Source organism: Neorhizobium galegae, from assembly GCF_021391675.1.
GTDB classification, from domain to species: Bacteria; Pseudomonadota; Alphaproteobacteria; order Rhizobiales; family Rhizobiaceae; genus Neorhizobium; species Neorhizobium galegae_B.
This window is the reverse complement of record NZ_CP090095.1, coordinates 2,984,154-3,038,874: the sequence shown is the minus strand read 5'-3', so window position 1 is coordinate 3,038,874 and position 54,721 is coordinate 2,984,154. Positions and strand designations below refer to the sequence as shown.

The following is a 54,721-nucleotide window of genomic DNA, read 5'->3' as shown; positions in this document are numbered from 1 at the left end:
GGATGCGGTGATGCGGATCGTGTGCTCGGTGCCTTCGGTGGAGACCAGCTCGACGCGGTTGCCGAACTGGTCGGCATAACCCGCCTCGATCTTGGCGCCATCGACGGTGATCGACCAGTTGATGACCTTCTGGCCGGGGCCGTCGGTCGGCGTCAGCCTGAGGCGCTGCAGCGAATAGGGCACCGGCTCGTCATAGAGATATTCGGTCGTATGGGCGATCTTGAGCCGCATGTGCGGTAAATCCTGTGCCTGTTGGGCCTATTGATAAAAGCGGTAGCCTTCGGAGATCTCGGCGCTGAGCTGGTTGTTGCGGCTGACAAAGTCCTCCAGGAATTCGTGCAGGCCGTGATCCATGATGTCGGAGATGGAGCCCCGCTTCAGCGTCGAGTGGATCGCTGCCGCTGTCTCGTGCGCCTTCACCTGCTCCCCATAGGTTTCCCCAAGATAGCCGAGATTGCTGACGATCTTCTCGTAACAATAGGCGAGCGAGCGCGGCATCTGGACTTTCAGGATCAGGAAGTCGGCGATGTTGGCGGATTGATATTCGCCGTCATAGACCCAGCCGTAGGAACGGTGGGCCGAGACCGAGCGCAGAATCGATTCCCATTGGTAGTTGTCGAGTTTCGATCCGACCTGGCTGATCGCCGGCAGAAGCACGTAATATTTCACGTCGAGAATGCGGCTGGTGTTGTCGGCGCGCTCGATGAAGGTGCCGATGCGCGAGAAGTTGTAGAGGTCGTTTCTCAGCATCGAGCCGTGGAAGGCGCCGCGGATCAGGCCGCAGCGGTGCTTGATGACGTCGATCAGTTCCGGCAGGTCGGTCTGCTTCACCTTGCGGGAAAGCCGGGCCTTCAGGTCGATCCAGCATTCGTTGGTCGCCTCCCAGGTTTCGCGGGTCAGCGCGGTGCGTACCATGCGGGCGTTGTTGCGCCCGAATTCGATGCAGGACATGACGCTCGACGGGTTCGACGTGTCGCGCAGCAGGTAGTCGATGGCGTCCGCCGCCGTCAGTTCGGCGTGCACTTCCGAATAGGCTTCGCGCACGCCGGCGCTTTCGAGCACGCCGTGCCAATCCTCGTCGGAGGAGCCGGCGCGGGTCAGCGATACGCGCAGGCCCGCGTCGACGAGGCGGGCGATATTCTCCGCCCGCTCGATGTAGCGGAACATCCAGTAGAGGCCGTTTGCAGTTCTTCCGAGCATGTATCTACGACCTCAATCTTCCAGTACCCAAGTGTCCTTGGTGCCGCCGCCCTGGCTGGAATTGACCACCAGCGAACCCTGTTTCAGGGCCACGCGGGTCAGGCCGCCGGGGATGATCTTCACCTTGTCGGAGACGAGCACATAGGGGCGCAGGTCGACGTGACGGGGGGCGATCCCCTTGTTGACGAAGATCGGCACGGTGGACAGCGCCAGTGTCGGCTGGGCGATGTAGTTGTCGGGCCTGGCCGCCAGCTTCTCGGCAAAGTCGGTGCGCTCCTTCTTGCTGGCCGTCGGGCCTACCAGCATGCCGTAGCCGCCCGAACCGTGCACTTCCTTGACGACCAGTTCCTCGATGTGCTCCAGCACGTATTTGAGGCTGTCGGGCTCGGAACAGCGCCAGGTCGGCACGTTTTCGAGCAGCGCCTTGCGGCCCGTATAGAACTCGACGATCTCGGGCATGTAGGAATAGATCGCCTTGTCGTCGCAGATGCCGGTGCCGGGTGCATTGGCGATGGTGATGTTGCCGGCCCGGTAGACGTCCATGATGCCTGGAATGCCGAGCGCCGAATCCGCGCGAAAGGTCATCGGATCGAGGAAGTCGTCGTCGACGCGGCGGTAGAGGACGTCGATCGCCTCGTACCCCCTTGTTGTGCGCATCTTGACGCGGCCGTCGATGACGCGCAGATCGCCGCCCTCGACGAGTTCGACGCCCATCTGGTCGGCGAGGAACGAGTGTTCGTAATAGGCCGAATTGAAGATGCCGGGCGTCAGCACCGCGACGCGTGGCCGGCCCTTGCAGCCGGGAGGGGCAAGCGAGGCGAGCGACTGGCGCAGCAGCCGCGGATAGTCCTCGACCCGCTGCACCTTGTTCAGCGTAAACAGTTCGGGGAACATCTGCATCATGGTTTCCCGGTTTTCCAGCATGTAGGAAACTCCGGACGGCGTGCGGGCATTGTCTTCCAGCACGTAGAACTGGTCCTCGCCGGTGCGCACGATGTCGGTACCGACGATATGGGTGTAGACGCCGCCCGGCGGCTTGAAGCCGATCATTTCGGGAAGGAAGGTGACGTTCCTCTCGATCAGCGCGCGGGGAATGCGGCCGGCCTTGATGATCTCCTGCTTGTGGTAGATGTCGTCGAGGAAGGCGTTGAGCGCCAGAACCCGCTGCTCGATGCCCTGCGCGAGCTTGCGCCATTCACGGGCGGAAATGATGCGGGGAATGATGTCGAAGGGGATGAGCTTTTCGGAACTGTCTGCGTGTCCATAGACCGCGAATGTGATGCCCGTCTTTCTGAATATGTTTTCCGCATCCTGGGTCTTGCGGATCAGGTGCGCAGCATCCTGACTGGCATACCATTCGTGGTAGGTCTTGTATGGCGGTCGCGGAAGGTTTTCCGCAGTCAACATTTCATCAAATGCCAAAGACGCATTCCCCTTTTTTTGGCCATAAGAGTACAACAGTGAAGGCAATGCAAGAACTGTGCGCAATTGGCGGAAAAGAATTCCGCGCGTCAAAAAAATACAGTTTCGACGCTCCCCCCACCAGTAAATGCGCTGATTCTGGCGCTCGGCAAGCTCCCTACTTTAGGAGGAGATGAATAAGTCTCCTGCCTTGAAAAACATCAGCTGCCCAAGTCCTGCTCAGGCAGTGGTCAAGCGCCGCTCATCGCAATCATCAGTTTTTCTGCTTTGACGATGAAACGGGGTGGGAATAAGCAGGCGGCTTCCATGAAAACGGCCGCTGCCGAAATCTCCGCCGGACATCCCCATCATGCTCGACCGCCTGGCTCCGGCCCTCTTCGTCCTCCTCTGGTCCACGGGCTGGATCGTCGCGAAATATGCGGCGGCGCACGCCGACCCCCTGACGTTCCTGGCCGGGCGGCACGCACTCGCCGCCGCGGCGTTTTTCGCGGTCTGCCTGATCACGCGGGCAAAATGGCCGAAGAGCCGGGCCCAGCTCGGCCATGCGATGTTCTCGGGTGTTTTCCTGCACGGGCTCTATCTCGCCGGCGTCTGGTATGCGATCGGGCAGGGCGTGCCGGCGGGGCTTTCCGGCATCATCGCCGGCCTGCAGCCGCTGCTGACCGCCATGGTCGCGCCGCTTTTCCTCGGAGAGCGCCTCAAGCCCTTGCAGAAGGTCGGCCTGGCGCTCGGTTTTGCCGGCATCCTGATCGCGATCTCGACGCAGCTTCTCGACCTTTTCGAGCGCGGGCTGGCCGGACTTGCGGTTCCCGTGCTGATCAACCTCGTCGCCATGACGTCGGTCACCTACGGCACGCTCTATCAGAAGCGGCACCTGCAGGAGGGCGACCTGTTCTCGATCGCCACGCTGCAATTCGTCGGCGCGCTGATCGTCACCATCCCGCTGGCGCTCAGCCTTGAAAACCTGCGCTTCGACTGGACGCATGAGGCGATCCTCGCCATGGCCTGGTCTGTCCTCGGCCTGTCCATGGGCGCCGTTGGCCTGCTGCTCTACCTCATCCGCCGCGGCCAGGTGTCCCGCGCCGCCTCGCTCATCTACCTGATGCCCCCGGTCGTGGCGATCGAGGCGGCGATCCTGTTCGGCGAGCCGCTGACCCTGCAGATGATCGTCGGCACGGTGATCGTGGTGGCGGGCGTCTACATGGTGAACCGAAAGGCCTGAAGGCGATGGCCAGGCGCGCGGCAACAGCGAAAGCTCTCCTGAGTGCCGCGAACGTCCGGCCCGCTCGCACGGCGATCGTCCCATGGTGACCGTCCGCAGAGCGACAACCGCCGCAACGACGATTTCCGCGGCCAGCGTCGCGCGAGGAAGCCCCGGGCTTCGAAGCCGACAACGATCTGGCGACCACGTCGGATTTCCGCCCTGCCCAGCGAAAGGCGGCCAACGGAGGCCACGGCCAGTGCGGCAAACGGCGAGAACCGCGGCCCGGTGAATTCGGCAACGACAACCGCACCGGCGGCTAGCAGTGCCGCAAGCGCTGTCCGGCGTAAGCAGGGCAAAGATCTGAATGTTGAAAGGGCGGCTCTGCGGGTCGCCCCTTTTCGTCTTTTGGCGATAGAAACCCGGCCGATCTGAAAAGTGAGGTCAGCGGCTCCCGCCGTTAACCTCTCCGCTGTCGTCCTCTCGCATGACAGGTCATGGCGCCTCTCCATGCCAGGATGCATGGATGAAAGCGCCAGGACCGGAGGAGATCATGGACATTTACAGTCTCGCCATCACACACATTCACACCCAGGCCCAACCGGTGCGGATGAGTGCCTGGGCCGAGGACCGCTACTACTCGGACCAGATGGCACTAACGCGCTTGAGCCTGGGGCTGCTTGGGTCGATCGCCATGACGGCCGGCATGTTCCTGATCCTTTGTACAACGCTGATCTGATGTGGTCTCATGCCACGAAATATCAGCCGTGTTATGCTGCGACCCGACGTCACCGGAGATCGTGGTATGGATGAAAGCGAGGCTGACAAGGCCGCGATACTTGTAGTGATCCGCAGCGAGACCGAGGCTTGGCTGCAGCGAGACTTCGAGGCATTGGCTAGCCACTGGCTGCAGTCGCCGCAGACCCGGCGGATGGAATACTTTGCTTCGCTGGGCATCCGGATCGACGAAGGCTGGGACGCTATTGCCGCACGACTTGAGACGATCATGGAGCGTTTCCCGGAGAAACACGCCGATTTCGAGCGCGTTCGGTGGGAGAAGGTTAACATCGTCATCGCAGGGAACATGGCCTGGGTCACCTACGACCAGATCGGGATTGATGCCGGCGACGATCTGAAACGCGAACTAAAAATCCTGCACAGGGTCGATGGTGGCTGGAAGATCGGCTGCATGGTGATGATGGAGAGCACCGTCGAACAGGCGAACTCCCCGTTGATCGAGGTCGATGCGGATAAGCGAATCCTGTGGACGAACCGGCTCGCGCAGGAGCGGATACGCGACCATCAGGGACTCGCCGTCGACGCCGGCCGCCTCCGCGCGCGGCGGCGCGAACACGATCCCGCACTTCGTGACGCCGTGCACCTGGCCTTCCGAGAACTGCAGGGCCAGACACGGCTAAGCCTATCGCCGAAGCAGGCCTGGGCGGTGGCACTTGGTGAAGACACAGCGGGGGTGCCGCTCTACTGTTGGGTTCGGCTCGAAGATGGCAAGACGCTGGTGTCGTTCGACGATGCGGAGACCGTCGCACGCCGGATCGATGGAGCGAAGGAGATTTATGGTCTGTCACCCGCACAGGTTAGGCTTGCCCGACTGATCGTTGATGGCCACGACCTCGCAGGTGCCGCCGAACTCCTGGCAGTTAGCATCAATACGCTACGCACTCAGCTGCAGCGGATTTTCGACAAGACCGGTGTGCGCAGCCAGGCTGCGTTGGTGCGCTCGCTGCTCAGCGTCGAGGCGCCCAACAAGTAACACCGGACCTTCCGGAATGGAGGACGACTTCTACTTTGAAGATCCTGACGGCGATCCCCGATTCTCTGGAGGATGAGGCAGGCTTCTGTCGGAGCAGACAGGCCCGTCCCAGGCTCTTACCGCTTCTGTTTTTCATTCGGTCAGGAAACGGGTGTCGATGCGGGTCGGGCAGCCTTAGACAGCGGATGTCACCAACAGGAGGTACATCATGCTAACCGACAAAGTTGCTATCGTTACCGGCGCATCGAGCGGCATCGGCCGGGCCGCCGCCCTTCTCTTCGCCCGGGAAGGGGCTGCCGTTGTTGCCAACGCGCGAGGCGAGGCGGAATTGCAAAAACTTGTTTCCGAGATCAAGGCGGCCGGCGGCCGTGCGGTTGCCGTGGCAGGCGATGTCGCGGACGAGGAGACCCACCGGGCATTGCTCGAAGCGGCGCTTGGCCGGTTCGGCGGTCTCGACATCGCCCTGAACAATGCCGGTACGGTCGGGCCCTACAAGCCGCTAGGCGAGGTGACGCGAGAGGAGTGGGAGCATACCATGACCATGAACCTCACGAGCGCCTTCCTCGGCGCCCGTTTGCAGATCCCGGCCATGCTCGAACGCGGCGGCGGATCGATCATCTTCACCTCCACATTCGTCGGCACCAGCGTCGGCATCCCCGGCATGGGCGCCTATGGCGCATCGAAGGCCGGGATCATGGGTCTGGTGAAAGGGATTACCGCCGACTATGGCGCGCGCGGCATACGCGCCAATGCGCTGTTGCCCGGCGGCACCGACACTCCCATGGCCGGCGACGCGGCACAAAAGGAATGGGCGGCGGGGCTGCATGCCCTCAAGCGCATCGCCCAGCCCGAGGAAATCGCCCGGGCCGCACTTTTCCTGGCGAGCCCGATGGCGAGCTTTGTGGCAGGGTCGGCGCTCTATGCGGACGGCGGAAACGCTGCGGTCAAATGACAAAAAAAGAGGCCGCGCGAGCGGCCTCTTTGCTTTGTTTCCCTATGCAGGGTTCCTTACGCCGGGCGGCGCGTGCGGCCCTGCTGGCCGGAACGGTTGTCGTTGCCGAACTTTACCGGGCCTCCGTTGCCGCCAGCGGCCGGCCGGGCGGCTTCGACGCGCGGGCCGCGGTTGTTGCGCTGGGCAGCGGGCTCATGGGCGCCGTGTGCGGCATGGGGGTTCTGAGCCCCATTGCCGCCCTTGCGGTGTTCCTTGCGGGGCTCGGTGCGTGCCGGGCGGCCTTCGCCGTTCTGGGAGCCGAACTGCTTCTTGGCCGGGCGGAAATCCGACGTGGTCGTCAGGTCGTTGTCGACTTCCGGGCGCGGAGCGTCCTCACCGCGGCGCTGGCCGCGGAAATCGTCGTTGCGACGGTTGTCGCGCTGCGGGCGGTCACCCTGGGGGCGAGCCGGACGCTGGGGACGGTCGCCACCCTCGGCACCTTCCGCTGCGAAGAACGGCTTGCGGGCCGGACGTTCGCGGCGCTCGGGACGGGCTTCGCCGTTGCCGCGTGCCTGGCCGTTGCCGCCACGGCCGCGATTGGCCGCGCCGCCACGGTTGTTGTTGCCGGCACCGCCGCGTGGCTGGCGGCCGCCTTCGGGGCGTTCGCCGGATGCGGTGGTGATCTCGATATTCATCAGGCGCTCGATGTCGCGCAGCAGACGCGCTTCGTCGGGAGCGCAGAAGGCGATCGCGATGCCGTCACGACCGGCACGTGCGGTACGGCCGATGCGGTGAACGTAAGCGTCTGGTACTTCCGGGAGATCGTAGTTGAAGACGTGGGTGACGCCCGGGATGTCGATGCCGCGGGCAGCAACGTCGGTGGCGACCAGAACGCGGATCTCGTTGTCACGGAAGGCCTTGAGGGCACGTTCGCGCTGGCCCTGGCTCTTGTTGCCGTGGATCGAGGCGACCTTGAAGCCGATATGCTCGAGATGCTTGGAGAGCTTTTCGGCGCCGTGCTTGGTGCGCAGGAAGACCATGGCGCGGCCGGTCGGATTTTCTTCGAGCGACTTCTTCAGAAGGTCCGTCTTGTCGTTCTTGCCGACCACGAAGTGGACGAACTGTTCGACCTTGTCGGCAGCCTTGCCCGGAGGCGTGACCGAGACCTGGACCGGATCCTTGAGGAAGTCGGAGGCAAGATCGGCGATCGCCTTCGGCATGGTGGCCGAGAAGAGCAGGGTCTGGCGCTTGTTCGGCACCATCTTGGAAATCTTGCGCAGATCGTGGATGAAGCCGAGATCGAGCATCTGGTCGGCTTCGTCGAGAACGAGGTAACGAACCGCGGTCAGGCCGATGGCACGGCGGGCGATCAGGTCGAGCAAGCGGCCCGGGGTGGCGACGAGAATGTCGGTGCCCTTTTCGAGCTGCAGCTGCTGCTTGTTGATCGAGGCGCCGCCGACGACGGCGTTGATCTTCATCGGCGTACCGCGCACGTAGCTCTTCAGGCTGGCGGCGATCTGGTTGACCAGTTCGCGGGTCGGAGCGAGGATGAGCGTACGGGTGGTGCGGTTGTCAGGACGCTTCGGGTCCTTGGCAAGCATTTCGATGATCGGCAGACCGAATGCGGCAGTCTTGCCGGTGCCGGTCTGGGCAAGGCCGACCATGTCGCGGCCTTCGAGAAGCTGGGGGATAGCCTGGGCCTGGATCGGGGTCGGCGTTTCGTAACCGAGCGCAAAAAGAGTGGCTACGGTCTGCTTGGACAGACCAAGCTCGTGGAAATTCGTCAAGTCGAATACCTTTTCGGGGCGCCAAAAGCGTATCGCCGGACTGGCACCATGCCGTCCGGTCTGCCTTTGGCGTCAAGAACCCCGCGTGAAGTGGGAACTTGCAAGTTGGAAATTGCTCTCCAGCGCTTAAACCCTCCGGGATCGAGGGCGATCTATCTGTGCGCCTTGTTCCTTCTTCGCGGTGTCTTTAATGACGCGGGGCCAACTCACGCGGCGGCCGGAAGGTGAAAGCTGAAGCGCATTTGGTGGTTTTCCGGGCAAAAGTCAAGCAGATGTTTCGCAATCGCGAAACGGAGCGGCTTCCCGGCTGCGGCCGCAACGGCACTCAGAATGTCTCCACCACAGCAGAAAGCCTGCCTCCGCCGGCGGCGGAAACAGGCCCTTCAGGATATGCGATCAGCCTTGCGGATCAGCGCGAGCAGACTTCGACGCGATAGGGTTCGCCATAGCGGTTGCGGCGCCATTCCAGTTCGCAGACCGGCGGATAGTCGCGGTAATAGGCTCGGCGGTAATAGACCGGGGGCGGGGGTGGGGGAGCATAGTCGTATTCCGGCTCCACATATTCCGGCTCGGCATAAGCCGGCCGCTGCGACCCGGCGACGATCGCGCCGCCGATGATGCCGCCGGCAAGGCCAGCAGCCACGCCCGGCCAGACATCGCGATGGTGGCGGTCGCGGGCTTCTGCCGCCGGAGCCGTCACCGTCAGGGCGCCCGCTACGGACAGTGCGACGAGGCCGAGTGATATCGTCTTCTTCAATGCCGACATGTTCTTTTCCTTTCCCTTTTTGTCCTCAAGGGGTGCAGAAATCGTGGCGGGCAAAGGCGGCGGATTGATGAAGACGACTTCCCGATAGTCTGAACGGACGTTCAGCTTGATGCCGCCTTCGGTTGATTTTCGTCAAGCCTGAGCAATCGCCAATGGGGATCAAGGCGAGATCATGGCAATAGTATGGAAAAGATTTGGCAGAGCAAATCCGGCTAAGCCTCCGATTTTCCTTCCGACCGCGCCGCGAAGCCTCCAGCCGAACCGCGGCGACCAATACCGGCACTCGACCTGAGGCTGTATTTTCAGCCGCATGCCGGAGCTTCTGATTGACAAATGCCAAAAACGATAAGTCGTACCGTTTCAACAACACGATATTAACACTCGCTATGGTGTTATCAGTCGATTGGGAGACAAACGAATCGAGCCGGATATCGGCCGGCACGAAGGAGCGGGGGAAGGTGGACACGGAAAGCGAACTCTTGAAAACGGCGTGCGAGCGGATCAACGATCTCGCCGAGCCCGCCTTCATCAAGGACAGCGCCCTCATCTACGTGGCGGTGAACGCCGCCTATGCACGCCTTTTCGGCATGCATCCGACCGACTTTGCCGGCAATACCAGCCGCGGCCTTGCAGGCGCGTCGGACGATGCCGACCGCAAGGAAAAGGAATGCCGGGCGATCGTATTCGGCACCGACGAGACGGCGCTCTGCTTCGACCGCTCGGGCGTCGTCCGCCATGAGATCCATATCGAGCGTTTCCTCACGGAAGACGACCACACCTATCTCTTCGGCACGTTTGCAGCGGTTCCGGGCATTGACGCCGTGTTCGAACCGAAGGTGGTTGCCCCGCTTGCCGGCGCAAAGCCCCTCGCGCCGTTCTCGCCGTTCAACAATGCGCTTCTCGACGATGCCCTCGACATGCTCGAAATGGGCATCGGCATCTACGACAAGCACAACGTTCTGCTCTACTGCAATTCCCAGCTCATCAACCATTTTGCGTCGATCTCGATCGATATCCAGCCGGGGATCACCCTCAAGGATATCCTCGGATTTGCCTATGATCGCCGCCAGCGCGTGTCGCCGGCGAGTTTCGGTCCCAATGTGCCGAGCAAGGACGCATGGATCGCCGAGCGGATGAAGCCGTTCGAGCTTGCCTATTCCGAGAGCATCGACCAGCTTTCCGACGGTCGCTGGCTGCGGAGCATCAACAAGCGCCTCGAAAACGGCCTGCTGATCGCCATCCGTCACGACGTGACCGATTTCAAGGAGCAGGAAATGCTCCTGCGCACCCATGTGTCGGAGACGGACCTGCTTCGCGCCGTGCTCGAAGACCTGCCGGTGCCCGTGTTCGTGCGCAATAGCGACCGCCGGCTCACCTATGCCAATGCCGCCTACGAGGCGATGCTCGGCAAGCCCAGGAGCCATTTTCTCGGCAAGACCGAAACGGAAATGTTCCCCGACGCGGCCGATCGTTTCCGTGTCGAGAACGACCGGGTGATGACAGGCGAGGACATCGAGAAGTCGGAGGACATCACCTTTCCCGACGGAACAGTCGTCCCGGTCATCACACATCTGCGCCGGGTGACCACCAATGACGGCGCGCACAACCTCGTCGGTTCGCGCATGGACGTGTCCCGCATCAAGGAGGCCCAGAACAAGGCTGAGAAGATGGGCAAGGATCTGCAGACGATCCTGCACACCATGCCTGTCGGCGTGGCGATCCTCGACGAGCAGTTCCTGTTCGAATACGCCAACCCGGCCTTCTATTCCTTCTGGGATGCCGGAGAGCAGTTCGATCTGCCCGGCCGTTCCTACCGGGACTTCCTGAAGGTCAATTTCGACCACGGCATCTATGCCGGCTCGACGTACAGCTTCGAGGAAATCTACCGGGAGCGCATCGCCGCATTGACCGATGGCCAGGAACGGCCGCCGATCGAGGTGAAAAGCCGCAACGGTCTGGTGATTGTCATCTCCGGCACCCAGCTTTCCGGCGGGAAGATCCTGCTGAGTTACATGGACATCACGGCCGTGCGCAAGCGCGAGCAGGAGATCCAGGAAGCCCGCGCCGCGCTTGAAACCCACGGCGCGCTGATGCGCGACGCGACGAGCGCCATGTCGCAAGGGCTGCTCATCCTGCATGACGGCGAGATCATCTTCTCAAACGATGCGCTGCCGGCCATGCTCGACATGCCGGCCGAGATGGTGGGCGCCGGAGGCCTGTGGCGCGATCTCTTCCGCTATTGCGTCGAGCGCGGCGATCTCGGCACGCCCCAGGAAGCGGCGGCGGCGCTCCAGGCCTGGGAAGACAATGTCGAGGCCGGCAAGCCCGTCTTTGCCGCGTTCCGCGTCGAGGGCCGCAAATGGATCCAGGTGGAGGCGAAGCTCACCGGCAGCGACCATTGGCTGGCGGTATTCACCGACGTTACGGAGATGAAGAGCCGCGAAGAGGAACTGACCCGCCTCCTGCAACGCGCCGAGGCCGCCGACCGGGCGAAGTCTGAATTCCTCGCCAATATGAGCCACGAGATTCGCACGCCGATGAACGGCGTGCTCGGCATGGCGGAACTACTGGCCAAATCCAATCTCGACACCCGCCAGAAGACCTTCATCGACATCATCGTCAAATCGGGCAATGCGCTCCTGACGATCATCAACGACATTCTCGACTTCTCCAAGATCGATGCCGGGCAGATGAAACTGCGCAAGGCGCCGTTCGACCCGGTCGAGGCGATCGAGGACGTGGCGACGCTTTTGTCTTCCTCGGCCGCCGAGAAGGATATCGAGCTCATCGTGCGCGGCGATGCCTCGATCCGCGAGACGGTGATGGGAGACGCGGGCCGTTTTCGCCAGATCATCACCAACCTGGTCGGCAATGCGGTGAAGTTCACCGAAAAGGGGCATGTCTTCATCGACCTGAGGTCGGAGGCAAAAGGCCCCGGCGAGATGATGCTGTCGATCCGCATCGAGGATACCGGGCTCGGCATTCCCGAAGAGAAACTGAAATCGGTCTTCGAGAAATTCTCGCAGGTCGATACGTCCTCGACGCGTCGCCACGAAGGCACCGGCCTGGGGCTTGCGATCACCGCCGGCCTCACCGAACTCTTCGGCGGCTATATCGACGTGACGAGCGAAGTCGGACGCGGCTCGGTCTTCACCGTGCACCTGCCGTTCCAGGTGGTCAGCGAACGCAATGTGCTCACCACCCTGCCGATCAACACGAGCGGCGCCCGCATCCTCGTCGTCGATGACAATGCCGTCAACCGCCGTATCCTCAACGAGCAGCTCACCATGTGGGGCTTCGACACGGTCGCAGCCGACAGCGGCGCCGAGGGTCTGGCGATCCTCAGCGAAGCCGCCCGCATCGGCGTCACCGTCGATGCGATCGTGCTCGACTACCACATGCCGGAGATGAACGGGCTCGATTTCGCAAAACACCTCAGGCGCGATGCGCGCTTCGACGGCACCGGCGTGGTTTTCCTGACCTCCATGGAAATGGCCGGCGACGACAGCATGTTTGCCGCCCTCAACATCCAGGCGCATCTGATGAAGCCGGCGCGTGCCAACCTTTTGCGCAGCACGATCATCGACGTCGTCCGCTCGATCCGCACCAAGCGCCGCGCGGTCGAAGCGGAGCAGGCGGCAACCCGGCCCCAGGTGCAGCCGGTCGTGGCTCCGGTCGCAGTCGCCGCACGGGCGAGCTCCGCCCCGGTGATTGTCGAGAAGCCCGTCGCCCCGGTCTCGACGCCGCCCATGCAGGCGGCGCCGACGCTCGACGTGCTGGTCGCCGAGGACAACGAGGTCAACCAGATCGTCTTCACCCAGATCCTGCAGACTACCGGCTGGCTGTTCCAGATCGTCAAGAACGGCGCGGAAGCGGTCGAGGCGTGGAAAAAGCACGATCCGGCGGTGATCATCATGGACGTCTCGATGCCGGTCATGAACGGGCATCAGGCGACCCAGAAGATCCGCGAGCTCGAACAGGAGACGGGAACCCATACGCCGATCATCGGCGTCACGGCGCATGCGCTCGAAAGCGACCGCGAACTCTGCTTCCAGGTCGGCATGGACGATTATCTTTCCAAGCCGATCAGCCCGGAGGCACTGGAAGCCAAGGTCCGCAACTGGCTCGGCGGTGCGATCGTGAGTTCTGTTTCGAACTGAGCTGATGAGACGTGGCCAAGCCGCTCAATATAGCCTCTCCCGCGCCGTCCCGGCAATCGAGGGTGCGGGCATGGTGTCGGTAATCCTCATCTGCACTCTGCCCGTCGTCGGTTGAAAGCTGATCCAGCGCGCCAGATCGTCGCCGAGGCTGGTGTCGACAAGCTTGATGCCCTCCTCCAGAAGGAACCGTCTGGCGAATGCGGAATTGAGAGATCCCGGATCGTAGCCGCTCGATTTTCGCGTGCGGCCGCCAAAGAGCTTGGCCCTGAGATTCCGGCGTTCGGCACCGAAATCATAAAGATCGTCGACCAGCGTGCGCATGGCCAGATCACCGTAACGTTCCGGGCGCTCGGCAATATCCAGCCCGCCGCTCGTCGGCAGGATGAAATGATTCATTCCTCCGACATTGGTGACCGTATCATAGATGCAGGCCGAGACGCAGGAGCCGAGAACGGTCATCAGTATCATATCTGGATCGGCAGACACCGCATATTGACCGCCGAGGACATGAATATGGTGGGTGTCCGTGAAGTTCATCCAATGCTCCAATTCCGCGCATGCGGCAATCACTTTCCCGCAAAAGTATGAAGGCGCTACGCGAACGGGAAGGCCCAACAATGAATGGCGAAAAATACTGGCGGGTACGTATTTTGTAATTCGAGGGCGGGTTGTGGCGGTCAGCGCCTTATCTGGCGCGCCATGAGCGCGTTTCGCCGATGTGGAGCTACGGCCAAGTTCCGCCGCCGATTGGAGCGGATCGAGACCTCGCACGGCAGTCGCGCTTTCGGTAGAGCCGGTCGGGGGCCTCTCGGTCGATCCCGTCACAGGTTTTTCTGCCGCGCGCGGCTTTTCCGTTCAGGGACCATTAAGCACGGCATGTGCATTGTTCGGGAATATCGGGCCTTTTCCTGCCGCTCGCAGGCGCGGCTCGGTGGAAACGGAGACGCTTGTGATGAAGAAGATAATTGTCTCGGCACTGATCCTGGCCGCCACCTGCACCAGTATCGTGGTACCGGCCGGCGAAGCAGCGGCCCAGCAATGGGACAGACACTACGACCGATACGATCGCCGTGGTCCTCCGCCTCCGCCGCGCAGACATCGTAACAATGACGGCGCCATAATCGCCGGCGGCCTGGCCGCGGGCGTCATAGGCGGCCTGATCGGCGGCGCTCTCGCCAATGACGGCGGGCCGCGCTACATCGATCCGCCACCACCACCCCGGCCGCGCTGCTGGTTCGAGGACCGCCGCGTGCGCAACGCCTATGACGGCGGCTGGCACATGGAAAGCCTGCGCGTCTGCCAGTAGGTGGCCGTGCGATGTGATGGATGGCAGCCGGTCTCAGGGCCGGCTGTTTTGCGTCAGGCTGCCTTGGATCAGGGCGCAAGTTTGATGCCGCACAGCATCTCGCGCTTGCCCGCAAAGCCCGGCCGCCGTTCGACCGTGAAACCGGCGGCCTGCAGGTTCCGCCGCACGAAGCCGGCGGCCGCATAAGTGCCGAACGTGCCGCCGGATAAGGTTTTGTCGTAGATCGCCCGCATGATTTCGGGCGACCACATGTCCGGATTGCGCGACGGCGCGAAACCGTCGAGGAACCAGGCGTCGAAATCCGCCTCGGCCATGGAGACGCCTTCGAGCGCGGGGCCGCAGACGACCGTCAGCCGGGTCTGGGCGTCAGCGTCGATCACGACATGGCCGGCGGGTCCGCACGGCCAGGCCTCGATCAACGCCTGCCGTTCCGCATCGATCTCCGGCCAGCGGGCGAGTGCCCGGTCGATCTCGTCGCGCTGCATCGGGTAAAGCTCGAACGAGGTGAAATGAAGCTTCGCGCCTGCGGGGCGGGAAAGCTTCCATTGCCGCCAGGTCTCGCAGAAATTCAGCCCGGTGCCGAAGCCGAGTTCGCCGATCCGGAAAGTTCGTTGCCTTTCCCAGCGCTCCGGCAGGCCATTGCCGGCCAGAAACGTGTGGCCGCACTCCAGCCGACCGTCGGTGCGGCAATAAAAGTGATCGCCAAACTTTTGCGAATAGGGCATATCGCCGTCATGCCAGTCCAAGGTCTGGCTTTCGGTCACACGAATTTCAGGATCACGGTCGCTCATGGGACATGCGGATAATCCTGCCGGCTTCGGCGGTCAATCTCATGCTCTCCCATCCTCCGCCGATCTCGTCATCGTCGGCGGCGGCATCATGGGCCTCTGGGCGGCGGTCAAGGCCGAGCGGCTCGGCATCCGGACCCTGCTCGTCGATGCCGGCCCGCTGGGGCAGGGGGCGAGCGGCGGGCTTCTCGGCGCCCTGATGCCGCACATGCCCGACAAGTGGAACGACAAGAAACAGTTCCAGTTCGATGCACTTCTGTCGCTGGAAGACGAGATCATCGAGCTCGAAGCCGAGACCGGCGTCGTCTGCAGCTACCGCCGCTCCGGCCGGCTGATCCCGTTGCCGAAGCCGCATTTACGGAAGATTGCGCTCGGGCACTCGGCCGATGCGGAAGCCTGCTGGCGGCGCGGCGACCGCCGTTTCCATTGGCATGTGCTTGACCGTCCCCCGCAAAAAGGGTGGCCGGATGCCTCCTTCGCGGCTGCCGGACTGGTGCATGACACGTTTGCGGCCCGGGTTTCTCCGCGCGGCCTCGTCTCGGCGCTCGTCGCCTACCTGCGCTCCGCTGGCAATGTTCGGATCGTCGAGGGTATCGAAGCCGAGACGATCGATCCGGCAGTAAATAGGATTATATTCCACGGTGGTGAAAGCGTCACCTTCGGCCATTGCATCGTCTCGGCCGGCCACCGGTCCTTCTCCCTGCTTCAAGGCGTCTCGCCGCCGCTGAAGCATCCGCTCGGCCAGCCGGTCAAGGGGCAGGCGGCACTGCTCAAGGCGGATGTCGATCCGTCCTTGCCGGTGATCTTCCTGAACGGCCTTTATGTGGTCGCCCATGAGGGCGGTCACGTCGCTGTCGGCAGCACCAGCGAGGATGTCTTCGACGACCCGTCCTCGACCGATTCTCAGCTGGACGAGCTCATCGCGCGCGCGCGCGCTCTGGTGCCGGCCCTGGCCCAGGCTCCCGTCGTCGAACGCTGGGCGGGATTGCGGCCGAAGGCGATCGACCGCGATCCAATGGTCGGTGCCCATCCCGATCACGCCCGAGTGATCGCGCTCACAGGTGGTTTCAAGGTGAGTTTCGGCATCGCGCACAGGTTGGCCGATGCTGCCCTCAACGCGCTGAACGGCCGGGAAATGCGGCTTCCGGCGTCGTTCACGCTCGCCAATCACCTTGCCGTCGCCTCGCGTTAAACGCGAACTTTCAGTCCTTCGCGTCGTTATTCTGTCACGCAAATCACTTAACCCCCACGGCAGGGATTGTTGAGCAATGCGTAAAACACGGGGTTGCTGAAAAGGACGTTCAGAAGGTGACGCATGCGCTATGCCATTCATTTCACGCCTCCGGCGCATGATCCGCTGACGCTTGCCGCGGCCCAGTGGCTCGGTCGCAATGCCTTTTCGGGCGATGCGATGGAGCCGCCGGCAATCCGCGGCATCGGCATTCACGACATTGCCTTCAATACCGCGCTGCCGCGTCGCTACGGATTCCATGCGACGCTGAAGGCGCCGTTCCGGCTGGCGCCCGACGTCACCGAACCGATGCTGCTGCGCCACCTGATGCGCTTTGCGGGTATTCACAGCCCGTTCGAACTGCCGAAGCTCGAAGTCGTCCGGCTCGGCAATTTCTTCGGCCTTGCACCGGTGGTCCCCTGCGATACCGCCCGATTCCTCGCCGCTTCCGTCGTCCAGGAGTTCGACAATTTCCGCACGCCGCTGAGCGAAGCCGAGCTGGAGCGCAGCGATTCGGGCGATCTCTCGGCGCCGCAATTCGCCAACCTGCATCGCTGGGGCCATCCTTACGTAATGGATGAGTTCCGTTTCCATATGACGCTGACCGGCCCGCTGTCGCCGATCGAGATTCCGCGTTTCGATCTGGCGCTTCGCGATTATTTCGAGCCGTATCTGAAAAAGCCGGTCGAAATTGCCAACCTGGCGCTGTTCATCGAGGAGGAGCCCGGCGCGCCCTTCCAGGTGCATTCGCTGCACCCGATGGGACGAGTGGCGGCGCGCAAGATCGCCTGAGATTTTGGCGGCCGGCCGCGTCACTTTTGTTCAAGAGCAACCGCGCCGTCATCTGCTATATTCTCCGCATGGAGAATATCTCGCAGGAACAGGCCACCGACCACATGCCGCTGATGCCGGCAGAGGTGACCCGTTTCTGGCGCGACCATCGCTTCGGCGGCATGGAATGCCTGCGCGCGACGTTTCTCACCCACGAATTCGCGCCGCATTCGCATGATACGTTCAGTATCGGTGCGATCGAACAGGGCATGCAGGTCTGCACCATCAAGGGCAGCCGCGAAAGCGCCGGGCCGGGCGGACTCTACCTGATCAATCCGGGAGAGACACATGACGGTGCGCCGCGGGGCGGCGGTTATCGCTACCGGATGATTTATCCGGATGTCGCACTGCTGCGCGAAATCCTCGAAGACGTCACCGGCAAGCCTTTCAAGGGCACGCCCGCCTTCGGCATCCAGCTCCTCCACGACCAGGCGCTCGCCGACGCTTTCCACGAGGCGCACCGGACGCTGGAGGAGGGCTCCGGCGCGCTCGAAGCCAGCCAGGCGATGTTCCTGGTGCTCGACGCAATGTTCCGTCGCCACGGCAGTTCGATCGTCGTGCCCGCCGGTACGACCGAGCGCACCGCCGTGCGCCAGGCCCGCGACTACCTCACCGAGCATTTTGCGTCCGATGTCGGGCTGGAGGAACTCGCGACCGTCGCGGGTCTCAGCCGCGCTCATCTCATCCGCGCCTTCCGCAAGGAATTCCACATCACCCCGCATTCCTTCCTCACGGATATCCGCATCCGTGCCGCGCGCAAACGCTTAAGGGACGGCGGCCAGCCGGCCGAGATCGCGCTCGAATGCGGGTTTGCCGACCAGGCGCATTTCACCCGCCACTTCAAGGCCCGCACCGGGTTGACGCCGGGACAGTATCGGGCTCGCTGATCACTTTCGTTCAAGACGGTTATCCGCCTGATCTTTAAAGACCTCCGCCTCAATCGGAGGTTTTTGACGTGAATGGCAATACAAGACTTCAGGAGTTTCTGGGCGGCATGCGGGCGATCTCGCCGCTGATCGCCGCCGTCATCCCGATCGGCCTCGTTTTTGGTGCGGTGGCGGCGACAAAAGGCCTGTCGCCGGCCGAGGCGGGGCTGATGAGCGCGCTCGTCTTTGCCGGCGGATCGCAATTCGTGGCGATGGATATCTGGACCCATCCGGCCTCCTGGACCGGCGTCGGGTTCGCAGCCCTTTTGGTCAACATCCGCCACGTGCTGATGAGCGCCTCGCTCGGCACCAGAATGGGCAGTTTCAGCCAGCCGGTACGTTATCTCTCGATGCTGTTCCTCGCCGACGAGATCTGGGCGATGGCGGAGTTCCGGGCCAAGGTGGCGAAGCTGACGCCCGCTTGGTTCGCAGGCCTCGTCGGGCCCTTCTACCTTGCCTGGGTGTTTTCGGGGTTCGCCGGTGCTGCCCTCGGCGCCTTTCTCGGCGATCCGGTGGTGCTCGGGCTCGACTTCGCGTTCCCGGCCGTCTTCATCGTGCTGGTCATGGGCTTCTGGAAGGGGCCGGAAACCGGCGCCGTGCTGCTGGCGAGCGGCGGCGCCGCCGTCGTCACCCAGCATTTCGTGCCGGGCGTCTGGTATATCGCTGCCGGTGCTATCGCCGGTCTTGCCGCCGCGATGCTCACCGGCAAAGCGCGCGATGTCGAGGTGACGCCATGACCGTCGATCTCGCCACGCTCGTCGCGATCCTCTCGATGGCGGCCGCCACTGTGCTCACCCGGTTGAGCGGCCTCGTGCTCATTCGCCACGTTTCCCTTGAAGGCAACCGCCGCAAGGCAATCGAATCGATCCCGCCCGCCGTGCTGATGGCCGTCGTCGCGCCGACTGCGTTTGCTACCGGGATTGCCGAAACCTTGGCCTGCGCGGTGACTGCTTTTGCGGCACTTCGCCTGCCGATGCTCGTTTCCGTGGCACTCGGTGTTGCCTCAGTCGCGATCCTTCGGGCGCTCGGCCTCTGAACGGACGTTTCCATCTCGACATGGCCGGAACGGGTGCGCTACCGTCCGGCCTCATTCGTCGAAGGTGACCCATGCAGGCAAAAGACTATCCGCGCGAACTCGTCGGCTACGGCCGTTCCACTCCCGATCCGAAATGGCCGGGCGGCGCCCATGTCGCCGTCCAGTTCGTGATCAATTACGAGGAGGGCGGCGAGAGCTCGATCATGGACGGCGATCCGGCCTCGGAAAACCTGCTGTCGGAAATCGTCGGTGCCGCCCCCTGGCCTGGCCAGCGCAACCTCAACATGGAGTCGATCTACGAATACGGCTCGCGCGCCGGCTTCTGGCGGCTCTTTCGGATGTTCACCGATCTCAAGGTCCAGACCACCGTCTACGGCGTGACGCTCGCCATGGCCCGCAACCCGGAAGCGGTCGCCGCCATGAAGGAAGCCGGCTGGGAAATCGCCAGCCACGGCTATCGCTGGCTGGAATACAAGGATTTCCCGGAGGAGAAAGAGCGCGAACACATTCTCGAAGCGGTGCGCCTGCATACCGAACTCGTCGGCGAGCGCCCCTACGGCATGTATCAGGGCAAGCCTTCCGACAACACGCTGAAACTGGTCATGGAGGAGGGCGGTTTCCTCTATTCCTCCGACAGTTATGCGGACGACCTGCCCTATTGGGTCAAGGGCCTCGACGGCAAGCCGTTCCTGATCATCCCCTATACGCTCGAAACCAACGACATGCGGTTTGCGACGCCGCAGGGCTTCAACACCGGCGATCAGTTCTTCACCTATCTCAAGGACGCCTTCGACGTGCTCTATCAGGAGGGCAAGGAAGGTGCTCCGAAGATGATGTCGGTCGGCCTCCACTGCCGCCTTGTCGGGCGACCCGGCCGCGCCGCCGCGTTGAAGCGTTTTATCGAATATGTGCTCAGCCACGACAAGGTATGGATCCCGCAGCGCATCGAGATCGCCAGACACTGGCACGAACACCACAAGCCGGCGGCCGCGCTATGAGCGCGCGCGGGGATTTTATCGCGATGTTCGGTGGTGTGTTCGAGCACTCGCCCTTCATCGCCGAACGGGCCTATGATTCCGGGCTGATGCTGGTGCCGCTGACGTCCAAGAGCGTGCATGACGCGCTGACCTCGATTTTCCGCAAGGCAAGCCGCGAGGAGCGCCTCGGCGTGCTGCGCGCCCATCCGGATCTTGCGGGCAAGCTCGCCATTGCCGGCGAACTGACCGAGGACAGCAAAAAGGAACAGGCCGGCGCCGGGCTGGACCGCCTGGGCGCCGCCGAACACGCCCGCTTCACCGAGCTCAACACCGCCTATACGGAAAAATTCGGCTTCCCGTTCATCATCGCGGTCAAGGGGCTGACCAAGGATGATATTCTGGCCGCCTTCGAGAAGCGTATCGACAATTCGGCCGACGAGGAATTCGACACCGCCACCGCCCAGGTGGAAAAGATCGCGCTCCTGCGTCTGCAATCGCTGCTTCCGGGACATTGAGGTCTTGGACGGTTCTTTCCTCGATCCCTTCCGTCGCTTATATTGGCGATATCAGGAGTGACGCCGCCATGAGACCGTCGGAAGTGCTGGAGAGGAACCGGGAGGCTATCCGCGAAGCGGCAACACGCTTCAATGCGGCGAACCCGCGCGTCTTCGGCTCCGTTGCGCGCGGCGAGGACGGACCGGACAGCGATATCGACATCCTGGTCGATGCGCTCCCCGGCACCACCCTGTTCGATCTCGGCGGACTGCAGGACACGCTTGAGACGCTGCTTCAGGTCAAGGTCGATCTGGTTACGTCCGGGGGCATCCGCAACTCGATGCGCGACCGGATACTGTCGGAAGCGGCACCCATATGAGTGCTGACCGCCTGAGGGAATATCTTGACCAGATGCATTCCGCAGCACTTCGGGCCTGCGACTTCGTGGCCGGGATGGAGCAGGAGAGGTTTCTCGCCGACATTCGCACGCAGATGGCGGTCGGCATGGCGTTGATCCTGATCGGCGAGAGTGCCGCGAGGATCATGACGCATCATCCCGACTTCCCCGTCGATCATCCGGAAATTCCGTGGTCGAAAATGAAGGGCATGCGCAATTTCGTCGTCCACGACTATTACGAGCTGGAGCTTCCCATCGTTCTGGAGACGGTGAAAACCTCGCTGCCGTTGCTGGTTTCCCAGCTCGATTCCCTGCGCAACTGGCGTGCCCAGGGCGAATGAATGAAGCCGAATGATCGAAGGCGAATAAATTGACCGAATACCTGGAAATTCTGCCCCTCACAAAGGAAGCCTTCGCACCCTTCGGCGATGTCATCGAGGCCGATCCGGCGACCATGCGGCTGATCAACGGCGGTACGACCGAACGCTATCACGCGCTTGCCGAGCCTGTGGTGATCGGCGAGCCGGAGCGGCTGATCTTCAGCATCTTCCGCAGCAAGCCGCGGCAATTTCCCTATGCGGTCACCATGATGGAGCGACATCCTTTCGCCAGCCAGAGCTTTTCGCCGATCTCCGGCCAGCCATTCCTGATCGCCGTTTCGCATGACGAGGGCGGACGACCGGGCAAACCGCAGGTCTTCCTCGTCCAGCCGCATCAGGGCGTCAATTATTTCCCCAATTCGTGGCATCATCCGCTGATGGCGATCGGCGTCGTCAGCGATTTCCTGGTCGTCGATCGCGACAACACATCGGCAAATTATGAGGAAGCGTTCTTCGAGACCCCGTATCTCATCGCGGAGCCAAGCCTATGACGGGACTCACCACCCACGTCCTCGACACCGCCAGCGGTACGCCTGCGGAGGGACTTTCGATCGATCTCTACCGGCTGAACGGTGAGACTCGCGAAAAACTCAAGACCGTCGTCACCAACAGCGACGGCCGCGTCGATGGCGGGCCGATCCTGATCGGCGAGACCTTTCTTTCGGGCGAATATGAACTGGTTTTCCACGCCGGCGCCTATCTTCGAGCTCGCGGCGTTACACTTGCCGAGCCGGCCTTTCTCGACGTGATCCCGATCCGTTTCGGAATTTCCGACACGACGGCGCACTATCACGTGCCGCTGCTGCTCTCGCCCTACGGTTATTCCACCTATCGGGGGAGCTGATGCGCTTTGCCGCGATCGCTGACATCCACGGAAATTGCGCTGCGCTTGAAGCGGTGCTTGCCGACATTCACGCACAGGGCATTACCGACATCGTCAATCTCGGCGATTGCCTGAGCGGACCGCTTGAAGCCGGGCGCACCGCCGACCTGCTGCTCCTTCTCGATACGATGGCGACGCTGACGGTGCGCGGCAATCACGATCGCTACCTGATCGAGAACCCGGCGGATGCCATGCCTTCCTGGGAAGTGCATGCGTTTTCGCAATTGGCGCCCCGCCACCTGCAATGGCTGCGCAAGCTGCCGTTCAGTGCCGTCTATCGGGACGAGGCCTATCTCTGCCATGCGACGCCGCAGTCGGACAACGTTTACTGGCTGGAGCAGGTGTCGAGCGAAGGCCATGTCTTCCTGAAGCCGCTGGAGGAGATCGAGGTGTTGGCGGACGGCATCGAACAGCCGCTGATCCTCTGCGGCCACAGCCATATTCCGCGGGCGGTGCAACTGTCCGACGGCCGGTTGATCGTCAATCCCGGCAGCGTCGGCTGCCCGGCCTATGACGACGACGCGCCGCATTTCCACAAGGTGGAAACGGGCCACACCATGGCGTCCTACGCGGTCCTGGAAAAGACCTCCGCCGGGTGGACACCGCAATTCCGCAACGTGTCCTACGACCATCTGGCAATGTCGCGGCTGGCCGCAGAAAACGGCCGCGCCGACTGGGCGGTTGCGCTGGCGACGGGCCGAGCGGGGTAGGTTTTCAGCCGGTGATGCGTTCGATCTCGTGGCTTGCTGCGCGGGCGAGGAAACCCGATCGCGACAGGCCATGATCCGCGGCGAAACGGTCGATCCGTTCCAGCACGTCTTCCGGCAGCGTGATATTGATGCGCACGGCCTTGGCCACCTGGGTTTTCAGGGTCACGAGGATCGCAACGCCGTCCAGATTGTCTGGATTTGTCATCACGCTTTCAAGGCTCGACGGTTCGGGGATCGTTTCGCCATCCTCGACCATGCCTTCGACGTGAAAGGCAAGCGCTTCCTCCGCCATATGGCGCGCCTCGTCGAGCGTCGCGCCGGCGGTTACGACACCCGGAAAATCCGGGAAGGAGACGCCGTAGTCGCTCTCCGCGTTCTTGTGGATCAGGCCGATATAGTTGCTCACGATCACCTCAACTTCAGTCCGGCTTGCTTCTCGATGCTGCGCAATGTGCCGAGCGGAATATCGCGCTTCGGATGGGGCATGGTCACACGGCCGGGCTTTTGCGGATGTTTGAATTGAACATGGCTGCCCTTCCGGGCAACCTCCATCCAGCCATTCCTGCGCAACAACGCGGTGACCTCGGCGCTTTTCATGAGTTCAATTTATACACACTCATACACAATATCAATCCTTGCCTGAAGGAGCGGAAACCTTTCGGCAATCCTTCCCCCGGATACTTCTTTCCGATTCGACAGGAGAGATGGTCATGGCTCAAACGCGCGGCAAATCCGGTTCTCGGCGCAAGAGTTCGCCGAGGCGGTCGTCGGGCTCCGGCTCGTCGCTCTGGCCTTGGCTCGGGGCGCTGGCGCTGGTGGCCGGCAGTATCGCGCTTTACGAGAATTCTGCGGAGGCCCGGCGTTTCGTCAAAGGCTTGACGTCCGGCAACCAGGTTCAGGTTGCCGCAAAACCGGTGCCCGCAAAGCCTGTACAGGCAAGTTCTGGCCCGTCTCATCGGCCGGTGACGCCGAAGCCCGCGGTCGCTCCGGACCAGAACCACACCGCCGCGATCATCCCGCCGGCGCCGATCGGCAAGCCGGTCCTCGAGGAGATCCAGAAGGCCGCCGAGCCGCCGAGGAGCAGCGAGAGCCTCGCCGGCGCCTATCAGGCGAAATTCTATCTGTGCGGCTCGGCCAAGCAGGACGACTGCGTGGTGGCCGCGGACCGTTTCGTGTTCCACGGACAGAAGATCCGGCTGGTCGGCATCGAGGTGCCCGACATCAAGAAGCCGCGCTGCGAGGCGGAGCGGATCAAGGCGAGCGATGCGGAGCTGCGGGTGCGCGCCTTCCTCGATTCCGGCCCGTTCGAGCTGGTCACCTGGCAGGGCAATGAGGACGAGGTCGAAGGCCACAAGCTGCGCGAAGTGACGCGCAACGGCCGCTCGCTCGCCGATGTCCTTGTCAACGAGGGCCTCGCCAGGCGGCCGGGCGCAGGCAAGGGCGGCTGGTGCTGATCGCAGCACCGACCACCCTCGGCCGTCGTTAGAAGCGGGCGGTGATAGGTCGTCCGCGCGTCTCCCATGTCTTCCGGAGAGGCGGCAGCCGTTCGGTCACCACCTCTTCCAGATAGAGCCCGATGCCGAGGATCGATCCGGTGATCCTTATCACGGAACCGATCGCGCGGCCCTTGGCGTCGTCAAGATCGCAGGTCATGGTCGCGCCCAGCATCATGACCGACGGCTTCTCCATGTGGGCTCCGAGCACGGTTGGATCGTCGAGGAACTCGAACACGTCTTCAGGCGGCGAGGACAAGACTGTCGTGCTGGATGCCGAGCGCTGGTAATTCATGGCGTGCCGTCCTTGTGATCGTGTCCGCCATGACCGTGGAAAAGATGCATGAGCGGGCAGGCCAGCAAGAGAAGGTAGGGCGCGAAACCCAGCGCATGTGCCCAGTGCTCGCGGAGAATGAAGAAGACGACGATCACGATGAGGGAGGCCGCCATCAGCAGCCATACACGGGACGAGTTCATAGGTTGATGCTCCTGAGCCTGAGGGAATTGGCGATCACGCTGACGGAGGACAGCGCCATCGCGGCAGCGGCGATGATTGGCGACAGCAGGATGCCGAAGGCCGGGTAAAGGATACCGGCTGCGACAGGAATACCTGCCGCGTTGTAGATGAAAGCGAAGAAGAGGTTCTGGCGGATGTTCCGCATCGTCGCCCGGCTCAACTGTCGGGCGCGGGCGATACCCTGGAGGTCACCCTTCAGAAGGGTGACGCCAGCGCTTTCTATGGCGACATCGGTGCCGGTGCCCATGGCAATGCCGACATCGGCGGCGGCGAGGGCAGGGGCGTCGTTGACGCCGTCCCCGGCCATTGCAACGATCCTGCCTTCGCTGCGAAGGCGGGCGACGATCTTGCCCTTGTCTTCGGGAAGGACCTCTGCCTCGACCTCGGTGATGCCGAGCCTCCGGGCAACCGCCTGGGCGGTGGTCCTGTTGTCGCCTGTCAGCATTACGACCCGAACACCTTCGGCTATGAGCGATCGCACGGCTTCAGCGGTTGTCGCCTTGATGGGATCTGCGATGGCGAACAGTCCAACCAGGACGCCATCGGCGGCCATAAAGATGACAGTCGCCCCTTCGTTGCGCAGTTCCTCGGCCTTTGCCGCCATGGCGGACAAGTCGACAAGGGCCTCGCCCATGATCCGATGGCTGCCGAGGATGAGTTTCCTTCCCTCGACGACGCCCGTGACACCCTTGCCTACCGGACTGTCGAAGTCCCGGGCGTCGCCAAAGGGCACATTGCGTTCATTCGCCGCATCGACGATCGCCCGTGCAAGCGGGTGCTCGCTCGACCGTTCCAGAGTGGCCGCAAGCCGAAGCAGCTCTGTTTCGGAGATGCCTTCGCGCGGTGCGATCGCCGTGACCTTCGGCCGTCCCTCGGTTAACGTTCCGGTCTTGTCAACGACCAGCGTGTCGACCTTTTCGAAGCGTTCAAGGGCTTCGGCGTTCTTGATCAGCACGCCGAGTCTCGCTCCGCGTCCGACGCCAACCATGATCGACATCGGGGTGGCCAGCCCAAGGGCACAGGGGCAGGCGATGATCAGGACGGCGACGGCCGCCACAAGCCCATGGGCGAAACGAGGCTCGGGACCGATTAACATCCAGGTACCGAAGGCTAACAAGGCAATCGCGATTACCACGGGAACGAACCAGCCGGACACCTCGTCTGCCAGACGTTGAATGGGAGCGCGCGACCTTTGCGCTTCGGCGACCATCCGCACGATCTGGGACAGCATCGTGTCGCGACCGACCTTTCCGGCTTCCATGACGAAGCCACCGGTCTGGTTCATCGTCCCACCGATCAGCCTGGAGCCGACCTCCTTGGTGCCGGGCATGGATTCCCCGGTGATCATGGACTCGTCGACAGAGCTTCGTCCTTCCAGGAGGGTGCCATCGACCGGCACCTTTTCGCCGGGGCGGACGCGAAGCCTGTCTCCGACGACCACGGCGTCGAGGCCGATGTCCTCATCGGTACCGTCGGCCTTCACGCGCCGCGCCATCTTGGGCGCGAGATCGAGGAGGGCACGGATCGCACCGCCCGTCTGCTCGCGGGCTCGCAGCTCGAGGACCTGCCCAAGCAGCACCAGGACGGTGATCACAGCCGCTGCCTCGAAATAGACGGCGACCGTGCCTTCGGCGGAACGGAACGTTTCTGGAAAGATGCCCGGCACGACCGTCGCCACGACGCTGTATATCCACGCGACGCCAGTGCCCATGGCGATCAGCGTGAACATGTTGAGGTGGCGCGTCACAACGGACTGCCAGCCGCGCTCGAAGAACGGCCAGCCCGCCCAAAGGACCACGGGCGTGGCGAGAAGCATCTGAATCAAGTTGGAGGTTTGTGCGCCCAGCAGCACGTGCAGGTTCGTCAGATGGCCGCCCATTTCGAGGGCTAGTACCGGAAGGGCGAGCACCAGTCCGATCCAGAAGCGGCGCTGCATGTCCACCAGTTCCGGGCTTGGTCCAGTCTCGACCGCAGGTGTTTCGGGTTCGAGCGTCATGCCGCAGATGGGGCAGTTGCCTGGTCCGATCTGCCTGACCTGCGGGTGCATCGGGCAGATGTAGATGGTCCCTTCTCCGGTGGGAGGTTGCCGCGGGTCGTTCAGAGGTCCCGTCTTGTTCGTTTCGTGCTGATGATCGTGATCGTGGTGCTCATGTTCGTGGTGGTCGTGTGCCATGTCGATCTCCCAATCAGATTTCACCGTCATAGGTGATGAATGTCATCATCCCCGTGGCCATGTGGTAGAGGTGGTGGCAATGAAGCGGCCATCGCCCGGGATTGCTGGCATCGAACTCGACGACGACCTCGGCCATTGGCGTCAACAGGACGGTGTCACGGACGGCACCGCTGAACCGCTGGCCGTTGATACCGACGACTTGGAAATGATGACCATGCAGGTGCATCGGGTGCGACATCATCGACATGTTGCGCATGGTGAGCCGTACCCGCTGGTCCCTGGCTACATTCAGCGGGCCGGCGGTTTCGATCTTCCAGCTATAGGCAGCCATGTCACCAGTCAGTGTTGCTGCAAATTGACGGTCGGGTGATCGGCCAGCAAGAGGTGTCGCAGTTCGAAGTTGCTGCTCCAGGCCGAGCTCGAGAACGGGGCCATTTTCCGAGGCTGTTGTGTCGATTTTTCCAATGACCGTGTCTTTGGTGGCGAGGATGATACCGGTCTGCTCCTTCGCGCCTTCGCGAAGCGCGAGGACGGGGTAGAAGCCGGGGCCTGCGGGTAGCTCCAGCCGGATGTCCAGGCGCTGACCCATCGAGATCGGGAAGCGGCTGGCCGAGATGGGCGCGATATCAATGCCGTCCACAGCAATGAGGCTGCCGACAACGCTTCCCGTATTGATGGTGAAGGCTGTCGCCGTTGCTCCGTTGATGATGCGCAGGCGCACCCGACCGCCTTTCTCGATCCTGACGACCTCGGGATCGTCAAGGGTGCGGTCGTTCGCAAGATAGGCGTCGTATTCGATGTCGTTCAAGTCCATGGCCGGCATGCCCATCGCGGGCATGCCGCTGATCGGCACCTGATGCTGACCGTGCATGTTCGACATCATCTGCATCATCCCTTGATGACCCGACTGCATCCCGCCATGTCCGGAGCCGCCACCCTTCAGTCCTTCAAGCAGTTCCTCGGGCGATTTGAACGAGAAGTCGTGCAGCAAGATCACGACTTCCTGTTCGTCACGGGCGTGGTCTTCCGCAGTGCGGACGATCAGCGGAGCGGCGAGCATGCTCTGCTCCTGCAGGGTGTGGGCGTGCATCCAATGGGTACCGCCGGGGCCCACAGGGAACCGGTAATCTCGTATTGCTCCGGCAGCGAGCGACGCAGCCGGATTGTCAGGTACGCCATCCATGCTCCAAGGCGGCGTCAGGCCATGCCAGTGGATGAGGGTATCCGTTGAGGTCTCGTTGAGGAGGCGGACGTTGAAATCGGTGCCTGCGTCCAGCACGAGGCCGGGTTTGCCGCTACGGTCAGTCAGTCCGAAGACAGTAGCGGCCTTGCCATTGACGACCAGGGTTCTCTTTCCGATGACCAGCTCGGCTGGAACTGGATTGGCAAGCGCACGGGTGGAATTGAGGGTAGGCGCGACGATTGCCGCACTGGCAAGCGTCTTCAGGAATTCACGACGAAACATGATATGCCTCTCGATAAGTGTCGGCGGGCCGACAGGGCTGACAAAAGGAGCGGCTCGCCAGTCAGGCGAGCTATCATCATGCAGCGGGTCGAGGAGGCTCGAACGCGGGAGAAGGCATGCGGCCGGACAGGTTATCGGGTAACTCTGCGAACCGTGCGATCATGAGCGTCTGATGCATCGAGTCGGAATCCGAGGTGGGGATGATCAAGACAAAGCTGGCGCAGACGCTGGCGCAGCAGGCCTTGTCGTTTCCGGACTCAACCGGATGGGAAAAGGTCTCGTCGTGTCCGGTGTGATGGCTGGAGGGAACGTGTTCGGTTGGGCACGGTTGAACCATCGCGCGGGTGGCAGGCGTACCGAAGAACATCGCGAGCACAAAGACTGCCGCAAGCACTTTTCGGAACAGGTCTTTCTGCCTTCGCAGGTTCATGTTGTCTAAGCCCGTTTGTGCAATGACCGCAACATACGCTTGCCCACTGCGCTCGCCTTGATCCTCATCAATCGAAGTCATCGCCGGATCGGGCATCTTAGCCGGAAGCCAGTTTTTTGCCGAGGTGGATGGGGAAGTGCTGGTCCGGGACCGTGAACTCAAAAAATAAGCGTTGTCCGGCCCATTTTTCACACCGCCCACGGTTTGGCCCGGAAGGTCACATGGCATGTCCGCCCGCAATTCCCAGGCCGACAGCGGCCATCCATACCGTGTTCCGCCCCAGATACCGCCACCAATGTGAAAGCGATCCAGCAGGCGTCAACGTGCCGGGAAAATCGCGTTTACTGCTAAGCTATGTTCAACCGATCGTCATTTTTGGAGTTTTATTGGCAGGGCCGATCATTATTCTGCTTACAAGATGATCTGGGCCATTCCCTCATCCCGGCGGTCCGTGCGGAGCCAGATGTGAGCCGCGAACGATGGTGTTTCGACCATTGTCTTTCGCGCGATAGAGTGCTTGGTCGGCGTTGCGCAAAAGAGCCTCAGGTTCGGCCTGTCCACCTTCAGCCAGGGAGACGGCTCCAACACTGATAGTCGCGACGTGTTTCGGACTGGCTTCGTGTTCGATCGCCAAGCGGAACACGGCCTGTCGAATCCGCTCTGCGATTGACGCTGTTCCGATTTCGTCGGTATCTGGCAGGAGTACGGCAAATTCTTCCCCGCCGTAGCGCGCGACGACGTCAGCAGGCCGGCAGACTGTGTTTTTGATTGCCGCGCCGATCCTCCTCAAGCATTCATCGCCGGCCGGGTGACCATAACGATCGTTGAAGGATTTGAACCAGTCGACATCGATCATGAGCAGCCCGAGGCACTTTTTGTCTCGTCGCGCGCGCCCATACTCGCGTGAAAGTGCGTTATCGAAAGATCGCCGGTTGGCCAAGCCGGTCAGCCCGTCCTGCTCCGCGAGAGCTTGTAAGCGCCGATTGGCGTCCTGCAGTTGATCCTCGATGGCCTTTCGAGCCGAGATGTCCCTAAGGGTTCCAATAATGCCTGAGGGCTGGCCTGTCTGGGGATCCTTGAGTGTCTTGAGTTGCGCCTCCACCCAAATCCAATGTCCGTCACGATGGCGAAAGCGATTGATGACCGAGTGGCGATCCACATGGCCGCTCAGCAGCGATTGGAAAGCCAACGTGACACCCACCGCGTCCTCGGGGTGCACCATGCTGAGGGGTTTTATCCCGATCAATTCTTCCGGGGCGTAGCCAAGAATTTCGCGGCAAGCCGGCGATACATATCGGCGCACCAGGTCGAGATCGAGCTGAAACACCATATCCGTCCCGTGGTCCGCCAGCAGGCGGTAGCGGGCCTCGCTTTCTTTGAGGCGCTGCTCGGCTGCCAGGCGCTGTTCGATGTCGCGAACAACGACAAGTCGCTGTGGCAATTGCCCCGGCTCGGCCGCAATTGCCCGCGAAACGCTCTCGACCCAAACGTAACTGCCGTTCTTGTGGCGCATTCGATAGCGGAAAGTCGTCGCTTCATCATCGATGTAGGCCTGCCGATCCGCCAGAAAGCCGATATCGTCGGGATGGATCGCATCCTTGGTCCGGATCTGAAGCATCTCTTCGGGTTCATAGCCCAGAAGCGCTACGCATGCTGGAGAGGAATAGGTCCGTTTTCCATCGCGGCCAACAAGGAGAATCATGTCGGTCGAATTATCCGCCAGGAGGCGGTAGCGCGCTTCGCTCTCCTGAAGGCGCCGCTCGACAGCAACGCGTTCGTCGATGTCGCGACCGACCGAATGAATAGCCGTTACTCGTCCTTCGGCGTCGGTGAGCGCTCTATTCGTCCAAGCCATCCATCGCGTTTGGCCATTTGGCAGAACCACCTGATTTTCGTTTTCGACGCTTCGATCGATGCTGCATACTTGCTTCAAGTGCTCCGCTACTGCGGCGCGGCCCTCCTCGGGGACGAAGTCGAAAAGGCTCCTGCCCACCATTTCGTGGGGCAGCCGGCCATAACGCCGCGCATAGGCATGATTGACGAAGCGCAATTCGCCCTCCGGGCTGGCGAGCGACACCAGTTCTGACTGGCTCTCGACCAATTCCCGGTAACGCGCCTCGCTCAAGGTCAACTGCCGCTCGGCGGTTTTGAGCGCGGTCACATCCGTGATGACAGCCAGCGAAACACCGACCCCCGGGGAATTGTCGTCCAGAACGGCGGACAACAGGACGTCGATCACCCGTCCGTCCTTACACACCATCTGGTATTCGACGTCATCAATGCGACCGGTCCGAAAAAAACCGGGCAACACATCCGTGATTGCATATTCCCGCGATTCCGGAGTCAGGAACTCGGATGACCGCCTCCCTATAACCTCGTCGCGGGCGTAACCGAGCTTCGATAGCCAGGCGTCGCTCACGGAGATCAATCGTCCCTCCTTGTTGATCGAATGAAGCATTGCGGGCGTAACTCTGGTCCGATGCTCGAGCTCGGCCCACAGTCTCACGCTACGATGAGTTTCGATTTCATTTGGGAGGACGTGGGTCACTCAGAAACCGATCTACTCTGATGGACGTTGGAACCGGGAATGCGTCAACATTGATCCACCGCACGCTCGTAAGGAACGATCAACTCGCTCGCAGATTACGACATCCGATAACCTTACTGGTGGCGACTTATCAAAACATTAACCTGCGGGGAATCCCTATTCCTCGGCAGGCCCTGTTGGACATCATAAAGTTAACCGAGCAACGATCAAAATGCGGGATCTGGTGATCTCGTACTCGCGCATCAACTCGACTCCGAGAGCCGAAATGAAGGCGGCCCATCTTCTGGAGCCAAGGCACTCTCGCCCGGAATGGAAAGGTATCCTTTCGCAGCGATCGGGATAGCGATGCACTGTTCCGGCGAGTTCCTCGTTGCTTCGTTTGGGAACGATGAACCTCCCGCCTACGGCCGATTGGAAGGAATTCCGCGACCTTTTAGATCACTGCGGGGCTCGTGATATACCGGAGAACTGCGTTGAATTGATTTGGGATTTGTCCGCCATCAACTTCGGGCTGCTTATCGATCTCAACGCTACGAATCCCTGGGGCCTATTCTACAATCGTGGATTTCAGATCCGCGGCTTTGCAGATGACCTGGATTTTCTTGCCGACTTCATCTCCACGCCTGAGTTTCGCAGATCACTCGAGGTACTCACGGCAGAGGCCCCGGCGTTTCACTGAGGACGTCTACAGGCCGAGGGGTTAAGGCAATAGCGGCACTGGAAACTGCTGTTGCTACTCCGTGGTTTCTCCAGGCCCCCTTCGTGCGAAGCGCTGGAAATCATGGGTTTTGCACTGAGTGACTCATTTAAGGGGGCAATATGCCCCCTAAAGTTGGGAAAAGTGACTCATCACCGCAGCCTTCTCAACTCAGTCGTCAGAACGGCATGTTGGCGAGGATGTTGCGGTCGATATGCTGGATATCGCGTTTTCCGCAGAGCGCCATGGTGATGTCGAGTTCCTTGCGGATGATCTCGAGAGTCGTGGTGACGCCTTCCTTGCCCATGGCGCCGAGGCCGTAGAGGAAGGGCCGGCCGATATGGGTGCCGCGGGCGCCGAGCGCTACGGCCTTCAGCACGTCCTGGCCCGAGCGGATGCCGCCATCCACATGCACCTCGATCCGGTCGCCGACCGCTTCGACGATCCTCGGCAGCATGCTGATCGAGGAGGGAGCGCCGTCGAGCTGGCGGCCGCCGTGGTTGGAGACGATGATTGCATCCGCGCCGGTGTCGGCGGCGGCGCGCGCATCCTCTTCGTCGAGTATGCCCTTGATGATCATCTTGCCGCCCCAGAGGTCCTTGATCCAGCGGATGTCGTCCCAGGAAAGCCGCGGGTCGAACTGTTCCGCCGTCCAGGCGCCGAGCGAGGAGAGGTCGGAGACATTGCTCGCATGGCCGACGATATTGCCGAAACCGCGGCGCTTGGTCCCCAGCATTTCCAGGCACCATCTCGGGCGCGTCACGAGCTGCAGGGCGGCGTTCAGCGTCGGCTTCGGCGGAGCGGCGAGGCCGTTGCGCAGGTCCTTGTGGCGCTGGCCGAGGATCTGCAAGTCGGCGGTGACGACCAGCGCCGAACATTTCGCCGCCTTGGCGCGGCCGATCAGCCGTTCGACGAAGCCGCGGTCCTTCATCACGTAGAGCTGGAACCAGAAGGGTTTCGTGGTCACCGAGGCGACGTCCTCGATCGAGCAGATGCTCATGGTCGACAGCGTGAAGGGCACGCCGAATTCTTCCGCCGCCTTGGCGGCCAGCATTTCGCCGTCGGCATGCTGCATGCCGGTCATGCCGGTCGGCGCCAGCGCCACGGGCATCGCCGCCTTTTCGCCGATCATCGTGGTTTCGAGCGTGCGGTTGGTCATGTCGACCAGAACCCGCTGGCGCAGCTTGATCTTCGAATAGTCTTCCTCGTTCGCCCGGTAGGTTCCCTCGGTCCAGGCGCCGCTATCGGCATAATCGAAGAACATTTTTGGCACGCGACGGCGGGCAAGGTTTTTGAGGTCTGCGATGGTCAGCGGTTTGGACATCAGTCGAGCTGCTTTCGAAGGCGGGAGACAAGGCGGGCCAGGAATTAGCACAAATTTTCGGCGCAGGTCACCGAAATTGATCAGGTTTTCAGCCGCGCGTCCAGGCCTTCGTGGGGCGGGGATGTCGGGGTCATCGCCGTTGAGCGCCTATCTGGCTTCACGCGGCGAGTTCGACTATCTTCGACTGTGATGCGCTCTCTTGCAGCAGTTTGATTGCGTTGATCGCATCGGATTTTGTATCGAACGTTTCGGAGTGAAGTATCATTTTTCCAGCTCCCAAAAGGCGAAATGCAAAGCGGCCCGCTTTGTCCTTGAAGACCTGGAAGACAAGCTGATCTTCAAACGACGCGGCCACAGCGTCTTGCTGCTCCGTTTCGAAAGCTGCCAATGCTTCCGGACTGGGGGCATCCATCGGGAAATGCTCTTTTTCATACGCATCGATCAAGGTCGCGAGAATATCGAGCTGGTCGCCCTCCAACGTTCCGCTGGCTGCTCCCCAGAGCTTGGAGAGGGTTCGTAGAGCGCCTTCATAATCCTCATCCGAGCGGATGGGCCGGATCTCAATCATATTCCACCTTTGCCGCGTCGATGTGATCGTATTCCTTGTGCGTGCCGATCCATTTTATCCAGATAATCGACTTGTCGAAATCGATAGCGACCACCAAACTATAATCGTTTCCCTTGATATTGAAAACGATACGCTCGGCATTGACGATGCTCGCTGTGGCGAAAGTTTGCCGAACGTCGGCAGAGTTTCTCCATTGAGCCTTGCCGGCACGATCATGCCAGACCTCAATCGCATCTTTGACCGCAGGATAATCCCGCCGACCCGCCTGGCTCTCCGCAAACCTTGTCAAAGTCCGGCGAGCGATAATCCTCATGGCAGAGACATTCTCATATCACTCACCCGCCAGCCCACCTTTCATCGCCTTACCCGCCACATAGGTCTCGACCACGGCGCGGTCGTCGCCCATGGTCTGCAGCAGGAAGAGTTCCTCGGCCAGCGTCTTCACCGTTTCCATCCGCAGCCGCATGGCAGGCGTCGAGGCGCCGTTCAGCACCACGAGGTCGGCATCGGTGCCCGGCTCCAGCGTGCCGATATGTTCCGCCATCGACAGCGCCTCGGCATTGCCCCGGGTCATCAGGTAGAAGCTTTCGAGCGGGTTCAGACGCTCGCCGAGGAGTTGCTGGATCTTGTAGGCCTCGTCCATGGTCCTCAGCATCGAATAGCTGGAGCCGCCGCCGATATCGGTGGCGACCGCCACCCGGACCGGCTTTTGCCGCCGCATCAGCGATTTCATCGGGAACAGGCCGGAGCCGAGGAAGAGGTTGGAGGTCGGGCAGTGGACGGCGACGGCGCCAGCCTCCGAAAGCGCATCGGCTTCGCGATCGGAGAGATGGATCGCGTGGCCGAGCAGGGTCTTGGGGCCGAGAAGGCCGTAATGGGCGTAGATGTCGGTATAGTCCCTGGCGTCCGGATAGAGTTCTCCCGTGTAGCGGATCTCCTCGTGGTTTTCGGAGAGATGCGTCTGGATATGCAGGTCGGGAAATTCCCGCGCCAGCGCCTGGGCGGCCTTCATCTGGGCGGGCGTCGAGGTGATCGCGAAGCGCGGAGTGATGGCGACGTGGCAGCGGCCCTTGCCGTGCCAGTCGGCGATCACGGCTCTCGTTTCGTCATAACCCATCTGCGGCGTGTCGAGCAGGCCCTGCGGCGCGTTGCGGTCCATCATCACCTTGCCGCCGACCATGCACATGCCGCGCTTCAGCGCTTCGGCAAAGAATGCGTCGGCCGAGGTCTTGTGAACGGAGCAGTAGGCGACCGCCGTCGTGGTGCCGTGGCGCAGCAGTTCGTCATAGAAATGTGTGGCGATGCGCCCCGCGTGCTCGCTCTCTACGAACCGGCATTCCTCCGGAAAGGTGTAGGTGTTCAGCCACTCGAGCAGGTTGGCGGCATAGGAGGCGATCACCTGCATCTGCGGGAAATGCAGGTGCATGTCGATGAAGCCGGGCAGGATCAGATGCGGCCGGTGGTCGATTTCCTCGACGCCCTCTGGCGCAATCGCCTTCACCGTGCCGTAGCTGCCGGTAACCGAAATCTTGCCGTCCTCAATCAGCAGCGCGCCGTCGCTTTCATAGAGGTAGCTGTCGGTGTCGGCGAGCGAGAGCGGCGCGCGCGTGAAGGAGAGCAGCCGGCCGCGGATCAGTGTCTTCGTCATTGGGATATCGCGCTTTCGTACCAGGCCACCAGCAGCTTGCGTTCCTCCGGAGAAATGTCGGTGACATTGCCCGGCGGCATGGCGTGGCTGCGGCCGGCCTGGATGTAGATTTCCCGCGCATGGGCGGCAATTTCGGCATCCGTCTCCAGTTTGAGGGATTTGGGGGTAAATTTGACGCCCTCGTAAACGGGTTCAGCCGCATGGCACATGGAACAGCGCGCCTGTACGACATCCCTCGCTGCGCCGAAATGGGCGTTGGCCGCGAATTTCTGGGCGGCGGGGGTCATCGAGGTCTCGGTCTCGCCGGTCAGCACTTTCGGAACGGTCGAGAGCCACATGATGACGATGAACAGCAGCACCGTCACCAGCCAGGTCCAGGTCGGCTTGCCCTTTCGGGCATGGGTGGTGTTGAACCAGTGCCTTATCGTCACTCCCATCAGGAAGACGAGCGCGGCGATCACCCAGTTGAAATGGGTCGCGAACGCCAGCGGATAGTGGTTCGACAGCATGAAGAAGATGACGGGCAGCGTCAGGTAGTTGTTGTGCAGCGAACGCTGCTTGGCGATGGCGCCGTATTTCGGGTCAGGCGTGCGCCCCGCGATCAGGTCGGCGACGACGATCTTCTGGTTGGGGATGATGATGAAGAAGACGTTGGCCGACATGATCGTCGCGGTGAACGCGCCGAGATGCAGGAAGGCCGCACGGCCGGAGAATACCTGCGTATACCCCCAGGCCATGACGATCAGCACCAGGAAGAGCAGGGCCATCAGCCCCCAGGTATTGTTGCCAAGCGGCGACTTGCAGAGCAGGTCATAGATGATCCAGCCGACAGACAGCGATGCCAGCGACAGGCCGATCGCCTGCCAGGGCGCGAGATCCATCACGGTGCGGTCGATCAGGAACAGGTCGGCTCCGCCGTAATAGACGATGCAGAGCATCAGGAAGCCGGAAATCCAGGTGAAATAGCTCTCGTATTTGAACCATGTCAGGTGTTCGGGCATCTGTGCCGGCGCCACCAGGTATTTCTGGACGTGGTAGAAACCGCCGCCATGCACCTGCCATTCCTCGCCATAGACGCCGACGGGCATGTTCGGGCGCTTCGTCAGCCCCAGATCGAGCGCAATGAAATAGAACGATGAGCCGATCCAGGCGATCGCCGTGATGACATGGAACCAGCGGGCGGCGAAACTCAGCCACTCCCAGGCGATGGCGTATTCGTACATTCAGTCTTCCCCTTTTTGCCCCCCGACTCGTCACTTTGGGGAAAAAAGCCGGCCAAGGGAAGAGGGGGCCGGCTGGAACACTTTTTGTTCCGACACGGAACCGTGACCCGCGACTTCGAGTTCCCTTCGCGCGATCTTCTCCAGGACTGCAAATAGTAGAATGTTCTGAATTGTGCATCGCAATAAGTTGGGGTTAGCCCGCGGAGGCGACTCAACGTATTGTGACAATTGCAAGTCAGCCGGTGAAAGCTTGGTAATGCGTGCGGTTTGAGCCGGTGGTGGGGGCATTCATCAACGGAGACTAAGCTTATGCGTGGTATTCTGAAAGGTGTGATGATTGCGTACGCGTCCTGCGTCTACGTCGGTTCCGCTGCGGCTCACGAAGCCCACAGTCCGAGCGGCTCGACGTGGAAATACGACGGCTTTTGCTGCAATGGTGACAACCACACAGGCGACTGCCAGATGATCTCGACGAAGAACGTCAAGATCATCAACGGCGGCTACGAGATCATCCTAGGGCCCGGCGACCATCGATTGATCACCCGCCCGCATGATTTCAAATTGCCGCAGAGTCAGGCAAGGCGGAGCCAGGACGAGGAATATCATCTCTGCCTTTATCCGACTGAAGACACTCTGCGCTGCTTTTATGCGCCGGACATGAGCTACTAGGCGCGCTCGCGACCAAGAGCGGCCAGGTGCGAAATACCCAGGCAGTTTTCCGTCCAGCAAAGCGGCGGATAGAAAACTGACTGCAAGTCCCGGGATGTCGGCTAGTCCAGGAATGTCGGCATGGTTTTCCGCATGAAGTCGCGGAAGGCACGGATTTTCTTGGAATTCCTGCGGGCCTCCGGATAGACGAGCCAATAGTCGCTGCCGTCATAGCCGAGAATGTCGAACGGCTGGACCAGCCGTCCAAGGGCGATATCGTCGGTATAAAATTCCGGCTGCAGGATCGCGACCCCCTGGCCAGCGACCGCGGCGGCGGCCTCGAAGACCTGTGCGCCCATTCTGCTCACGGGCCGACCGCTGAGGTCGACATTCGGCACGCCGGCTGCGGCAAACCAGAACGGCCACCACGGATCGCCGGGATCGATGATCCTGAGCTTCAGGATATCCTCCGGCCTCTTCACGCCGCCGATCGTGGCCGCCAGATCCGGGCTCAGCATCGGCGTGAAATGATTGCGCATCAGAAAATGCCCGCGCAGGCCCGGCCATTCGCCCTTGCCGCTGCGGATCGCGATGTCCGCCTGCGCCCGCGAAAAATCGATCATCTCCTGCGATGTCTCCAGCCTGACGGCAATGCCCGGATTTTCGAGCTGGAACGTGCCGAGATGGCGCGCCAGCCAGCGCGAGGCGAAGGTCGCCGTCGAATGGATGATCAACGTGCCCTCCGACGCGTCGTGCAGGGTGGAGAGTGCATCGCTCATGATCGCGAATGCTTCCGCGATCCTCGGGGCCAGCCGTTCTCCCGCCTCCGTCAGCGAAACCTGCCTCGGCCGGCGCAGGAAGAGCTGTTCGCCGAGCGTGTCCTCCAGCAGCTTGATCTGGTAGCTCACAGCCGTCTGGGTAAGCCCCAGCTCCTCGCCGGCCCGGGTGAAGCTCATCAGCCGGGCGGCGGCTTCGAATACCCGAAGCCCATTCAGCGGAAACTGTTTCGACATCTTCATAGATAAGTTCTCTTGATCCATTCAGACGGTAATTCGATTGGATTACCGAGATTTTCCGGCGCAAGTTACCTCCATACCGATCAAATGAAAACGGGGTATCCCCGTTGGAGGCAAGAGATGTTTTCCATCCTCACCTGGCCGCTCGAGCAGTTCCTGCCGAAGCTCGGCATAGCCGATGCCATCCGCCGCCGGCTGGCGGTCCGCCGCAACCGTCTCGATCTCGAGGAGATGCCGCAATCATGGCAGCGCGACCTCGGCCTGCTCGACGGCCGCGACAGGCGCGGTCCGCAGGACGAGGGCGCCTTCCACGCCGCAAGGCTCCTCTATTCGCAGCGCAATCTTTGAACGCGCAGCCGACGAGGCCTGTCTGCTTGACCTGCCTGCTTGACGGGACGCCATCCGCCGGCTTCTATCCGGTGCAGGCTGATTGGGTCTGCTTCGACTTTAAGGGATGTGGAATGGCAGTTCAGCCTTTGGACCTCGACGATCATATAGCCGAGCTCCTGCAGGCGAGGACCTCCGCCCTCATGCGGCAGTCCCGGGCGGACATGGAAGCTCTCCTCGGCAGAGATTTTACCTATATAAACGCGCACGGTGAGGTCTGCGACCGTTGCCAGTATCTGGATCGGTATTGCTCCGGAAGCGGCCCGCGGTTCCTGAGGCTGGAGATCGACATAGTGCGGATTATCGCGCGCGATCACGCCGTCGCGGTCCTGCTTGACTGCCGGGAAGAAATCGAGTTTGCGGGCGAGCAATCGAACGGCCTCCACCGGGCGCTCTACATCTTCCGAAAACAGGCGGACCGCTGGCTCTGGTGTGAAGGGCAAGCCACCGAGATCAGGCCGCCGGTTGTTTAGCACGGGTTGTCCCCATGGCCGCGAGGTCGTGGGCAAGGGCCGACTGGATCCACGTCGTGAAAGCCTTGATCTTGGCGGTGTTTCGCCGTGCCGGCTGGTACCCGAGCCAATAGGTCTTGCCGTCGCCGAAGCAGAGATCGAAAGGTTGGATAAGGCGCCCCGAGGCGAGGTCGTCCCGGAAGAGGAACGGGCTCAGCATCGCCACGCCGTCGCCGGCAATCGCGGCCTTCGCTTCGAGGTCGAGCGCGCCGAGTGCGTTGAGACCCGTCTGCCGGATCGTGCCAGGGGCGATGCCGGCTGCGTCGAACCACTCGCGCCACCATCCCCTCGTGTCGGAGATCCATGGCAATTTCAGAAGATCCGTCGGCTGCCTGATGCCGCCGACGCTGTCGGCGAGATGCGGCGCCAGCATCGGCGAATACTCCAGCCGCAGAAGCGGATGGCAAACCAGGGCCTCCAGCGGTACAGCGCCGATATGGATGGTGATGTCTGGCCAGGTGCGCTGCTGGTCGGTGGCGTCCATCTGGCGCACCAAGCGCACGGCGATCTGCGGATATTCGGCCTGGAAGGCGCCGAGATGCGGTGACAGCCACTGCGACGCGAATGTCGGCGGCGAGTGGATTTCCAGCGTGTCCTCGCCGCCGTGCCGCGTCGATTGCACCGCCTCGGTCAGCAGGGTGAAAGCCTCCGCCACTTTGGGAAGCAGTTTTTCGCCCGTCTCGGTAAGTTTCAGCGCCCGCGGCCGACGCAGGAACACCGTGTCGCCGAGAAATTCCTCCAAGAGCTTGATCTGGTAGGTCACCGCCGTCTGGGTCATGCCGAGTTCTTCCGCGGCACGGGTAAAGTTCTCCAGGCGCGCGACCGCCTCGAAGACCCGAAGTGCATTCAGCGGAAACCGGCGCGACAATTTCATCGATAAGTTCTCTTGATCGCGACCCACTGTATTTGAATTGGAATTCCCCGGCAATCGGCCCCATTCATGGTCGCAACCAAACCATCTTCCCTGTCGATGTGGAGCAACCATGCTATCCGCGGGCGCCTATCAGTTGCCTTTGAAATCCTCCCGGCCGGTCTCGGTCTGGAGGCAGTTTCGCCGCTTCTTCCGCAGGCTCCTGCAGCCCGCGAGCCCAAGCATCCCGGCACTGCCGGACGATCTGCGCGGCGATGTCGCGCTCCCGGAAGCCGGGTCGCAAGGCCGCGAGGCGGCATTCTGGGACGGGAAACGGCGCTCAGGCGGTCGGGATCTGCCGCTTTGAGGCCTGCGCCTGCCGAGCGGCATAGGTTTGCAGCAATTCGGCGGCGACGAGTGCCGCGATCACGGCCGGACGCTTGTCCCTGACCGTCGTGCCGCCGATCGGCAGCACGAGACGGGGCAGCATGTCGTCACCGCAGCCCTCGCGCTTCAGCCAGTTGGCGAAAGTGGCGCGTTTGGTCCGCGAGCCGATCATGCCGACATAGGCAAGGTCGGTGCGCGCCAACGCACGCTGGGCGATCAGGAAATCCAGCGCATGGTCATGGGTGAGGATGATTGCCACGCCGCCGGCGGGAATCTTGTCGACAAAGGCTTCCGGCATCGCGGTCAGGTGTTTTTCCACGTCGTCGGGCAAGTCTTCCAACGCCTCGGCGCGGGTCTCGATGACCGAGACCGCAAAGGGCAGGGGGGCCAGCGCCCTTGCGAGCGCCTGGCCGACATGGCCCGATCCGAACAGCGTCACCGTCGGCCGCTCATGCTCCTCGTCGCGCAGGCGCCTTTCCAGCGTCTCCGCCAGCTCCGGCGTCAACGGCTGGAAGGCAAGCCGGGTATGGCCGCCGCAGCACTGGCCGATCTCCGGCCCGAGCGGAATGTCCATCACCGCCTCGCCACCGCCCGCCAGCATCGCCCGGGCATTGTCGATCGCCATATATTCGAACTGCCCGCCGCCTATCGTCCCCCAGATCACCTTGGTCGCCACCAGCATGAAGGTGCCGGCCTCGCGGGGGGTCGAGCCTTTTGCTTCGCGGAGTTCGACGAGGATCGAACGCGGATGAGCGGCGATGAAGGTGGGGAGGGCGGGCTGAAGCATCCATATCCTGCCGATGCGGTTCTACGACATCACTCTAAGCTGGCCGGCCCCCACACGGCAACCATATCCGCGATACTGCGTTCTGCGATCAGACGAGACCGATACGCGCTTCACATTCTGGATGCCGGCGCATTGACGCCACGGGGCTTCTTATTCCATGGGAGAGCAAAGGATGTTTCGGGCTCCGACGTCCAAGCATCGTAACGTTCGAAACCGAAGATCTTCATGAAGCCTCGCGATCTCGCCATTTATGTTTTCCTCGCCACGGCGTGGGGATTGTCCTTTCTCGTCGTGCTCAAGGTGGTTGCCGCCTTCGGCTGGGTCGGGGCGGTGACCATTCGCGCGTTCATCGCGAGCTTTACGCTGTTTGCCCTGGCTCGGCTGACGCGCCGCCGGCTGGATTTCGGTGTCGGCTGGAAGCCCTTCCTGATCGTCGGGGCGACGACGGTCGCGGGCCAGCTGATCGGCCTGTCCTACGCGACGCCGCTGATCGGCACCGCGATGGCCGCGATCCTGGTCGCGTCGATCCCGCTGTTTTCGATGTTGATCAGCCATGTTTGGGGGCTGGAGCGTATCGGCGCCACCGGGCTTGCCGGACTTCTGCTCGGTGTCGTCGGGATATTGCTGCTCGTCGGCTTTCCGGCGGTGCCGGTCACCACGTCCTTCGTGGTCGGCTGCGCCGCGGCGCTTGCCGCCTGCTTTTCCGCCGCGTTCGGCAGCAATTACGCCAGCCACCGGTTGCGCGGGGAAGGGCCGTTCGAGGTGACGATCGGTTCGTTCCTGTTCGGCGGGATCATCACCCTGCCGCTTCTGCTCGTCATTCCGGTCCCGGCCATGCCTTCGGCGACCGATTTCCTCTACCTTCTCATCTCCGGCTGCGTGATGAGTGCGACGACCTATGTGCTCTATTTCCAGCTCGTCGCCTCGATCGGCGCGACCAGGGCGATCAGCGTCGAATTCGTCGTCACCGTGGTCGCGGTGTTCGTCGGCGCCGTCGTGCTCGACGAACCGCTGTCGGCGATCCAATTCGTCGGCGCTGCGGTAATCATCTCAGGCTGCGCGCTGGTGCTCGGTTTCGTTCCGTGGCGGGTCCGCAGATTGGCGCAAACCCCCATCCCGCATCAGGATGGGGTGCCGTGAGGCCTTAGCCGGCGTCCTCACATCGCCTTCAGCCGCTCGACCGCCATCAGCACGCGTTCGGGCGTGGCAGGGGCGTCGAGCCTTGGGCAGACCGAATAATCCGCCACGCTTGCCACCGCCATCGACAATGCCTCGAGCACGGAGATCGCCAGCATGAAGGGCGGTTCGCCGACGGCCTTGGAGCGGCCGATGGTCGGTTCGGCGTTTTCGGCCCATTCGGCGAGCTGCACGTTGAAGATCTTCGGCCGGTCGGAGGCAAGCGGGATCTTGTAGGTGGAGGGCGCGTGGGTGCGCAGCCGCCCCTTGTCGTCCCACCACAGTTCCTCGGTGGTCAGCCAGCCCATGCCCTGCACGAAGGCGCCTTCCACCTGGCCGATGTCGATCGCCGGGTTGAGCGACTTGCCGACGTCGTGGAGGATGTCGGTGCGGTCGACCATGTATTCGCCGGTCAGCGTGTCGATCGAGACTTCCGAAACCGCGGCGCCATAGGCGAAGTAGTAGAACGGCCGGCCGCGGCCCGCCTTGCGGTCCCAGTGGATGCGCGGCGTCTTGTAGAAGCCGGCGGCGGAGAGCTGCACGCGGTCGTAATAGGCGGCCCGGATGAAGGTGTCGAAGGGCACGATTTCGCCGCCGATGCGCAGCCGGTTGGGCAGGAACTCGACCTTGTCGCGGCCGACCTTCCATTGCCGCATGGCAAAATCGATCAGCCGTTCCTTGATCTGGCGGGCGGCGTCATAGGCCGCCATGCCGTTGAGGTCGGTGCCGGACGAGGCGGCGGTCGCCGAGGTGTTCGGCACCTTGCCCGTCGTCGTCGCGGTGATCTTCACCCGGTCGATATCGACCTGGAACGTATCGGCCACCACCTGCGCCACCTTGGTATAGAGGCCCTGGCCCATTTCGGTGCCGCCATGGTTCAGGTGGATCGAGCCGTCATTGTAGATATGCACCAGCGCGCCGGCCTGGTTGTAGGCGGTCATGGTAAACGAGATGCCGAACTTCACCGGCGTCAGGGCGATGCCCTTGCGGATCACCGGGCTGTGGGAGTTGAATTCCAGGATCGCCTGCCGGCGAGCCTGATAGTCCGACGATGCTTCCAGCTCGTCGACGATGCGGGCGATGATATTGTCCTCGACGTCCTGGTGATAGGGCGTCATCGTCCGGTTCGAACCGCGCTGGCCGTAGAAATTCAGCTTGCGGATCTCGAGCGGATCCTTGCCGACCGCATAGGCGATTTCCTCGATGATCCGTTCGCCGCCGAGCATGCCCTGCGGCCCGCCGAAACCGCGGAAGGCGGTGTTGGAGACCGTATGGGTCTTCAACGGCTGCGAGGTGAGGCGCACATGCGGATAGAAATAGCTGGAATCCGCATGGAAGAGGGCGCGGTCGGTGACCGGGCCGGAGAGGTCGGCGGAAAAACCGCAGCGCGCCGCATAGATCGCGTCGACCGCATGGATGCGGCCTTCCTCGTCGAAGGCGACGTCGTAGTCGACCCGGAAGTCGTGGCGCTTGCCGGTGATCGACATGTCCTCGTCGCGGTCGGGGCGGAATTTCACCGCCCGCTTCAGCTTCTTGGCGGCGACGGCCGCGAGCGCTGCGAACTGGTTGCCCTGCGTCTCCTTGCCGCCGAAACCGCCGCCCATGCGGCGGGTCTGGACGGTCACCGCGTTGTTGGCGACGCCGAGCACATGCGCCACCATGTGCTGCACCTCGCTCGGATGCTGGGTGGAGGACCAGACGATCACCTCGTCGTCCTCGCCGGGGATGGCGAAGGCGATCTGGCTTTCCAGGTAGAAATGCTCCTGACCGCCGATATACATGTGGTTCTGGACACGCAGCGCCGACTTCTCGATCTCGGTTTCCGGCTCGCCGCGCTTCAGCGTCATCGGTTCGACGACGTAAGGCGCGTTGTTCTCGCGGGCACTGTCGATATCGGTCCAGTGGGGCAGGTCGCGGTATTCGATCTTCGCGAGTTTTGCGGCGCGGCGGGCCTGGTCGCGGGTCTCGGCGATGACGGCGAAGATGATCTGGCCGTGGAACTGCACGTTGGTGGTGGCGAGGAGCGGTTCGTCGTGCTGGCCGGTCGAGGCGACGTCGTTGAAGCCCGGAATGTCGTCCGCGGTGATCACCCAGACGACGCCGGGTGCCGTCTTCACCGCCGAAAGATCGACCGAGACGATTTCCGCATGCGCCCGGTCGGCAAGTCCCAGGCCCCCGTGCAGGGTGCCGGCGGATTCCGGAATATCGTCGATATATTCGGCGGTTCCGGTGACATGCTTATGTGCTGAATCATGCTTCAGCGACACATGCATGCGGCCGTTGATGATCGGTTTGTTGTCGAAGGTGGTCTTGTCCATCAGCGGGCTCCTCTGGTGGGGAGGTTGCCCCCAGACGAGAGCGCGATCGCACATGTTGGCAGGAGGCGGCGCAGCAAGCTCCCTCTAATCTCCCTCCTTGTGGGGGAGATGTCACCGAAGGTGACAGAGGGGGGTAGCGACGGCGCGGCAGATGAAGTGGCTAAAGAGTATGCGGCAAAACCCCCCTCTGCCCTGCCGGGCATCTCCCCCACAAGGGGGGAGATCGGACTGCCGCGCCGTCCGTCTACCCTCAGATGCGACAACGCTGCCTTCGAGGGGGCGGTGAGCGCCAGGTTTGTCGTCATGTTGTCCATCACGCCTCCTCCAGCTCGAACCGGCGCAGTTCCGCAGGCGCTCCGGCGGTTTCCAGGAAGAAGCGGGTGAGCAAGTTGCGGGCCGTCAGGCTGCGGTATTCGGCGGTCGCGCGCCAGTCGGTCAACGGCTGGTAATCCTCCGCGAACGCGTCGCGCACCGCCGAGACGGCGGCCCAGCTCCAGACCTCGCCGAGAAGCGCATCTTCGACATGCTTGGCTCGTTTGGGTGTCGCCGCCATGCCGCCGAAGGCGATGCGGATGTTTGCGACCTTGCCGTCGGCGTCGAGCCTCAGGTGGAAGGCGCCGCAGAGCGCGGAGATGTCCTCGTCGCGGCGCTTGGAAATCTTGTAGACGGCGAAATGGCTGCCTTCCGCCGGGCGGGGCACGAAAACCTTCTCGACGAATTCGGTCGGCAGCCGGTCCTGCTTGCCGTAGCTCAGGAAATAATCCTCGAGCGGAATCGTCCGGCGGCCGGAATGGGAGCGCAGCGTCAGTTCGGCGCCGAGCGCGATCAGCGGCGGCGGCGTGTCGCCGATCGGCGAGCCGTTGGCGATATTGCCGCCGATCGTGCCCATGTTGCGCACCTGTTGGCCGCCGATCCGGTCGATCAGCCGGCCGAGCGACGGGATCTCGTCGGAGAGGACGTCGAAGGCCTGGCTATAGCTGACGCCGGCGCCGATGGTGATGCCGGTCTCGTCCGCCGTAATCGACTGCAGTTCGGTCAGGTGGTTGATGAAGATCACCGGGTTCAGCAGCCGCATCTGCTTGGTCACCCACAGGCCGACATCGGTCGCGCCGGCGACGATCGTCGCCTCGGGTTCGTCGGCGAGGATATCGGCAAAGGCGGCGACGGAGGCCGGCACGATCGAACGGGCGCCATCCTTGGCGATGACGATCGTGTCGTTGCCGGAATGGATGCCCCAGAGTTTCGCCATGATCTGGATGCGCTCGCTTTCCAGCGGATCGAAGAGCGAGCTCGGCCGGTTGACCGAGATATGTTCGGCGGCCTTGACGATCGGCTCGTAGCCGGTGCAGCGACAGAGATTGCCCTGCAGCGCGCTTTCGATATCGGCGCGCGTCGGCGTACCGTTCGAGAGCCACAGGCCATAGAGGGACATGATGAAGCCTGGGGTGCAGAAGCCGCATTGCGAGCCGTGGAAATCGACCATCGCCTGCTGCACCGGATGCAGCGCGCCGTCGCGGCCGGCCAGATGCTCGACCGTTACCACGTGGGTGCCGTGCAGTGACCCTAGGAACCGGATGCAGGCGTTGACGCTTTCGTAGCGCAGGCCGTGTTCCGTCAACCGCCCGATCAGCACCGTGCAGGCGCCGCAGTCGCCCTCCGCACAGCCTTCCTTGGTACCCGTCAGCCGCCGCCTCAGGCGAAGATAGTCGAGAAGGGTTTCCGTCGGACCGAAATCTCCAAGGGTTATCTCTTCTCCGTTCACGATGAAGCGGATGGCTTCGCTCATGTCTCTCCTTCGTCCGCCGTTGCCGGCTTTTGTATTCCGTTACTGGTCGATCCAGCTATTGGCCAGTTATTGCGCGGTCCAGCCGCCGTCGATCGAGATATGCGTGCCGGTAATGCTCCTCGCCGCATCGCTGGCGAGGTAGATTGCGGCCTGCGCGACCTCTTCGATCGCCACGAACTCCTTGGTCGCCTGCAGCTTCAGCATCACCTCGGTCTTCACCTGGTCCTCGGTAATGCCGCGCTCGCGGGCGGTGTCGGGGATCTGCTTCTCGACCAATGGGGTCAGCACGTAGCCCGGGCATATCGCATTCACGGTAATCCCGAATTCCGCAAGTTCCAAGGCCGCCGTTTTGGTTAGTCCTAAAATACCATGTTTGGCAGCCACATAGGCGGATTTGAACGGCGAGGCGACCAGCGCGTGGGCGGACGCCACGTTGATGATGCGGCCCTTGCCAGCCGCCTTCATCAGGGGAATGGAATGGCGCATGGTGTGGAAGGCCGACGTCAGCAGGATGGCGATCAGCTGATCCCATTTTTCCGGTGGGAATTCCTCGATCTTGGCCACATGCTGGATGCCGGCATTGTTGACCAGAACATCGACCGTGCCGAAGGTCTTCGCGGCGGTTGCGATGAGGTCCTCGATCTCGGCGGGCCTGGTCATGTCGGCGCCATGATAAAGCACCGTGCCTGTCCCAAGCGCATCGAGTTCGCGGCGGGCCGCCTCGATCGCATCGGCCGGCCCGAAACCGTTGATGACGACATTGGCGCCCTCGGCGGCGAACGCTTTCGCTACACCGAGCCCGATGCCGCTCGTGGAGCCGGTGACGACGACGGTTCTGCTCATGCCCAAATCTCCCTGCGATCCAGTCTTCCCGGGCGGCGTTCTTGCGCGCCGCAATGATCACGGCAGGTTATGCGCAAATTCCGCGGGATGGCAATTCCTCTCTTTCTTGCCTTTCAATGAGATTGTGCATATATATGCACGCCGTGAGGGGCGCCGAATGGAAACCAATACTGCCAAAATAAGGCGCCGCCTTGAAAAGGATGGCTGGTATCTGGACCGGCATGGCGCCGGCCACGATATCTACCGACACCCGAAGATCGAGGGCATCATCACGGTGCCGCGCCATACCCAAGTGTCGCCGATGGTCGCGCGCTCGATCGCAAGGAAGGCCGGATGGCCGGATTGATGTGAAAGGAAATCCTATGGACCGCTACCCCGCCCTGATCGATGGAGAAGCTGGCGCCTATGGTGTCACGTTTCCGGATATCGATGGCATCGTGGCCATGGGTGAGACCTTGGACGAGGCGATGCTCAATGCCGAGGAGGCGCTGCGCGACTACGCAATCGAGACCGAAAAGGACAAGGTTGCCTTGGTCCAACCAAGCGCGCCGGAAGAAGTCGAGGTTCCGGAAGGATGCACGCTGATCAGCGTGCCCTTGATACGGCTCAGTGGCCGCGCGGTGCGCGCGAACATGATGCTGGACGAGGATGTTCTCGCTTTTATCGATCAGGAGGCGCGCCGCCGCTCGATGACGCGCACATCCTATGTCGCCTGGATGACCCGGCGTATCGCCCAGATGGGGGGTGACTCTTCATTTCCGTTTGACACTCCTTTGTTCCTTCTGTTCAAACCTTCCGGGCGCATTGCATGGACTGGGAGGAGCGGCATGGCGGGTTATGTTCTGGCGATCGATCAGGGGACGACTTCGACACGGGCGATCGTGTTCGACGGCGACATGCGGATCGCCGGCATCGGCCAGAAGGAATTCACCCAGATCTTCCCGAAATCCGGCTGGGTCGAGCATGATCCGGAAGAGATCTGGGAGACCGTTCTCTGGGCGATCAAGCAGGCTCTGAAGGAAGCCAAGCTCAAGGCCTCCGAGATTGCCGCAATCGGCATCACCAACCAGCGCGAGACGGTCGTCGTCTGGGAGCGCGAAAGCGGCAAGCCGATCCACAACGCCATCGTCTGGCAGGACCGCCGCACCGCCAGCTATTGCGAAAAGCTGAAGCGCCAGGACCTCGAAAAACTGTTTACCCGCCGCACCGGCCTGCTGCTCGATCCGTATTTTTCCGGCACCAAGCTTTCCTGGATGCTCGCCAACGTGAAGGGCGCGCGGGCGAGGGCGGCCAAGGGCGAGCTCTGCTTCGGCACGATCGACACGTTCCTGATCTGGCGCCTGACCGGTGGAAAAAGCTTCGTCACCGATGCGACCAATGCCTCGCGCACCCTCATCTACAACATCGCCGATAACCGCTGGGACGAGGATCTTCTCGAAATCCTGCGCATTCCCGCCGCCATGCTGCCGGAGGTCAAGGATTGCGCCGACGAATTCGGCGTCACCGACGAAGGCCTGTTCGGCGCGGCGATCCCGATCCTCGGTGTTGCCGGCGACCAGCAGGCGGCGGTCATCGGCCAGGCATGTTTCGAACCGGGCATGATGAAGTCCACCTACGGCACCGGCTGTTTTGCGGTGCTGAATACCGGTGCCGACATGGTCCGCTCCAAGAACCGGCTGCTCACCACCATCGCCTATCGGCTGAACGGCGAGACGACCTATGCGCTGGAGGGCTCGATCTTCATCGCCGGCGCCGCCGTGCAATGGCTGCGCGACGGGCTCGGCATCATCGAAAGAGCTTCCCAAACCGGCGAGTTGGCGGAGCAAGCCGATCCTCAGCAGGAGGTCTACCTGGTGCCCGCTTTCACTGGGCTTGGAGCACCCTACTGGGATGCGGAGGCGCGCGGCGCCATGTTCGGCCTGACGCGTGCGACCGGGCCTGCGGAATTCGCCCGCGCCGCGCTGGAGGCGGTCTGCTACCAGACTCGCGACCTTTACGACGCGATGCAGAAGGACTGGCGCAACGCCAACGGCAACACCGTGCTGCGTGTCGACGGCGGCATGGTCGCCTCCGACTGGACGATGCAGCGGCTCTCCGATCTTCTCGATGCGCCGGTTGATCGGCCGACTATCCTCGAGACGACGGCGCTCGGGGCGGCCTGGCTTGCAGGCTCCAAGGCGGGCGTCTGGCCCGACCAAAAGGCGTTCGCGAAAAGCTGGGCGCGGCAGCGGCGATTCGAGCCGCAGATGGATGAAAAGACCCGTTCCGCGAAGATTCGTGGCTGGAAGGATGCTGTCAGGAGGACGCTGACAAATGCCTAAGTCCTTATTTTCAATTAACCATCTTGTTAAAATTAGATTTAAATCCGTAATGCGTCATTTTCGCACCATGTTCGTTGCCTTATCTTCGCTGGCGACTTAGAGAGGGCGGCATGTTTCGAATTCAGCAGATTTTGGCTTTCCTTTTGGTGCTTGGCGCCTCTCTGGCGGTGAGCCGTACGGCCGAGGCCGGCTACGCCCATTTCATCTATGATGTGAAGAGCGGCAAGGTTCTGGCGTCGGAGAGTGCCGACGAGATCAACCATCCTGCGTCGCTCACCAAGATGATGACGCTGTACATGACCTTCGAGGCGCTGCGCGAGGGTCGCCTCAAATGGGATCAGGACATCCCCATGACGCCGAATGCGGCGTCGAAGATCCCCTCCAAGCTCGGTGTGCCCGCCGGCCGGACAATTACCGTGCGAGAGGCCGTCAACGGCATGATCGTGCGCTCGGCCAATGACGCGGCTGCGACGATGGGCGATTATCTCGGCGGTTCGGAAGACCGTTTCGGGGAGATGATGACCAGGAAGGCCCGCGCGCTCGGCATGAGCCGTACCGTGTTCCGCAATGCATCAGGCCTTCCGGACGACTCCCAAGTAACGACGGCACGGGACATGGCCCAGTTGGCTCTTGCGCTCATCCGCGACTTTCCCAGGGAATACCAGCTGTTTTCAGCCAGGAACATGGAGTTCCGCGGCAAGCGCCTGCGCGGCCACAACAACCTCATGTACCGTTATCCCGGCATGGACGGCGTCAAGACCGGCTTTACCAACGCTTCCGGCTACAATATCGCCAGCGCCGTCACCATCGACGGCCGGCGGGTGATTGGCGTCGTCATGGGCGGCAAGACCGCCCGCAAGCGTGACGACCAGATGGCGGCGCTTCTCGACCGGTACGTACCGGGCAACAATGCCGCGTCCGGCGGTCTGGTGGCATTCGAGACCCAGAAACGACCCGCCGAAGACACGCTGCCGCTCGCCTTTGCGACGCCTTCGCCACGCAAGGAGATCACGCTTGGCGTTACGCCCAAGACCGCGATCGCCAACCTCTATGCAACGCCCCGGGCCAATGTTCCGAACGCTGTGCCATCCCCGACCGCACCATCCAGGACCGCGTCTTCTCAGGCAATGACGCCCCCGCAGTCCGGGGGCTCGGTCTGGCGCATCCAGATCGCCGCGGCCGCCAGCCGCGATCAGGCATCCGCGCTGCTCGAAAAGGCAGTGCCGCTGCTCGCCCAGGGGTATGGCGGTGTCACGCCGAGTGTCGAAAGTTCTGCCGACGGCGGCAAGCAAATCTACCGCGCCCGTCTCGTCGGTTTTGCGGATGGCGATTCAGCCACGCGGGCCTGTTCGGTCCTGCAGGCCAAGGCGATCAGCTGCTTCGTGGTGCGATAGGCCAACAAGCCCGCCGCCGGATCACCGGCGGCGTGCCGGTTTTCGCGGACGAGTCAGCCCTTGACCGGCGCGTTCATCGCCCAGGCGACGCCGAAGGGGTCGCGGACCTGGCCGTAGCGGTCGCCCCAGAACATTACCTGCAACTCGGTTTCCACCGTCATGCCGGCATTGACGGCGCGTTTCCACCAGAAATCGATATCGTCGACCGGCAGCGTCATGGTGAAGGCCTGCGGCTTTTCGAGGGGGTGGCCGTAGTCCGGATAGGGGTCGCAGAGCATCACCGAGCTGCCGTTGATATAGAGATGAATGTGCATCGTGCGGCCCTGGTCATCCACCGGATGGAAGGACTCGATCTCTGCTCCGAGGGCCTTTTTGTAATATTCGGCAGCCCTCATCGCGCCGTCGAGCTGAAGATAGGCGACGACGCCGCCGCGGACGGGCGATGGCGCCTGCTTGTCGTTCGTCTGGGCATTCGTATCCATGATTTTCCCTCCTTGTTCGGATCGTTCTCGTCCATGCCGGACAATGCGAGGACGAACGGGAGAAGGAGATGCCGACATCGGGTGGGAAAAAATCAATCCCGTCCCGCAAATTCCTTCGCCAGGCCCTCATAGGCTTCCATCGGCGGAAAGGTTTCGTAGGAATGCACCGCCGGGGTCGCCGCCCAGGGCAGCTTTTCGGACGTATATGTCTCGACGAAGGGCGCGAACCATTGCGCGTCATCGAGCATGGTCGGACGCAGGTTGACGAACCAGTCCATGCCGACCGGCTTCGTAAACATCCAGCTCTTGCAGTGCGGGCAGTGGTAGTGGCGGGCGTCGCTGCCATGCAGGCCGCCGATCACCGGCTCGCCTTGCGTCACCGCGAACCCCTGGGAGGGGATCGCGGCGGAGAGCGAGAAGGCGCTGGCGCTCATCTTCTGGCAGCCGGTGCAGTGGCAGGCCATGGTCAGGATCGGCGGTGCGCTGATCTTCAGGCGTACCCGTCCGCAACGGCAGCCACCTTCCATAGGGAGATTTGGCATGGGGAGAGTGGGCTTGGGCATCTTTACCTCCATCTCCCCATGAACTAGGGCCGCTTGCGGCGTTTGATCAGGCCGGGCGTTTCGGAATATCGAGGCCCCGCTGGACGGCGGGCCTTGCGAGGCCGCGTTCCAGCCATTGCGGCACGCGCTTCAGCTGGTCGTATTCGACCAGTTCGCCGGCGCCGTAGAAGCCGATCAGGTTGCGGACCCAGCCGAGCATGGCGATGTCGGCGATCGAATATTCGTCGCCCATGATCCAGTCGCGGCCTTCGAGCCGGGTTTCGATGACGCGGATGATGCGGTGCGATTCCTTGGCATAGCGGTCGCGCGGGCGCTTGTCCTCGATGTCCTTGCCGGCGAACTTGTGGAAGAAACCGAGCTGGCCGAACATCGGCCCGAGGCCGCCCATCTGGAACATCACCCACTGGATGGTCTCGTAGCGCGTCGCCGGATCCGACGACATCAGCTTGCCGGTCTTTTCGGCGAGATAGATCAGGATCGCGCCGCTCTCGAACAGCGCCAGCGGTTTGCCGCCGGGGCCGTTGGGATCGAGGATCGCCGGGATCTTGCCGTTCGGGTTGAGCGACAGATATTCCGGACCCCAGGTCTCGTTGGCGCCGATATTGATGAAATGCGGCTCGTAGGGCAGGCCGATCTCTTCCAGCATGATCGACACTTTCACGCCGTTCGGCGTCGGCGTCGAATAGAGCTGCAGCACGTCCGGGTTTTCGGCGGGCCATTTGGAAGTGATCGGGAAGGCGGAAAGGTCGGCCATGTAGGGGTTCCTTGGGAGGCAGAATTTTTGTTCCCGCGGAATATAGCCACCGGCGCGCGATGCGCCAGTGGCGATCTCATCGAAGTCAGCGGGCGCTGGCCGGGAAAGCCGGCAGCTTGCCGATATCGTTTGCATCGTGCTGGACGACCAGCTTTGCGTTCAGTTGCTTGGCGATCCGGTTCATGCGCTCCATCGAGGCCAGGCTTTCTGCCCGGTCGATGTTGAAGGGCGGCACGCCGTTGTTTCCGATCTGCTCTTCGAAATGCACGACGTCGCCGGAGAGCAGGACCGGTCCGCTCTGCGGCAGTTTGACGAGCAGCGCCGTCTCGCCCTTGGTGTGGCCGGGCATGGCCAGCATCGTCACCGAACCGTCGCCGAACACGTCGCGGTCGCCCGAGACCGGATCGAGCTTCGCCTTGCCATCCATCCAGGGCTGGACGAGCGCAGGCATGACGCCGAAGGGCAGGGGATTTTCGTGTAGGCTTTCCCAGTCGCCGGCACCGATCATCAGCGTCGCTTTCGGGAAGGTCGAGGCCTGGCCCATATGGTCGAAGTGGTTGTGGCTGATGCCGACGATGCCGATCTGGTCCGACTTGATGCCGATCTTTGCGAGCTGGGTCGGGATGTCGACGCTCAGTGACGGTGCCAGCGGCTGTGAGAGGTCCGGCGCCTTGCCGATCAGGGCCGCCGGCAGGCCGGTATCCCAGAGCAGGTAATCGGCGCCGTGGCGGATCACATAGCAGCTGTCGGTCAGGGTGCGGCTTTCGCCTTTATAGGCGAACGTATCGGAAAAGCTCGACAGGTCCTTGACCACGACCGAGCCGCAATCGAGCCGCCACAGTTCGAGATCGGCTGCGGCTTGGGCGGAGCCGGACAGGGCGAGGAGGCCGACGCCTGCGGCCAGAATGGAAGCGCCAAGGGTGGAAAGAGTGGCTATGGTCTTCATCAAAAGTCTCCTGCGTTGAAGCCACCGCCTTCTGCCCCCGTTCCATGCTTCGTCAGGGCCGGATTTTTGCCGACTTGAGCCCGAAACGCTCGCTCGGGGTATTTTTCGACTGGCATCCTCCGCTATAGTGCGGCGATGAACCTGATCGTCACCCAGCGCCTGCCCGATCTCTCCCGCCGCCTGCTCGACCGCCTGCGCCCCATGGTGGCGGGGCGGCTGAAGCCCGGCATGAACGCCTATGCGGAGCAGCTGTTCATCTATTGCTGT

At 62.3% G+C, this 54,721-nt stretch carries 58 protein-coding genes and 1 pseudogene (2 of these 59 only partly in view); 29 read left to right on the top strand and 30 right to left on the bottom strand.

The window, feature by feature from the left end:
• The 3 genes in view from LZK81_RS15100 to LZK81_RS15090 are tightly spaced (at most 27 nt apart) and all read right to left on the bottom strand, a layout consistent with a single transcriptional unit that may run on beyond the window.
• On the bottom strand, positions 1–231 hold the 5' portion of the coding sequence (locus LZK81_RS15100) for a transglutaminase family protein (protein WP_233953790.1). Its footprint begins 600 nt before the window's first position; the window shows 231 of its 831 coding nt (coding positions 1–231); the start codon lies at positions 229–231; the stop codon falls past the left edge of the window.
• A gap of 27 nt (positions 232–258) precedes the next feature.
• Positions 259–1,200 (bottom strand): alpha-E domain-containing protein, encoded by a 942-nt coding sequence (locus tag LZK81_RS15095; RefSeq protein WP_233953789.1) that lies wholly within the window; start codon positions 1,198–1,200, stop codon positions 259–261.
• Between the two features lie 12 nt (positions 1,201–1,212).
• The gene (locus LZK81_RS15090; protein ID WP_233953788.1) at positions 1,213–2,622 is read right to left on the bottom strand and encodes a circularly permuted type 2 ATP-grasp protein; all 1,410 of its coding nucleotides are present in this window, start codon (positions 2,620–2,622) and stop codon (positions 1,213–1,215) included.
• Positions 2,623–2,968: 346 nt separating this feature from the next.
• On the opposite strand from LZK81_RS15090, the gene LZK81_RS15085 reads away from it, so the two are divergent.
• From LZK81_RS15085 to LZK81_RS15070, 4 genes are all read left to right on the top strand, one after another.
• Positions 2,969–3,844 carry a DMT family transporter gene (locus LZK81_RS15085; RefSeq protein ID WP_233956578.1) on the top strand — a complete coding sequence of 292 codons (876 nt, stop codon included), beginning with the start codon at positions 2,969–2,971 and terminating at the stop codon, positions 3,842–3,844.
• Between the two features lie 532 nt (positions 3,845–4,376).
• Entirely contained in the window at positions 4,377–4,562 is a 186-nt protein-coding gene (locus LZK81_RS15080) for a hypothetical protein (protein WP_046609149.1), read from the top strand.
• 66 nt (positions 4,563–4,628) lie between these two features.
• Positions 4,629–5,594, top strand: a complete 966-nt coding sequence (locus LZK81_RS15075) for a LuxR family transcriptional regulator (protein ID WP_418936445.1) — start codon at positions 4,629–4,631, stop codon at positions 5,592–5,594.
• 208 nt (positions 5,595–5,802) lie between these two features.
• A complete protein-coding gene (locus tag LZK81_RS15070) occupies positions 5,803–6,546 on the top strand; it encodes an SDR family oxidoreductase (protein ID WP_233953786.1) in 744 nt (247 codons plus the stop codon).
• A gap of 56 nt (positions 6,547–6,602) precedes the next feature.
• On the opposite strand, the gene LZK81_RS15065 is transcribed toward LZK81_RS15070, so the two are convergent.
• Together LZK81_RS15065 and LZK81_RS15060 are read right to left on the bottom strand one after the other, a co-directional pair.
• Positions 6,603–8,312, bottom strand: coding sequence for a DEAD/DEAH box helicase (locus tag LZK81_RS15065; protein WP_233953785.1), 1,710 nt, complete (start codon positions 8,310–8,312; stop codon positions 6,603–6,605).
• 409 nt (positions 8,313–8,721) lie between these two features.
• Positions 8,722–9,078 (bottom strand): hypothetical protein, encoded by a 357-nt coding sequence (locus LZK81_RS15060; protein WP_046609153.1) that lies wholly within the window; start codon positions 9,076–9,078, stop codon positions 8,722–8,724.
• A gap of 458 nt (positions 9,079–9,536) precedes the next feature.
• Here LZK81_RS15060 and LZK81_RS15055 point away from each other — a divergent pair, with 458 nt between their 5' ends.
• Positions 9,537–13,238, top strand: a complete 3,702-nt coding sequence (locus LZK81_RS15055) for a response regulator (protein ID WP_233953784.1) — start codon at positions 9,537–9,539, stop codon at positions 13,236–13,238.
• A gap of 24 nt (positions 13,239–13,262) precedes the next feature.
• Here LZK81_RS15055 and LZK81_RS15050 read toward each other — a convergent pair whose 3' ends face one another.
• On the bottom strand, positions 13,263–13,775 hold the full coding sequence (locus tag LZK81_RS15050) for a chemotaxis protein CheD (protein WP_233953783.1): 513 nt from the start codon (positions 13,773–13,775) through the stop codon (positions 13,263–13,265).
• A gap of 415 nt (positions 13,776–14,190) precedes the next feature.
• Between LZK81_RS15050 and LZK81_RS15045 the strand changes: the two genes are divergently transcribed.
• Positions 14,191–14,544, top strand: coding sequence for a hypothetical protein (locus tag LZK81_RS15045; RefSeq protein ID WP_233953782.1), 354 nt, complete (start codon positions 14,191–14,193; stop codon positions 14,542–14,544).
• 68 nt (positions 14,545–14,612) lie between these two features.
• Here LZK81_RS15045 and mnmD read toward each other — a convergent pair whose 3' ends face one another.
• Positions 14,613–15,335 (bottom strand): tRNA (5-methylaminomethyl-2-thiouridine)(34)-methyltransferase MnmD, encoded by a 723-nt coding sequence (gene mnmD, locus LZK81_RS15040; protein WP_233953781.1) that lies wholly within the window; start codon positions 15,333–15,335, stop codon positions 14,613–14,615.
• Here mnmD and LZK81_RS15035 point away from each other — a divergent pair.
• The 12 genes from LZK81_RS15035 (at position 15,334) to LZK81_RS14980 (ending at position 23,198) form a co-directional block, all read left to right on the top strand.
• Entirely contained in the window at positions 15,334–16,524 is a 1,191-nt protein-coding gene (locus LZK81_RS15035) for an NAD(P)/FAD-dependent oxidoreductase (RefSeq protein ID WP_233953780.1), read from the top strand. The two genes, mnmD and LZK81_RS15035, sit on opposite strands and share 2 nt — an antisense overlap.
• A gap of 123 nt (positions 16,525–16,647) precedes the next feature.
• Positions 16,648–17,355 (top strand): DUF1045 domain-containing protein, encoded by a 708-nt coding sequence (locus LZK81_RS15030; protein WP_046625256.1) that lies wholly within the window; start codon positions 16,648–16,650, stop codon positions 17,353–17,355.
• 68 nt (positions 17,356–17,423) lie between these two features.
• Positions 17,424–18,281: an AraC family transcriptional regulator gene (locus LZK81_RS15025; RefSeq protein WP_233956576.1), complete on the top strand. Its 858-nt coding sequence runs from the start codon at positions 17,424–17,426 to the stop codon at positions 18,279–18,281.
• 107 nt (positions 18,282–18,388) lie between these two features.
• A complete protein-coding gene (locus LZK81_RS15020) occupies positions 18,389–19,057 on the top strand; it encodes an AzlC family ABC transporter permease (protein ID WP_233956574.1) in 669 nt (222 codons plus the stop codon).
• Entirely contained in the window at positions 19,054–19,356 is a 303-nt protein-coding gene (locus LZK81_RS15015) for an AzlD family protein (protein ID WP_233953779.1), read from the top strand. Before LZK81_RS15020 ends, LZK81_RS15015 begins: the two co-directional genes overlap by 4 nt.
• Before the next feature lie 71 nt (positions 19,357–19,427).
• Complete coding sequence (gene puuE, locus LZK81_RS15010; RefSeq protein WP_046625258.1) at positions 19,428–20,354, top strand: allantoinase PuuE; 927 nt, start codon at positions 19,428–19,430, stop codon at positions 20,352–20,354.
• Complete coding sequence (gene uraD, locus LZK81_RS15005; protein ID WP_233953778.1) at positions 20,351–20,848, top strand: 2-oxo-4-hydroxy-4-carboxy-5-ureidoimidazoline decarboxylase; 498 nt, start codon at positions 20,351–20,353, stop codon at positions 20,846–20,848. Before puuE ends, uraD begins: the two co-directional genes overlap by 4 nt.
• Positions 20,849–20,916: 68 nt before the next feature.
• Complete coding sequence (locus tag LZK81_RS15000; RefSeq protein ID WP_046603727.1) at positions 20,917–21,207, top strand: nucleotidyltransferase family protein; 291 nt, start codon at positions 20,917–20,919, stop codon at positions 21,205–21,207.
• Positions 21,204–21,566 (top strand): DUF86 domain-containing protein, encoded by a 363-nt coding sequence (locus LZK81_RS14995; RefSeq protein ID WP_046625260.1) that lies wholly within the window; start codon positions 21,204–21,206, stop codon positions 21,564–21,566. Before LZK81_RS15000 ends, LZK81_RS14995 begins: the two co-directional genes overlap by 4 nt.
• 29 nt (positions 21,567–21,595) lie before the next feature.
• The gene (locus LZK81_RS14990) at positions 21,596–22,096 is read left to right on the top strand and encodes an ureidoglycolate lyase (protein WP_046609164.1); all 501 of its coding nucleotides are present in this window, start codon (positions 21,596–21,598) and stop codon (positions 22,094–22,096) included.
• Complete coding sequence (gene uraH / locus LZK81_RS14985; protein ID WP_233953777.1) at positions 22,093–22,449, top strand: hydroxyisourate hydrolase; 357 nt, start codon at positions 22,093–22,095, stop codon at positions 22,447–22,449. Before LZK81_RS14990 ends, uraH begins: the two co-directional genes overlap by 4 nt.
• Positions 22,449–23,198, top strand: a complete 750-nt coding sequence (locus LZK81_RS14980; protein ID WP_233953776.1) for a metallophosphoesterase family protein — start codon at positions 22,449–22,451, stop codon at positions 23,196–23,198. Before uraH ends, LZK81_RS14980 begins: the two co-directional genes overlap by 1 nt.
• Before the next feature lie 4 nt (positions 23,199–23,202).
• Here LZK81_RS14980 and LZK81_RS14975 read toward each other — a convergent pair whose 3' ends face one another.
• Together LZK81_RS14975 and LZK81_RS14970 are read right to left on the bottom strand one after the other, a co-directional pair.
• A complete protein-coding gene (locus LZK81_RS14975; RefSeq protein WP_233953775.1) occupies positions 23,203–23,604 on the bottom strand; it encodes a type II toxin-antitoxin system HicB family antitoxin in 402 nt (133 codons plus the stop codon).
• 2 nt (positions 23,605–23,606) lie between these two features.
• Positions 23,607–23,795: a type II toxin-antitoxin system HicA family toxin gene (locus LZK81_RS14970; protein WP_233953774.1), complete on the bottom strand. Its 189-nt coding sequence runs from the start codon at positions 23,793–23,795 to the stop codon at positions 23,607–23,609.
• Positions 23,796–23,908: 113 nt separating this feature from the next.
• Here LZK81_RS14970 and LZK81_RS14965 point away from each other — a divergent pair, with 113 nt between their 5' ends.
• Entirely contained in the window at positions 23,909–24,652 is a 744-nt protein-coding gene (locus LZK81_RS14965; RefSeq protein WP_052758995.1) for a hypothetical protein, read from the top strand.
• A 28-nt stretch (positions 24,653–24,680) separates the two neighbouring features.
• On the opposite strand, the gene LZK81_RS14960 is transcribed toward LZK81_RS14965, so the two are convergent.
• The 11 genes from LZK81_RS14960 to puuD all read right to left on the bottom strand — a co-directional run bounded on the left by LZK81_RS14960 (position 24,681) and on the right by puuD (position 37,284).
• Complete coding sequence (locus LZK81_RS14960; protein WP_233953773.1) at positions 24,681–24,986, bottom strand: hypothetical protein; 306 nt, start codon at positions 24,984–24,986, stop codon at positions 24,681–24,683.
• Positions 24,983–25,168, bottom strand: coding sequence for a DUF2933 domain-containing protein (locus LZK81_RS14955; protein ID WP_046603734.1), 186 nt, complete (start codon positions 25,166–25,168; stop codon positions 24,983–24,985). Before LZK81_RS14955 ends, LZK81_RS14960 begins: the two co-directional genes overlap by 4 nt.
• Positions 25,165–27,381: a copper-transporting P-type ATPase gene (locus LZK81_RS14950; RefSeq protein ID WP_233953772.1), complete on the bottom strand. Its 2,217-nt coding sequence runs from the start codon at positions 27,379–27,381 to the stop codon at positions 25,165–25,167. The genes LZK81_RS14955 and LZK81_RS14950 overlap by 4 nt, the downstream gene beginning before the upstream one ends.
• 13 nt (positions 27,382–27,394) lie before the next feature.
• Complete coding sequence (locus tag LZK81_RS14945; RefSeq protein ID WP_233953771.1) at positions 27,395–28,846, bottom strand: multicopper oxidase family protein; 1,452 nt, start codon at positions 28,844–28,846, stop codon at positions 27,395–27,397.
• A 76-nt stretch (positions 28,847–28,922) separates the two neighbouring features.
• Positions 28,923–29,357, bottom strand: a complete 435-nt coding sequence (locus LZK81_RS14940; RefSeq protein WP_233953770.1) for a hypothetical protein — start codon at positions 29,355–29,357, stop codon at positions 28,923–28,925.
• A 355-nt stretch (positions 29,358–29,712) separates the two neighbouring features.
• On the bottom strand, positions 29,713–31,734 hold the full coding sequence (locus LZK81_RS14935) for a PAS domain S-box protein (protein WP_418936444.1): 2,022 nt from the start codon (positions 31,732–31,734) through the stop codon (positions 29,713–29,715).
• 965 nt (positions 31,735–32,699) lie between these two features.
• Positions 32,700–33,845, bottom strand: a complete 1,146-nt coding sequence (locus tag LZK81_RS14930) for an alpha-hydroxy acid oxidase (RefSeq protein ID WP_233953769.1) — start codon at positions 33,843–33,845, stop codon at positions 32,700–32,702.
• A 157-nt stretch (positions 33,846–34,002) separates the two neighbouring features.
• Positions 34,003–34,413: a DUF1508 domain-containing protein gene (locus LZK81_RS14925; protein WP_233953768.1), complete on the bottom strand. Its 411-nt coding sequence runs from the start codon at positions 34,411–34,413 to the stop codon at positions 34,003–34,005.
• Positions 34,406–34,726, bottom strand: a complete 321-nt coding sequence (locus tag LZK81_RS14920; RefSeq protein WP_233953767.1) for a type II toxin-antitoxin system HigB family toxin — start codon at positions 34,724–34,726, stop codon at positions 34,406–34,408. Before LZK81_RS14920 ends, LZK81_RS14925 begins: the two co-directional genes overlap by 8 nt.
• Positions 34,727–34,744: 18 nt before the next feature.
• Complete coding sequence (gene guaD, locus LZK81_RS14915; protein WP_233953766.1) at positions 34,745–36,061, bottom strand: guanine deaminase; 1,317 nt, start codon at positions 36,059–36,061, stop codon at positions 34,745–34,747.
• Positions 36,058–37,284, bottom strand: coding sequence for a urate hydroxylase PuuD (gene puuD / locus LZK81_RS14910; RefSeq protein ID WP_233953765.1), 1,227 nt, complete (start codon positions 37,282–37,284; stop codon positions 36,058–36,060). The genes guaD and puuD overlap by 4 nt, the downstream gene beginning before the upstream one ends.
• Positions 37,285–37,593: 309 nt before the next feature.
• Between puuD and LZK81_RS14905 the strand changes: the two genes are divergently transcribed.
• The gene (locus LZK81_RS14905) at positions 37,594–37,953 is read left to right on the top strand and encodes a hypothetical protein (protein WP_046603743.1); all 360 of its coding nucleotides are present in this window, start codon (positions 37,594–37,596) and stop codon (positions 37,951–37,953) included.
• A 101-nt stretch (positions 37,954–38,054) separates the two neighbouring features.
• Here the strand turns inward: LZK81_RS14905 and LZK81_RS14900 are convergent, their stop codons facing one another.
• Positions 38,055–38,972, bottom strand: a complete 918-nt coding sequence (locus tag LZK81_RS14900) for a LysR substrate-binding domain-containing protein (protein WP_046603744.1) — start codon at positions 38,970–38,972, stop codon at positions 38,055–38,057.
• Between the two features lie 96 nt (positions 38,973–39,068).
• Between LZK81_RS14900 and LZK81_RS14895 the strand changes: the two genes are divergently transcribed.
• Positions 39,069–39,296: a hypothetical protein gene (locus LZK81_RS14895; protein ID WP_233953764.1), complete on the top strand. Its 228-nt coding sequence runs from the start codon at positions 39,069–39,071 to the stop codon at positions 39,294–39,296.
• Positions 39,191–39,808 (top strand): nuclear transport factor 2 family protein, encoded by a 618-nt coding sequence (locus LZK81_RS29415; protein WP_418936443.1) that lies wholly within the window; start codon positions 39,191–39,193, stop codon positions 39,806–39,808. The genes LZK81_RS14895 and LZK81_RS29415 overlap by 106 nt, the downstream gene beginning before the upstream one ends.
• Here the strand turns inward: LZK81_RS29415 and LZK81_RS14885 are convergent.
• Entirely contained in the window at positions 39,789–40,721 is a 933-nt protein-coding gene (locus LZK81_RS14885; RefSeq protein WP_046609178.1) for a LysR substrate-binding domain-containing protein, read from the bottom strand. The two genes, LZK81_RS29415 and LZK81_RS14885, sit on opposite strands and share 20 nt — an antisense overlap.
• A gap of 109 nt (positions 40,722–40,830) precedes the next feature.
• On the opposite strand from LZK81_RS14885, the gene LZK81_RS14880 reads away from it, so the two are divergent.
• The gene (locus tag LZK81_RS14880) at positions 40,831–41,064 is read left to right on the top strand and encodes a hypothetical protein (RefSeq protein ID WP_046625275.1); all 234 of its coding nucleotides are present in this window, start codon (positions 40,831–40,833) and stop codon (positions 41,062–41,064) included.
• Here LZK81_RS14880 and xdhC read toward each other — a convergent pair.
• Positions 41,038–41,871 (bottom strand): xanthine dehydrogenase accessory protein XdhC, encoded by an 834-nt coding sequence (gene xdhC / locus LZK81_RS14875; protein ID WP_233953762.1) that lies wholly within the window; start codon positions 41,869–41,871, stop codon positions 41,038–41,040. The two genes, LZK81_RS14880 and xdhC, sit on opposite strands and share 27 nt — an antisense overlap.
• 225 nt (positions 41,872–42,096) lie before the next feature.
• Between xdhC and LZK81_RS14870 the strand changes: the two genes are divergently transcribed.
• A complete protein-coding gene (locus LZK81_RS14870) occupies positions 42,097–43,011 on the top strand; it encodes a DMT family transporter (protein ID WP_233953761.1) in 915 nt (304 codons plus the stop codon).
• A gap of 17 nt (positions 43,012–43,028) precedes the next feature.
• On the opposite strand, the gene xdhB is transcribed toward LZK81_RS14870, so the two are convergent.
• The 3 genes from xdhB to LZK81_RS14855 all read right to left on the bottom strand — a co-directional run bounded on the left by xdhB (position 43,029) and on the right by LZK81_RS14855 (position 47,994).
• Positions 43,029–45,365, bottom strand: coding sequence for a xanthine dehydrogenase molybdopterin binding subunit (xdhB, locus tag LZK81_RS14865; RefSeq protein WP_233953760.1), 2,337 nt, complete (start codon positions 45,363–45,365; stop codon positions 43,029–43,031).
• Between the two features lie 313 nt (positions 45,366–45,678).
• Entirely contained in the window at positions 45,679–47,151 is a 1,473-nt protein-coding gene (xdhA, locus tag LZK81_RS14860; RefSeq protein WP_233953759.1) for a xanthine dehydrogenase small subunit, read from the bottom strand.
• Between the two features lie 66 nt (positions 47,152–47,217).
• Entirely contained in the window at positions 47,218–47,994 is a 777-nt protein-coding gene (locus LZK81_RS14855) for a 3-hydroxybutyrate dehydrogenase (protein ID WP_046603753.1), read from the bottom strand.
• Between the two features lie 157 nt (positions 47,995–48,151).
• Between LZK81_RS14855 and LZK81_RS14850 the strand changes: the two genes are divergently transcribed.
• The 4 genes and pseudogenes from LZK81_RS14850 (at position 48,152) to LZK81_RS14835 (ending at position 51,709) form a co-directional block, all read left to right on the top strand.
• A complete protein-coding gene (locus LZK81_RS14850; protein WP_233953758.1) occupies positions 48,152–48,340 on the top strand; it encodes a type II toxin-antitoxin system HicA family toxin in 189 nt (62 codons plus the stop codon).
• A 16-nt stretch (positions 48,341–48,356) separates the two neighbouring features.
• Positions 48,357–48,653, top strand: a pseudogene (locus tag LZK81_RS14845) (type II toxin-antitoxin system HicB family antitoxin); the annotation flags it as partial.
• 168 nt (positions 48,654–48,821) lie between these two features.
• Positions 48,822–50,315 carry a glycerol kinase GlpK gene (gene glpK, locus LZK81_RS14840; RefSeq protein WP_233956571.1) on the top strand — a complete coding sequence of 498 codons (1,494 nt, stop codon included), beginning with the start codon at positions 48,822–48,824 and terminating at the stop codon, positions 50,313–50,315.
• A 119-nt stretch (positions 50,316–50,434) separates the two neighbouring features.
• Positions 50,435–51,709 (top strand): D-alanyl-D-alanine carboxypeptidase, encoded by a 1,275-nt coding sequence (locus LZK81_RS14835; RefSeq protein ID WP_233956570.1) that lies wholly within the window; start codon positions 50,435–50,437, stop codon positions 51,707–51,709.
• A 53-nt stretch (positions 51,710–51,762) separates the two neighbouring features.
• Here LZK81_RS14835 and LZK81_RS14830 read toward each other — a convergent pair whose 3' ends face one another.
• The 4 genes from LZK81_RS14830 to LZK81_RS14815 form a co-directional block, all read right to left on the bottom strand.
• Positions 51,763–52,191 (bottom strand): VOC family protein, encoded by a 429-nt coding sequence (locus tag LZK81_RS14830; RefSeq protein WP_233953757.1) that lies wholly within the window; start codon positions 52,189–52,191, stop codon positions 51,763–51,765.
• A 92-nt stretch (positions 52,192–52,283) separates the two neighbouring features.
• Positions 52,284–52,754, bottom strand: coding sequence for a GFA family protein (locus tag LZK81_RS14825; RefSeq protein WP_233953756.1), 471 nt, complete (start codon positions 52,752–52,754; stop codon positions 52,284–52,286).
• Positions 52,755–52,800: 46 nt separating this feature from the next.
• Complete coding sequence (locus LZK81_RS14820) at positions 52,801–53,508, bottom strand: glutathione S-transferase family protein (protein ID WP_233953755.1); 708 nt, start codon at positions 53,506–53,508, stop codon at positions 52,801–52,803.
• Positions 53,509–53,593: 85 nt separating this feature from the next.
• Positions 53,594–54,454 carry an N-acyl homoserine lactonase family protein gene (locus tag LZK81_RS14815; protein WP_233953754.1) on the bottom strand — a complete coding sequence of 287 codons (861 nt, stop codon included), beginning with the start codon at positions 54,452–54,454 and terminating at the stop codon, positions 53,594–53,596.
• Between the two features lie 135 nt (positions 54,455–54,589).
• On the opposite strand from LZK81_RS14815, the gene LZK81_RS14810 reads away from it, so the two are divergent.
• Positions 54,590–54,721: the 5' portion of a helix-turn-helix domain-containing protein gene (locus LZK81_RS14810; protein WP_233953753.1), read on the top strand. The gene runs 732 nt beyond the window's last position; 132 of the gene's 864 nt are visible here — the first part of the coding sequence; it begins with the start codon at positions 54,590–54,592; its stop codon lies beyond the right edge, outside the window.

Excerpts from the sequence above, each read along its gene's own strand:
- LZK81_RS14965 (WP_052758995.1), top strand. The coding sequence starts at position 23,909 with ATGGCTCAAACGCGCGGCAAATCCGGTTCTCGGCGCAAGAGTTCGCCG.
- glpK (WP_233956571.1), top strand. The coding sequence starts at position 48,822 with ATGGCGGGTTATGTTCTGGCGATCGATCAGGGGACGACTTCGACACGG.
- LZK81_RS15035 (WP_233953780.1), top strand. The coding sequence starts at position 15,334 with ATGGGACATGCGGATAATCCTGCCGGCTTCGGCGGTCAATCTCATGCT.
- LZK81_RS14925 (WP_233953768.1), bottom strand. The coding sequence starts at position 34,413 with ATGATTGAGATCCGGCCCATCCGCTCGGATGAGGATTATGAAGGCGCT.
- LZK81_RS14885 (WP_046609178.1), bottom strand. The coding sequence starts at position 40,721 with ATGAAATTGTCGCGCCGGTTTCCGCTGAATGCACTTCGGGTCTTCGAG.
- uraH (WP_233953777.1), top strand. The coding sequence starts at position 22,093 with ATGACGGGACTCACCACCCACGTCCTCGACACCGCCAGCGGTACGCCT.
- LZK81_RS15075 (WP_418936445.1), top strand. The coding sequence starts at position 4,629 with ATGGATGAAAGCGAGGCTGACAAGGCCGCGATACTTGTAGTGATCCGC.
- LZK81_RS14905 (WP_046603743.1), top strand. The coding sequence starts at position 37,594 with ATGCGTGGTATTCTGAAAGGTGTGATGATTGCGTACGCGTCCTGCGTC.
- LZK81_RS14960 (WP_233953773.1), bottom strand. The coding sequence starts at position 24,986 with ATGAATTACCAGCGCTCGGCATCCAGCACGACAGTCTTGTCCTCGCCG.
- LZK81_RS15015 (WP_233953779.1), top strand. The coding sequence starts at position 19,054 with ATGACCGTCGATCTCGCCACGCTCGTCGCGATCCTCTCGATGGCGGCC.
- LZK81_RS14830 (WP_233953757.1), bottom strand. The coding sequence starts at position 52,191 with ATGGATACGAATGCCCAGACGAACGACAAGCAGGCGCCATCGCCCGTC.
- LZK81_RS14995 (WP_046625260.1), top strand. The coding sequence starts at position 21,204 with ATGAGTGCTGACCGCCTGAGGGAATATCTTGACCAGATGCATTCCGCA.
- LZK81_RS14820 (WP_233953755.1), bottom strand. The coding sequence starts at position 53,508 with ATGGCCGACCTTTCCGCCTTCCCGATCACTTCCAAATGGCCCGCCGAA.
- guaD (WP_233953766.1), bottom strand. The coding sequence starts at position 36,061 with ATGACGAAGACACTGATCCGCGGCCGGCTGCTCTCCTTCACGCGCGCG.
- LZK81_RS14930 (WP_233953769.1), bottom strand. The coding sequence starts at position 33,845 with ATGTCCAAACCGCTGACCATCGCAGACCTCAAAAACCTTGCCCGCCGT.
- LZK81_RS14980 (WP_233953776.1), top strand. The coding sequence starts at position 22,449 with ATGCGCTTTGCCGCGATCGCTGACATCCACGGAAATTGCGCTGCGCTT.
- LZK81_RS14940 (WP_233953770.1), bottom strand. The coding sequence starts at position 29,357 with ATGACTTCGATTGATGAGGATCAAGGCGAGCGCAGTGGGCAAGCGTAT.
- LZK81_RS14945 (WP_233953771.1), bottom strand. The coding sequence starts at position 28,846 with ATGTTTCGTCGTGAATTCCTGAAGACGCTTGCCAGTGCGGCAATCGTC.
- LZK81_RS15050 (WP_233953783.1), bottom strand. The coding sequence starts at position 13,775 with ATGAACTTCACGGACACCCACCATATTCATGTCCTCGGCGGTCAATAT.
- LZK81_RS14870 (WP_233953761.1), top strand. The coding sequence starts at position 42,097 with ATGAAGCCTCGCGATCTCGCCATTTATGTTTTCCTCGCCACGGCGTGG.
- uraD (WP_233953778.1), top strand. The coding sequence starts at position 20,351 with ATGAGCGCGCGCGGGGATTTTATCGCGATGTTCGGTGGTGTGTTCGAG.
- LZK81_RS14855 (WP_046603753.1), bottom strand. The coding sequence starts at position 47,994 with ATGAGCAGAACCGTCGTCGTCACCGGCTCCACGAGCGGCATCGGGCTC.
- LZK81_RS14970 (WP_233953774.1), bottom strand. The coding sequence starts at position 23,795 with ATGAAAAGCGCCGAGGTCACCGCGTTGTTGCGCAGGAATGGCTGGATG.
- xdhA (WP_233953759.1), bottom strand. The coding sequence starts at position 47,151 with ATGAGCGAAGCCATCCGCTTCATCGTGAACGGAGAAGAGATAACCCTT.
- xdhC (WP_233953762.1), bottom strand. The coding sequence starts at position 41,871 with ATGCTTCAGCCCGCCCTCCCCACCTTCATCGCCGCTCATCCGCGTTCG.
- LZK81_RS14850 (WP_233953758.1), top strand. The coding sequence starts at position 48,152 with ATGGAAACCAATACTGCCAAAATAAGGCGCCGCCTTGAAAAGGATGGC.
- LZK81_RS14815 (WP_233953754.1), bottom strand. The coding sequence starts at position 54,454 with ATGAAGACCATAGCCACTCTTTCCACCCTTGGCGCTTCCATTCTGGCC.
- LZK81_RS14900 (WP_046603744.1), bottom strand. The coding sequence starts at position 38,972 with ATGGATCAAGAGAACTTATCTATGAAGATGTCGAAACAGTTTCCGCTG.
- LZK81_RS15080 (WP_046609149.1), top strand. The coding sequence starts at position 4,377 with ATGGACATTTACAGTCTCGCCATCACACACATTCACACCCAGGCCCAA.
- LZK81_RS15025 (WP_233956576.1), top strand. The coding sequence starts at position 17,424 with ATGGAGAATATCTCGCAGGAACAGGCCACCGACCACATGCCGCTGATG.
- LZK81_RS14825 (WP_233953756.1), bottom strand. The coding sequence starts at position 52,754 with ATGCCCAAGCCCACTCTCCCCATGCCAAATCTCCCTATGGAAGGTGGC.
- LZK81_RS15045 (WP_233953782.1), top strand. The coding sequence starts at position 14,191 with ATGAAGAAGATAATTGTCTCGGCACTGATCCTGGCCGCCACCTGCACC.
- puuE (WP_046625258.1), top strand. The coding sequence starts at position 19,428 with ATGCAGGCAAAAGACTATCCGCGCGAACTCGTCGGCTACGGCCGTTCC.
- LZK81_RS14880 (WP_046625275.1), top strand. The coding sequence starts at position 40,831 with ATGCTATCCGCGGGCGCCTATCAGTTGCCTTTGAAATCCTCCCGGCCG.
- LZK81_RS14895 (WP_233953764.1), top strand. The coding sequence starts at position 39,069 with ATGTTTTCCATCCTCACCTGGCCGCTCGAGCAGTTCCTGCCGAAGCTC.
- mnmD (WP_233953781.1), bottom strand. The coding sequence starts at position 15,335 with ATGAGCGACCGTGATCCTGAAATTCGTGTGACCGAAAGCCAGACCTTG.
- LZK81_RS15070 (WP_233953786.1), top strand. The coding sequence starts at position 5,803 with ATGCTAACCGACAAAGTTGCTATCGTTACCGGCGCATCGAGCGGCATC.
- LZK81_RS14950 (WP_233953772.1), bottom strand. The coding sequence starts at position 27,381 with ATGGCACACGACCACCACGAACATGAGCACCACGATCACGATCATCAG.
- LZK81_RS14920 (WP_233953767.1), bottom strand. The coding sequence starts at position 34,726 with ATGAGGATTATCGCTCGCCGGACTTTGACAAGGTTTGCGGAGAGCCAG.
- LZK81_RS15095 (WP_233953789.1), bottom strand. The coding sequence starts at position 1,200 with ATGCTCGGAAGAACTGCAAACGGCCTCTACTGGATGTTCCGCTACATC.
- LZK81_RS15060 (WP_046609153.1), bottom strand. The coding sequence starts at position 9,078 with ATGTCGGCATTGAAGAAGACGATATCACTCGGCCTCGTCGCACTGTCC.
- LZK81_RS15030 (WP_046625256.1), top strand. The coding sequence starts at position 16,648 with ATGCGCTATGCCATTCATTTCACGCCTCCGGCGCATGATCCGCTGACG.
- LZK81_RS14955 (WP_046603734.1), bottom strand. The coding sequence starts at position 25,168 with ATGAACTCGTCCCGTGTATGGCTGCTGATGGCGGCCTCCCTCATCGTG.
- LZK81_RS14935 (WP_418936444.1), bottom strand. The coding sequence starts at position 31,734 with ATGCTTCATTCGATCAACAAGGAGGGACGATTGATCTCCGTGAGCGAC.
- LZK81_RS15000 (WP_046603727.1), top strand. The coding sequence starts at position 20,917 with ATGAGACCGTCGGAAGTGCTGGAGAGGAACCGGGAGGCTATCCGCGAA.
- puuD (WP_233953765.1), bottom strand. The coding sequence starts at position 37,284 with ATGTACGAATACGCCATCGCCTGGGAGTGGCTGAGTTTCGCCGCCCGC.
- LZK81_RS15020 (WP_233956574.1), top strand. The coding sequence starts at position 18,389 with ATGCGGGCGATCTCGCCGCTGATCGCCGCCGTCATCCCGATCGGCCTC.
- xdhB (WP_233953760.1), bottom strand. The coding sequence starts at position 45,365 with ATGGACAAGACCACCTTCGACAACAAACCGATCATCAACGGCCGCATG.
- LZK81_RS29415 (WP_418936443.1), top strand. The coding sequence starts at position 39,191 with ATGGCAGCGCGACCTCGGCCTGCTCGACGGCCGCGACAGGCGCGGTCC.